The following is a 57,671-nucleotide window of genomic DNA, read 5'->3' as shown; positions in this document are numbered from 1 at the left end:
TTTGCTCGATCCAGGTCTTTCCGCCGTCATCGGTTGTCAGCACCAGCGACCACAGCCCTACCGCGACACCTTGGGTCGGGTTGAAAAAGTGCACCGCAAACAATGGCCGATCTTCTGCACTGGACAAGCGTTGAACTTGCCAATTCTCACCTCCGTCCCTGGTGGCGAGAATTGCACCCCAGTGACCGACAGCCCAGCCCTGTCTGGCATCGACGAAGGACACACCGGTCAAAGGCGTGGACACCGGTACGGATGTCGCTTGACGGAAATGCTGGCCTCGGTCGTCCGACAGCAACACCACCCCGTGATCGCCGACGGCAACGGTCCGCTCCCCAGCCCAGGCAACACTCAACAGCGTGGCGGCACTGGCGTTGGCAGTTTTTGCTGCAGGTACGGTCGGCAAGGGCGAAGCCTGCGATAACGCCGATAACATTAGAACGAGTAAAGCAATCAGATTTCGCATCGGGATCTCCTCAATGCACCAGAGAGCCAATCAAGCGCACTGGACGACGCCGTGGGAACATTCGTTCAAGCCAGACGGCGAATGCAGGCAGAACTGTCATGGCCATGATCATGTTGACCAGGAACATGAAGGCCAGCAGCTTGCCCATGTCGGCCTGGAACTTAAGATCGGAAAACGCCCAGGTGGCGACGCCCACCGCCAAGGTGATGGCGGTAAAGATCGTAGCGACGCCTACCTCCAGCAACGCGTGCTCGACCGCTTTGGTAATTGGCTGCCCGAGAGCCTGGTGCAGTTGCAGACGGTTGTAGATATAAAAGGCGTAATCCACGCCGATGCCGACGGCCAGCACCATGACTGGCAAGGTGGCGATGGTCAGACCGATTTGCAGCTCTTTCATGAACCAGTAGCCGATGAAGGTGCCCAGTGTCAGCGGTAGGCAACAGACCAACACCGCGCGCCAGTCTCGATAGACGACAAACACCAACAGAGCGATCGCTGCATAGACATAAAGCATCATGGGCAGCTCGCTGCGTTCCACCTCTTCGTTGATCGCCGCAATCACGCCAGCGTTACCGGAAGCCAGGCGTATGCTCACGCCCGGCTGAATGAACTGAGAACGGAATGCCTTGGCGGCGGCAATCACGCGGTGAGTGGTCGTCGCTTTATGATCGGCTAGGAACAGATGCACCGCCGTCATGCTGCAATCGGGACGCATCATCCCTGGCACTCGAGCTACTTCGGCGGCCATCGACGAGTAGTTGGTCGGGTCGATGGGCACTGCGTTCATTTTCGGGTTGCCCTCGTTATAGCCCTCGTTAAACTGCCGCAGGCTGTTAGAGAACGAGGTGACCGACACCACACCTGGTACACCTTGCATAGCCCATACAAATCGATCCTGATACTGACCAAGGGCAACGTCTTCACAAGCGTTTGCGCCGGCGTCAGTTTGGGCTTCGAAGACCACACTGAGCCAATCCAGCCCGATGTCGTAATTGCCGGCAATGGATACCGCATCACGATTGAAGCGCGCATCCTCGCGCAGTTCAGGCGCCCCGGCCTGCAGGGAGCCAACCACCCGATCGTGGCTTTGCCAGGCCGCGGTGACAAATATCAGCACGGCCATACCCAGCACCCACCGGACGTTGTGCCATTCGGTCAATCGGGCAAAACCGCGTAACCAACGAGCCCGGCGCTGGCGAGAAATTTCCTCGGCAGCGGCGTAACCGGCATCTACCCGTAGCATTGATGCCACGATCGGCAGCATCACCAGGTTGGTGACGATCTTGAACGCCACCCCGAGCGAGGCAGTGATTGCCAGCTCCCGAACCATTGGAATCGGGATCAACAATAGCGTTACGAACGAAACAAATGCAGTGACTAACGCCAGCGTGCCGGGAATCAGCAAGCCGCTGAAACTGGCGCGTGCCGCTCCTTCCACCGACTTGCCGCAGGCGATCTCGCGAATGATGAAGTTGATTTGCTGTACGCCATGGGAGACCCCGATGGCAAACACCAGAAAGGGCACCAGCACTGCCAGCGGATCCAGTCCATAGCCGAGCAAACGCAAGGCGCCGAACTGCCAGATCAGTGACACCAGCGAGCAACCCACCGCCAGCAAGGTGAAACGAAGCGAATGGCAATACCAGTACACCGCAGCGGCCGTCAGCAGCAATGCCAATAGGCAGAACTCCAGCACCGCCGAGGCACCTACTGCAATGTCACCGATCTGCTTGGCGAAACCGATGATTTGGATCTCGAAGTCCTTATCCTCGAACTGATTGCGAATTTTCTCCTCAAGCACATGGTTGTAGGCCACATAGTCGAGGCGCTGGCCGTCAGCATCGAATTCGTTGAGATCGACAGTGATCATTGCGCTGCTTTGGTCGCGAGCGACCAGCGTTCCGATAAAGCCACCCTGCGCCGTCGAGTTGGCGATCATCGCCATGCTCGTTTCATCGAGACTTTCGGGCGTCACCGTACCCGGCACCAGCGGATCGGCACGAAAACCTTCTTCGGTGATTTCGTTGACGAACGCGTTAGGCGTCCACAACGAACGCACACTGCTGCGCGATACGTTCGGCAGGAAAATCAGCGCCTGAGTGACGTCATAAAGGCGCTTGAGCCCTGCCTGGCTCCAGATCGTCCCCTGACGAGCCTTTACCACCACGGTCAGCCGGTTCGCACCGAGCAAGTCGTTGCGATACGTCTCAAAGGTTGAGATGTACTCGTGGCCAATGGGTAGCTGCTTTTCGAATCCTGCTTCCATGCGTAACTGGACGGCAAACCAGGCCATGCCCGCTGTGAACACCGCCAAACTCAACAACGTCAGCAGGCGATGAGTGAACAACCACTGTTCGATGCGCGGCAATACACCGCGCACTTTGGTTTCCTTCATTTTCAGAGAACTATTCACGGCGTGCCTCATAGGGTTCGGGAGACCACAAGGCCGACGTAATCGCGATCACGCAGCAGTTGATCGTAAGGGGTCTTGCCGCCCATGAACTTGGCGTAGTTGGCCGAGATCTGCCAGCTCGCAGGATTGCGCACGAAGTTGAGGTACAGGTTCATACTGCTGGCATCCTCGGTGAACGTCGCCGACAGGTTGGGTGTGCGTCCCTTGATGGATTGCGAATAGAACACTCCCGGCGTCACCTGCCAGCCAGGGATCAGCGTGTTGTCATACGTCAGGCTGAAATCGAGGCTGATTCCGGAAGAGGTTTTGTTGCCCTTGGCGCTCGGCGGGATGGACGGATCCAGTTGCCAGGTATTGAGACCGGCGGCAATCGGTTCACCGGCGTACTCGTTATGCAGCCCCGGGTATTTCACGACCACGAGTTCGCTCAGCAGCGTACCGGTGCTGGCACCGGTGAGGTCGAGCAACGTCGGCGAGTTGGACGGGGTCATGCTGTAAATGCCGGTCAGGTGCCATTGCAGTTTCTTTTCATCCGTCCAGCACTTGCCACCGTTGCTGGCACAGGCGTCGATGACTGGATTAAGCGGCACCGCATCCTTTGGGCGATATGAAAGCTCCGTACCCAATGCCCAGTCGCCGACCGGCATGTTGGCACTGATGCCGTACATCATGCGGTCCTCCGGATACTTCCAGGTTTGCGCCAAAGCGAAGGTTTCCGGATCCAGTACCTGCATGCTCAACGACGGCAGTTTGTCGTGATAACGCATCACGTACAGGCCGAGGTTGAGATCGGTGTTGTCAGGCTGCCAGCGCAGCGACACCCCCCATTGGCCTCCATTGCGTGCGTCCTTTTCGTCGTAACCGTAAGCTCCCCTGCCCTCGCCCAGTGCATGGGTCGTGGACCAATAACTGCCCACGGGAGGCAGCTCGCTTTTGTTCCAGTTGAACTGCCAGTACGCCTCGATGTTGACGCCGGCACCAAGCCCTGACGCGAGGCTCAACATCGGCGCTGGCAACAGGGCTTCCTTGAGCTGGGTGCCGGGACGCGACAACGCCATGACATCGTAGGCGTTGGTATTGTTGATGCCGCCGGCAGCGAACAGGCTCTCGCCCCAGTTGATGACCTGATTACCCAGACGAGCACGAACACGCTGTTCACCGACATCGAAACTCTTGCTCACCCACAGGTCCAGCAGGCGCGCTTTGAACTCCAGATCGTCCCGGGCGCTGCTGGTGAGGCCGTCGCTCCCGACACCTTCAGGCCGGTTGGCCGATAGCGCACCGCTGGTGTCGGTCGCGGCAAAGTCGCGTATCCAACTCCCGCGTGCCATGAACGTGTAGTCCTCGGGAAATTTAAGCACCAGTTCATGGGTGCCTTTTATGTAGTTGGTGAACAGATCCCCCCGGTCGTAGTCCAAGTCGCCCTGGTCACCAATATTGGCGCTGGGAGCCAGACAACCGCTGGGAGGATTGTGACCGCCTGGACTGCTGGTGATGAGATTGCATCCGCGAGATTCGGTCCGTAACCCCATGCCCACAGCGAGAGTGGAATCGAATGAGCCTCGGATGTTTTCGGTTTCAAAAGTGAACGCCATGGCAAATGGGGTTGCACACGCGATGACAAGACCTGAGGTTTTACTGATTATTTTTTTCATGTCTGTTCCCGAAAGCCGCTGTTAGCGTTCGCTGGTGGCGCGCAGATTGTCTGAGGTGTAGAAGTCGCGTTTCAAACGAGGGTTGTTGGCGCTATCGGTGAGCCAGCGATGGTCGTTCTTGCCGGTACCAATGGAGGTCATGTCGTAGAGGTAGCGACCATCAACGAGGTTGTATTGCGCCTGGGCTTCCATATCGCAGGTGCCAGTCTCGTAGACCGGGATTGTGTAGCCTTCGCGGACTTTCCAGATTTGCCCTTGTTTGTCGTAGTCCACCGCCATCAGCGCGTTCCAGCTGTCCTCATCGATGTAAAACAGACGTTTCGGAGCCTGATGACGCATGCCCTGGCGAACGGTTGCTTCAACCACCCAGACGCGGTGCAACTCATAGCGACGCGATTCGGGGGCGATGAAGTCGCGCTTGGCCACATCCTCAATCTTCGCCGAGTTGTCGTAGGCGCCGAACGAGTTGTAGGGCACAAGCATTTCCTGCTTGCCGACCAACTTCCAGTCGAAGCGATCCATCGGACCAAAGAACACGTTGGACTCATCAATGGTGTACTGATTGTCCAGACCGATTTGCGGTGCGTCGTAGGAGTACGCCGGCATGCGACGTACCCGGCGCTGGCCCGGGAAGTAATAGAACGTAGTGGCTTGCTCGCCAGCTTTGGTCGTCACCACGCCGGCCTGCCCGGCAAGGGCTGCGGGGTCGGAGTAGCTGAAGTAGGTCGCAACTTCGAGTCGATCGAATGAAGAAAACAACGCACTGCCCTTCACGCCCCATGGTGTGTACATGAACCAGTCCGTGGAGGTTCGCAGCCAGTCTTCACTCCCTTTTCGCGGCGAAATTCCGGAAACGGTTTTCGACATATCGAAGCCGACGCCGCGATAACGCATTTTCATGTTCCACATAACCTCGGCACCCGAGGTTGGAAACGGAAATGGGATACCGGGGACGTAAGCCTCCTGCAGTGCCAGACCGTCGCCGTCGAGTTTCGCGAAACCGACATTCTTCTTCGTGTTTTCCGCGACGAAATCCGGTACGCCACAGCTGCGCCGTGTCGGATACACATCCATCCGGTACCCCGGAATCTTCTTGAACATTTCCACTTGGCCAGGGGAAAGCTTGCCGGTGTACTTCGCGACGTTGCCTGAGTCGATACTGAACAGCGGTTTATCATCCTTGAACTTCCACTGCTGACCTCGCACCTGGCCGTGGCTCCAACCGCCGCCTTGTGGTCCGGGTGGTGTCCAGGCAGGAATGACACCATCGGCGCTGGCCGCCGCCTCACCTCCCAGCGGGGTCAGTTTTGTGCCGAGCAATGCAGGATCCTTATCTGCCGCCTGCGCCGTGCAGATGAAGGTTGATGCGACGAAGGCCGCGATCAAACATCTGCGTACGACGCCTTTAGAAAGATTGTTATTGGGGCGTTCAATCACTGTGTTCATTGGAGGATCCTCGTGGGTCTTGATCGGCACCGTGGCCACTTTGACGGCAGTAACACGTTGCCTGCGCTAACCTAATCAACTGACTTGATCAATTGACCAAGTCGCTTGATCAAAGCAAGGCTGGTGCCAATGTCTGAAGCGCGGGAAATAGTCACGTTTAATCAATCGATTACAGAGACGCGGGATATATTCGAGCCACGAGAGTTTCGTTAAACATTTCCGAGTGTTTCTTCGGTTCGCACCAAATCGGGAATTTGCGAAACAGTCGTTACCAATAATGGTGCGACAGTTTCAGACCACCGTTTCTTCCCTGACGCAAGGCGATTCGTTGCTGTAGCATCCGCAAGCGTCGACAGCGCCCTTACCGATAAAGGGCGCCAGGAATATTGGAGATTGCTGACCTATGGCCAGAATGGGCGCTGAATTACGCCGGCAGGATTTCGTCGAGGCAACGATCAAAGTGATTGCCGAGCACGGTGTCGCCAATTCAACGACCCGACGGATTGCGGCGGCGGCCGGTTGTCCGTTGGCATCGTTGCATTACGTGTTCCATACCAAGAACGACCTCTTCTATGCCGTCTATGAGTCACTGTTTAACCTGCCTCATCAAGCGTTGGAACACGTCCCTGCCGGGACAACTGCCGCTGATACGACTGCCGAAGTCCTGCGACAGTTGATCACTTGGTTCATCGATCATCCGGACGCGGCCAAGGCGCAGAGTGAGTTGTTTTTTTGGGCACTGCGCAATGACCCCGAAATGGCAAGCAAGATTTACTCAGTAGCCATTGAAGCGACTGAGCAGGCACTGGAGCGAGCTGTAGGCGCAGAGCTGGGGGAAAAGTTTTTAAAGGCCGCAAGTCGGCTTCTGGTCCAACTGGTTGACGGGTTGACTATCGCGTGGTCCGCCCATGGAGACCTGCATAGATTGAGAGCCGAAACCGAGACGGCTTGCGCCGCACTGGCCCTGCTGGTGGCCAGTCACTGAGCCGATCACATGCTGCTGACCAGATGGCCTCCATCCACGGTCAGTACGCTGCCAGTCATGAATGCACCGGCGTCACTCGCTAACAGCAAAAAGGGACCGGCCAGTTCGTGTAACTGACCCAGTCGACGCATGGGCACCCTATCGCGGATGTAGCTGTTGCCCTTGTCACCCTCAAAAAAAGCTTCGTTCATTTCAGTCTTGAAATAACCTGGCGCGATGGCGTTGACCCTGATGTTGTACCGCGCCAGCTCCAGCGCCAGTGACTTGGTCAGCTGAACCACCCCGGCTTTTGCAGCGCAGTAATGGCTGTAACCGGTGCTAACGCGCAGTCCGAGTATCGAGGCCACGTTGACGATGCTGCCCTTACGTCCGGCCTTTGCCAGCCTTTGTGCAGCAACCTGGGCGACACGCCAGACGCCATCCAGATTGGTTGAAAGCATCTCACGCCACTGCTCTTCACTGATTTCGAGTGGACGCTGGCCGTTACCGATACCTGCGTTGTTGAGTACCACGTCAACCACGCCAAAATGTGCTTCGGCCGCATCGAACGCCGCTTCGACACTGTTCCGGTCAGTCACATCGAGTTCGACGGACAGCGCTTGCCCGCAATCCCATTCAATGTCCTTTGCCACCTGTGCGAGTCTTTCGACGCGTCGTGCAGTCAGCACAACCCGGGCGCCGGCATGCCCAGCGACCCTTGCCAGGTGAGCTCCAATGCCGCTGGAGGCGCCGGTGATCAATACAGTTCGGCCGGCAAGCGAAAAATTCTGAATGAAATCTTGAGTCATCAACACACCTCGAAATGAATCGCGCTGGCGCGCTCTACGGGTAACAGGTCCCTTTCTCCGAAATCGGGCGAGCATGAGGCAGATGCGTGGTCGTCCTCATGACTCGCTCTCGTCCGGAGAAAGGGAATTTTCAGAATATTTCGATGCGAGATCTGCCGGCGGCTACCAGACGTTCCAGAAGCGCCGCTGGGCGAAACCACATCTCACCGTATTCGCCAAGCGCGCTGCGATAGTGATGGATGCGGCTGAGCACCGTTTCCAGGCCCAACTGCTCGGCGTAATGCATGGGGCCTCCGAGATGCGCGGGAAAGCCATAGCCGTTGATCCACACCAGATCGATGTCGCTGGCACGCAGCGCAATACCTTCGTCCAGCAAGCGAATGCCTTCGTTGATCATTACAAACAGGCAGCGATCGTGAATTTCCAGATCTTCGATGTTGCGACGCGTAACGTTGTGTTCACGGGCAAGCTGCTCTGCCAGCATGATGACTTCCCGGTCTTCCCTTGGACTACGTCCCTCGTAGAGGTAAAAGCCACGTCCGGTCTTTTGCCCGTACCGTCCCAAGGCATACAGTTCCTCGGCAAGGCAGCAGTAGCTCTGGTCATGGGCGATGGCTTCACGATTGGCGTCGCGCATTAGAAAGCTCACATCGATACCTGCCAGATCCAGCATGCTGAATACGCCCATATTCAAATCCAGACTGGTCAGCACTGCATCAACCTGGACCGGCGTCGCCCCCTCCAGTACCAGACGGTGAGCTTCGCGGGCATAGGGTTCGAGCATGCGATTACCGATGGAGCCGGCGCTGTTACCGGAGATGACCGGAAGTTTGCCGATACGTCTGGCGATGTCCATGACAGCGGTTACGACGTCCGGCGCTGTCGTCTGACAAAGCACAATTTCCACCAATCGCATGACGTTGGCCGGACTAAAGAAATGCATGCCAATGACATCCTGCGGACGAGAGACCATCTTCGCGAGCGCATCGATATCCAGCGACGACGTATTGGTCGCAAGAATGGCACCTGGCTTACACACGCTCTCCAGAGCGAGGAACACCTGATGCTTGCTCTCCATCTTTTCGCATACCGCCTCAATGATCAGGTCGGCATCTGAAAGGTCTGCGTAGTCGAGCGTGCCAAACAGCAGTTCCATCCGCTGCTGCATTTGCACGGCACTGAGTTTTCCGCGCTTGACGCTGAGTTGATAGTTTTCACGAACACGTTTGAGACCGCGATCCAGCGTGCGCCCATCAAGATCCATCAGCGCAACGGGAATCCCTACATCGGCAAAGCTCATCGCGATGCCTCCACCCAAGGTGCCTGCACCGATCACGGCAACCTTGTTGATCTTGCGCGACGGATCAGCCGTATCGATCCGGGGCGTTCGCCGCGCGTCTTGTTCTGCGAAGAAAACATGCCGCAATGCTTTCGACTGACGTGATGCTTCAGCCTGCTTGAACAGCGTCAATTCCCGCACCAGTCCCTCTTCCAACGGCAACAGGCAGGCGGCCTCCAGCGCAGAAAGCACCAACCTGGGCGCCAGTCGACTTTTCCAGCGCGGCTCATGCTCCACGCGATAACGCGCCAGGAAATCATCGGGCAAGTCCTCGGCGGGGTTTGGCCATGCTTCGGCTGGCCGCGCAGGAGCACAACATTCGATCAACTCATTGGCATAAGCGCGCGCCTCTTCCAGCAACTGTTCGGTGCTGGAGGAGATACGGTCAAGAATGCCGAGCATTCGAGCACGCTCGGCATCGATCTGCTCACCTGAAAGAATGAGGTTCAAAGCCGATTCGGCGCCTATCAGCCTGGGCAAGCGTTGCGTACCGCCGGCGCCAGGCATCAGACCAAGATTGATTTCCGACAACCCTAGCCGTGCATCTGGCGCACCAATCCGGTATCCGCAGGCCAGGGCCAGCTCTAGCCCTCCTCCTAACGCAAACGTACCGATCGCCGCAATCAGTGGTTTATGAAGCGCGCTCAAGCGAGTCAGGATGCCAGGCAAGTCAGGTTCAGCGAAGCACGCTTCGGTCCCGAATTCTTTGATGTCGGTACCAGCACTGAACAGTCCCTGCACCCCATAGAGAATGACCGCACCCACCGCTATGTCCGTAGCGGCACGCTCACAGGCATCAATGAGGGCTGCACGTAGGGTCTGGTCGAGTGCGTTGACCGGCGCACGGTCAAGACCGATCAGCGCCAGGCCATCTACGACGCGGTAATGGATCAGGTCACACATGGAGTGTCCCTTACTGACGTATTCAGGGTGTTGAGAGGGCGTGATTGAAGATCGAATATCCGCGGCGTTTTAAAATTTCCGGAAAACATCACCGATGCTGGCAACGGGATAGGCTGGCTGCGACTGTGCTGTCGGGTTCCAGCTGACCGGGCTGAACACACCGTATGAGCCCACTGAGTAGAAGCTATGAATCGAGTAGATGGCGAGGGAGACGAGAGTCAGGGCCAGGCAGGAAAATAGAATCGGGCGCATCGCAAACCTCCGTCATCTGGCGGGAGCCAAATGCAGTGTCTTTTGTTATTGAGGGTTTCGATTCTGGATAACGACCGATGCAAAAGCTTGGCAGATCACGCCAGGTATTTTGCAGTTCATGACATGCAAATACCCCGAAATCCGTTCAGCTTTGTGAGCCGGGCGTTGAGCTTATTTCGTCTCAGATGAAGTAAGTTGCTCAAGTTCTGTGGTTTTCATTGCAGTAATGAGCTTTTCCTGCACAATTCCGAGGACTGAAATACGATTCGAGACCGACTGATGTCCCTGACTCCTCAAGACGAACGACTCATCAAGGCGCTTGCCCTGGCCATCGTTGATCGCCCCCGTGCGACGCTCAAGGAACTGGCTGAAGCGGCAGGCGTGAGCAAGGCTACGCTGCATCGCTTTTGCGGCACCCGCGACAACTTGGTGCAGATAATGGAAAGCCACGGTGAGACGGTGCTGAACCAGATCACCACCACAACCGACCTGCTGCACGGAGAGCCGGTGCAGGCGTTGCGCAGTTTGATCAATGAGCATTTGGCGCATCGTGAAATGCTGGTTTTCCTGCTCTTTCAGTACCGACCCGACACTTTTCCAGTCAACGGTGAGGGCGACCGTTGGCAATCTTATGCCGATGCCCTGGATGCTTTTTTTCTGCGCGGCCAGCAATTGGGCGCATTTCGCATCGATATCACGGCAGCCGTTTTCACAGAGCTGTTCCTGACCATGATCTTCGGAATGGTCGATGCCGAGCGCCGTGGGCGCGCGGCCAGCGCCAACTCGGCCAATGTGCTGGAACAGATGTTCCTGCACGGTGCCGCTAACGTAAAACCCCAATAATCCACACTCTATCCTCCTGCAAAAAAGCCCCGTGACCTCTCGGTCTACGGGGCAAAAGGTTGGATGCGCCAACCCAAAGGAGCTCTTGCCAGGATTTATCTGACGTTTGTTTGTGATGACCATCCTCCACCCAGCGAACGGAACAGATCGACCAGGGCAATCTGGCGCTGAGTGCTGACTTCGATAAACGCCGTTTCGTTGACGAAACTGGTGCGCTGGGCATCGAGATAACGCAGGTGGCTGTCGATACCGCCTTCATAACGGGCCTTGGCCAGACTCAGGGTTTCAGTGCTGGTGTTGGCCAGTGCGCGGCGCGCGGCTTCCTCCCGGCGCAAGGTGTCGGTGGCGGCCAATGCATCGGCGACCTCGCGGAACGCCGTCTGAATCGTGCCTTCATAGGCCGCCACGGCTGAATCCTTGCGGGCTTCGGCCAGACTCAGCCCGGCACTGTTGCGACCGGCATCGAACAACGGCAGCGAAAGGTTCGGCACGAAACTCCAGGAGCGCGAGCCACCGTCGAACAGACCGGACATCTGCGCGCTGGAAGTACCAAAGCTGCCGGTCAGGCTGATACGCGGAAAGAACGCCGCCCGTGCCGCGCCGATGTCGGCATTGCGCGCTTGCAGTCGATGCTCGGCCGCAAGAATGTCCGGCCGGCGCTCGATCAGCGTCGAGGTGGTATCCGGGGCGATGTCCTGCACCAGCATCGGCTGCGTCGTCAGCCGCTCGGGAATCACTTTCCCTGCATCCTTTGTCCCCAGCAGCAAAACCAGCGCGTTGAACGCCTGCTGCTTCTCGCGCAGATTGCGTTCCTGCTCGGCCCGCGCCTGCTCCACCAGCCCCAGTGCTTCCTGATAATCCAGCGCAGTCGCCGTGCCGCTGGAGCGGCGCTGGCTGATCAGCGCGAACGAGTATTCGCGGCTGCTCAGGGTTTGTTGAGTCAAATCCAGACGACGCTGGGCGCCGTCATGAACCAGATAGGCCTGACTGACTTCGGCGATCAGCGCGATCTGCGCGGCGCGGGCGGCTTCTTCGGTAGCCAGATATTCCTGCAGCGCAGAGTCGCTGAGGCTTTTGACCCGGCCAAACAGATCCAGCTCGTATTCGGGCAGCGACAGGCCGACTTGATACTGGCTGGCCACCCCTGCCCGGCCGTCGCTGGCCAAGTCCGACGGCAAGCGCTGGCGATTGCCGGACGCGCTTGCATTCAGCCCGGGAACCCGATCAGCCCGCTGAATTCGGTACTGCGCCCGAGCCTGCTCGATGTCCAGAAGGGTCTGGCGCAATGAGCGATTGTTATCCAGCGCAACCTCCACCAGACGGCGCAGATCGGGATCGACGATGAACGCCTGCCACGCCAATTGGTTGATCGGAGCGCCTTGTTTCAGCGACTCGCCCGCCCAGTTGTCCGCGACCGGTGCAACGGGCCGCTCATAGGTCGGCGCCAACGAGCAACCGGCCAGCAGCATGGCGATCACCAGCGTAGAAAATCCTGAAATACGCATGTGTCACTCCTGAGTCAAAGCGGGTTGTTCAATGGGCGCAGGTTTACTGCGCAGCATCGACAGCACCCAGACAAAACAGATCGGTACAAACAACACCCCCAGCAGCGTCGCGCTGAGCATGCCGCCGATCACCCCGGTACCGATCGCCCGCTGACTTGCGGCACCTGCCCCGGTCGCCAGTGCCAGCGGCACTACGCCGAGAATGAACGCCATAGACGTCATCACGATTGGCCGGAAGCGCAGCCGTGCGGCCTCGATCGCGGCGTCGCGCAGGCTGTAACCTTTCTCCCAAAGCTCCTTGGCGAACTCGACGATCAGAATCGCGTTTTTCGCCGCCAGACCGATGATGGTGATCAAACCGACCTTGAAGTACACGTCGTTGGGCATGCCGGCGACCATCACCGCGAGCACCGCACCGATGGCGCCGATCGGCACGATCAGCATTACGGTCAGCGGAATCGCCCAGCTCTCGTACAGCGCCACCAGCAGCAGGAACACCACCAGAATGGCCAGCGCGAACAGCTGCGTGGCCTGACCGCTGGAGACCTTCTCCTGATAGGACAGACCGGTCCACTCGTAGCTGAAGCCGGCCGGCAATTGCGCAGCGATACGCTCCATTTCCGCCATGGCTTCACCGGTGCTGTAGCCCGGCCCCGCATCACCGACGATGCGCACCGACGGATAACCGTTGTAGCGCACCACCTGCACCGGACCTTCCTCCCAATGCGTGGTGACGAAAGCACTGAGCGGCACCAGATCACCCGCGGTGTTGTGTACATAAAGCTTGAGCACGCTTTCCGGAGTCATCCGGTCGCCCTGCTCGGCCTGCACCACCACGCGCTGCTGGCGGCCGGCGTTGGTGAAGTCGTTGATCACCTCCGAACCAAACGCGGCAGACAACGCACTGCTGATTGATTCAAAACTCACCCCCAGGGTGCGTGCCTTGTCACGGTCGATCACCACGCGCAATTGCGGCGACTCGGCCAGGCCTTCCATCATGGCGTAGAGGATTTTCGGGTTGCCGTTGGCCTGACCGAGCACCTGGTCACGGGCAGCGAGCAATGCTTCGCGGCCCAGACCGGCACGATCCTGCAGGCGCAAGGCGAAACCACCGGAGTTGCCCAGCCCGTCAATCGGCGGCGGTGGCACGGCCATCACCGCACCGTCGTTGGTCACGGCAAATTGCTCGTTCAGCGCATTGACTTCCGCCATGGCCGATTGATCTTCGCCACGCTCCGACCAGTCCTTGAACACCGGGAATGCCAGCGCTGCGTTATCGCCCATCCCGGAAAAGCTGAAGCCGGACACCAGGAACGTCGACTGAACCCCGTCGCGGGTAGCCAGGTAGCGCTCCAGTTGTTCGCCGGTCGCTTCGGTACGGGTGCGAGTCGCGCCCGGTGGCAACTGGACGTCGACGATCATGTAGCCCTGATCCTCCACCGGCACGAAGGATTCCGGCAGGCGCAGGTAGAAGAAGCCGAGCATGGCGATAATGCCCAAATACACCAACATCATCCGGCCGGCGCGCGCCACCAGCCCGTTGTTCAGCACCGAATAGCGATCGGTGAGCTTGGCGAAGCCACGGTTGAAGGCGCCGAAGAAGCCGCGCTTTTCATGGTGCCCTTGTGGAATCGGCTTGAGCAGCGTGGCGCATAGCGCCGGGGTGAACGTCAGGGCAAGGAAACCGGAGAACAGAATCGACACCGCCAGCGATACCGAGAACTGCTGGTAGATCACACCGACCGAGCCGGACATGAACGCCAGCGGCATGAACACCGCCGATAACACCAGGGTGATACCGATGATCGCGCCCGATACCTGCCCCATGGCTTTCACCGTGGCATCGACCGGCGACAAGCCCTCCTCGGCCATGATCCGCTCGACGTTCTCCACCACAACAATTGCGTCGTCCACCAGAATGCCGATGGCGAGCACCATGCCGAACATGGTCATCATGTTCACCGAGAAGCCCATCAGGTACATCATCATCAGCGTGCCCAACAGACACACTGGAACCACGATCGACGGAATCAGGGTGTAGCGGATGTTCTGCAGGAACAGGAACATCACCAGAAATACCAGGACCATCGCTTCGATCAGGGTATGAATCACCTTCTCGATCGCGACATCAACGAAACGCGAGGTGTCGTAAGGAACGGAATATTCCACGTCATCCGGGAAGTACGCCGACAGTTCGGCCAGGCGCTGCTTGACTGCGGTTGCGGTCTGGATTGCGTTGGCGCCTGGCGACAACTGGATCGCCGCTGCCACGGCAGGTCTGCCATTGAGACGCGAGTTGAAGTTGTAACTTTCCTGACCGATTTCCACGCGGGCGACGTCGCCCAGTTTGACCGTGGAACCGTCCTCGTTGGCACGCAGGACAATGCGTGAGAATTCTTCCGGATTGTCCAGCGTACCTTTCACCGCCAGGGTGGCGGTCAGTTCCTGCTGGCTGCTGGTCGGCGTACTGCCGAAGCTGCCGGCCGGCACTTGTACGTTCTGGCCGCGGATGGCCGCGCTGACGTCGTCGATGGACAGCCCGTAGCCCACCAGTTTCTGTGGGTCGAGCCAGACGCGCATCGCCGCTTCGGAGGAGAAGAACTGCAGCTTGCCGACACCCGGAACCCGGCGCAGCTCGTTGTTGATATTGCGCGCGGCGTAGTCGCCCAGTGCGGTGGTGTCGCTGTGCTGGGTGCCCTCCTTATAGTTCAGCGCATAGATCAGCAAGAACCCGGCACTGGTCTGCTCCACTTCCAGACCTTGGGTGAGCACGGCTTGCGGCATCCGCGCTTCAGCTTTTTTCAGACGGTTTTGCACGTCAACCTGAGCGAGCTGCGGGTCGGTGCCCGGCTGGAACGTCACTGCGATCTCGGCGATACCGTTGGAGTTGTTGGTCGACTCGAAATACAGCAGGTTCTTGGCACCGTTGAGCGACTCTTCGATCACGCTGGTGACCGAGTCCACCAGCACCTTCGCGGAGGCGCCGGGATAGGTTGCCGTCACCTTGATCTGCGGCGGCGCGACGTTGGGGTACTGCGCCACCGGCAGCATCGGAATGACCAGCAGACCGGCCAGAGAGATGAACAACGCCACCACCCAGGCGAAGTTCGGGCGTTTGATGAAAAACTGAGACATCGGAATATCCTCGCGGCGACGGCGCCCTTACTGTTTCGACTCAGGCGTCAGCGCCTGGGCTTGAGGCTGAGCAGGCGCGACCTTGGCGCCTGCCTGCAGGCCACTCAGGCCGTTGACAATCACCTGATCGCCAGCCTTCAGGCCTTCACTGATCTGCCAGCGCGAACCCTGCATGGAACCGGTCACCACAGTGCGCGCTTCGGCGCGGCCGTCGGCGCCGACCACCATGACTTGCGCCCCGCCATCGCTGCCGCGCTGCACCGAGCGCTGTGGCACGAGAATGGCCTGATTGTCGGTGCCTTGAGGTGTGCGCACGCGCACGAACATGCCCGGCAGCAACACGCCGTCACTGTTGGCGAACTTGCCACGCAACGACACCTGGCCGGTGCCACGGTCAACGGCGACATCGGTAAACATCAGGGCGCCCTGACGCTCGTAAGCAGTGCCGTCGACACGAATCGACAACGCCTTGTTGTCGTCGGCGGAGAGTTTGCCGCCCTTGAGTGATTCGCGCAGACGCAGCGCGTCAGCGGCCGATTGGGTGAAGTCGACATACACCGGATCCAGCTGCTGAATCCGCGCCATCAACGTTGCGTCACCCTGACCGACCAAGGCGCCTTCTGTGACCAGTGCGCGGCCGACACGCCCGGAAATCGGCGCGGTCACCGAGGCATAACCCAGGTTCAACCGGGCGCTTTGCAGATCAGCCTGGGCTGAACGCGTGGCCGCCTGAGCACTGCGCAAATCGGCCATGGCGCTGTCGTAGTCCTGCTGGCTGACCGCTTCGATCTTCACCAACGGTTCATAACGCTTGACCCGCGCCTGAGCCTCAAGGGCAACGGATTGCGCACGGGCCAGTTCACCCTCGGCGCGAGACAAGGCTGCTTTCAGCGGTGCCGGGTCGATCTGGAACAGCAGGTCGCCGGCTTTGACATCAGCGCCCTCTTCAAAACGCTTCTGCATCACGATGCCCGGCACCCGCGCACGCACTTCCGCAACGCGCATCGGTTCCACCCGCCCCGGCAGCTCTGACGTCAGTGCCAGTGGCTCAGTCTTCACTGCAAGCACCTCTACCGGACGCGCCACTTCAGCCATATCCGCCTGTTCATTCGCTGGTCCACACCCGGCCAGCGCAATGGCAACTGCCAACGACCCCGCCATCCCTACTGCACGCAAATTGCCCATAACTCACCCAAGGCTTGATTGAATTTGGTGCGAATGCTACTTTTCAAATCCTAATGAGTCAATAATGTCTCATGTGAGAAATATATGAATCTTACATTACGATCGCTTGAGGCTTGGTGATGAACCTGATTTTCCATGAAGAACACCTGCTCAAATCGTTGACCGTGGCTGTCGTCAACCGGCCGAGGGCAACCATGAAAGAGCTGGCGCAATTGGCAGGCGTGAGCAAGGCCACCCTGCACCGCTATTGCGGAACACGGGAAAACCTGGTGCAAAGACTGGAAGAACACGCCGAAGCAACGCTCAATCTGATTATTCGCCGTGCCGGTTTGCAGCATTTGCAGGCGCTGGACGCGTTACGTCGATTGATCCGCGAACACCTCGCCCATCGCGAGTTGTTGGCGTTTCTGATGGCACATTACCGCCCCGACTTTCTCGATTTCGAACGGGGCGACACACGCTGGCAGTTTTACCTGGAGGCGCTGGACGGATTTTTTCTGAGAGGCCAGCAACAAGGGTTGTTTCGCATCGACATCACCGCCGCGATTTTCACCGAGCTGTTCATCACTCTGGTGTATGGCCTGGTGGATGCCGAACAGCGCGGGCGAGCCGCCAACGCCGATTCGGCACGCACCCTTGAGCAAATGTTCCTGCATGGCGCGCTGGCTGGTAGTCAATTGCGCGAGGACGCCTGCTTGCCGGAAAAAATGCTCTAACGCTCAAAAATGGGTGAAGGCATCGCTGATGCTGGCGACCGGAGGGTGACTGGAATGATGGACAACGGTGTGGCCAGCTGGCCGGTGCTGCGAATACAGCGCACCCGAAACCAATGCGACCGCGAGCAAAGCAAACAGGAACCGACGCATCGAACACCTCCATCGTCCGGCCGCGGGCCGAACGCAGTTTTATTGTTATGGGTGCTTCGAGTCTGGCCCTCCGAGCGAGGTGAAAGCTTTGCAGATCGCGCCAGCGATTTTGCAAATCGTGCCAGTTCTTTCCGGCCAGCGGCGGCCGGTCATTCTGAGGGTTGAGCGGATGTCCACGGTTCGAGGTACTGCGCTGTTGGGGTTCAAGGCGTTTTGTGCCAGTCAGGGCATCGACCCGGCTTCGGCGCTGGCCGCGGTTGAGCTGCCTGAAGACCCTCTGGATGCTCGACTGTCCGGCGCGCAGTTCAATGCCTTGATTGACTTGTGCGCCCAGCGCTCGCACAACCCGCTATTCGGCGTGCAGTTCGGCTTGCGCCAGGGCACGCAAAGTCTCGGCACCCTGCTTTACGCCATGCGCAGTTCAGGCACGGTCGGCGAGGCGCTGAACCTGCTGACACGTTATTTCCATATCCATAGCGACGGCGCGCTCGTGCAGCTTGAGCGTCAGGCCGGTAACGCCCTGCTGCTATACGACGTCACGGATGGCACCTTTATTTCGGTCCGCCAGACCGTGGAACTGGCGATGGGTATCGCCAGTTGCCTGCTGCGCGAACTGCTCGGGCACGCCTGGCAACCAAAATCGCTGCTGTTGCGCCACAGTGCTCCGGCCAACCGCCTGGCCTATCGCGCCTTGCTCGGGGTAGCGCCGCGTTTCGACAGCCCGGTCAATGCCTGGGTGTTTGATGAGTCATTACTGACGACACCGCTGAGCACGACAGACGCCAGATACCAACAATTGGCCCGGCAACATATCGACGAACTGGCCCGCGTGACGCTGGAGGAATTGCCGTCTTACCTACAAAAAAGGCTGCGCAATGAACTGGCCCACGGCCCGGTCACGCTGCGCGACATGGCCGAATACATGATGATCAGTCCACGCACCTTGCAGCGCTATCTTCGAGCGCAGGGCTCTGGATTTCAGGCGCTGCTGGACCAGACACGCCGGTCGATGGCCGCGCGCTACCTCTGCGATTCTTCGCTCAGCCTGACGCAAGTGGCGGGTCTGTTGGGTTACGCCGACCTGAGCGCGTTTTCCCGGGCATTCACGCGCTGGAACGGGGTCAGCCCGCAGCAGTGGAAACAACGCATGCAACACTTACCTCGGTAAATCGACATGGCTTGCAACCCGTTCATTCGCGCCATCAGCCTGACAGGTTTCGATCCATTTGCCCGGCGTCAGGGACTGGAGCCGAACCGGATGCTGCGCCAAGCGTGTCTGTCCGTAGCGTCACTGCAGCGCCCGGAAGACATCCTGTCCTTTCGCAATTACTGCCGCTTGTTGACGCTGTGCCGGCAGCGCTCGAACAACGCATTGTTCGGTTTGGAGTTCGGCCTCCATCAAGGAGTCGACGTCTTCGGTGACATGTTTTTCCTGATTCACAACACCCGTACCGTCGGCGACGCGTTGCGCGAACTGCGCGCCAATTTCGCCCTCTACAACGGCGCTGCGCATCTCTATCTGGAGGTGGCCGATGGCATCGCGTTACTGGGTTATCGAGCCGATGAGCAGGAGATCGACGGCCTCGCTCAGGCCGAAGAGCTGGCGTGCGGGGTCGGTCTGCGCCTGATGCAAACCCTGGCCAGTGCACCATGGCAACCCGAGGCAATCATGCTCCGCCATGCGCCTTTGGCGGATGAAGGCCTCTATCGGCAGGCGCTAAACATCACGCCGACGTTTTCAGCCGCCCACACGGGATTGCTCTTCAATGCCAGTGTGCTCACGCAGCCGCTGGATTGCGCCAGTGAAGCCTTGCATCAGCTCATCGCTGAACATTTGGCAGGTATTGAACGTCTGTCCACCGATGCCATGCCGGGATACGTCAGGCAATTGCTGCGCAATCTGTTGCCCAGCGGACGCGCGACGATCGACAGAGTGGCCGATTGCATGGCCGTCACCCCGAGATCCTTGCAGCGCCACCTGGCTGAGGAAAACACCTCTTTTCAGCAGTTGCTGGACGAGACGCGCCAGCAATTGGTGCGCAAATACCTGCAGGTCCCGACGATCAGTCTGCCGCAGGTAGCGCACCTGCTGGGCTACGCCGATGTCAGTACATTCTCGCGGGCTTTTCATCGATGGTTTGGGGTGTCGGTGCTGGAGTGGTGCAGGCAATTCGGTGTGAACAGACAGCCCTTGCTGCTTCGAAATCGAGTGAAAGAGCGACCTTGAGCGTATTGAAACTGGAACTGTTTCGTATTGGAAGTCAGCACTTGTAGCAAGTTGATTGCAGTTAGGAGGAGTTATCGGCAAAAAATGGACGCTTGTGACAGGAAGCAATTGGACACGAGCCACCGTTGAGAATGTACCGCATCCGACCAACAGTCGCCCTTTCTCCTGGGAGAAGCTATCGGCCAATAGCGGCCTCCGGCAGCAACCGACCAAAAGCTGCCACGGTAACGGGTAGAAAGCGGGTAGAAAGCGGCAAAAAATAGTCGTTGGAGGAATGTCAACACGAAGTCGATGTCCATTTCATCGACCGCCGGAGGCGGCCGTTATGACACTCGCTGGTTTTGGCCCTAGTGACGTGAAGCTTGATGAAATAGCTTATTGGAAACGTTAGATAATTAGGAATATTCTCTGAACGCACTCATTTGAACCGCAGATCTATGACCAGCCAAGAGTTCTCTCAAGACATTAATGCTATCCACCGCATCAAAGCTGTGCCGGTGATATTGAGCATGGTCAAGCACGTCACTGGAATGCGGTTCGCCGCTGTCGCCAGGGTCACTGAAAAAAACTGGGTGGCGTGCGCAGTAGATGACTCCATTGAGTTCGGCTTGAAACCTGGCGACGAGCTGGTGCTTGAGTCAACGATCTGCCATGAAATTCGGCAGCACAGAAAACCGGTCATTTTTGGCCACGCCAGTGAACATCCCGTTTTTTCCCTGCATCACACGCCCAGTACCTATGGATTGGAAAGCTATATTTCTATTCCGATCATAAAGGCAAACGGCGAGTTTTTTGGGACACTGTGTGCCATCGACTCTGTGCCTGCTCATCTCGATGACCCGGCCATTGCCAACACACTTACGCTTTTCGCCCAATTGATAGCGTTGAGCCTCGATGCCCAGAATAATCTCGAGATTGCCCAAGCGGAGTTAGTTAATGCCCAGGAGCACGGAAGGTTGCGCGAGCAATTCGTCGCCGTACTCGGGCATGATCTGCGCACGCCATTGAGCGCCATTCGTATGAGCGCCGATCTGCTGGAAACCAAAACAACGGACAAAAGATCGCTTAGCTTAATTTCAGCCATTCGTACTAGCTCCACACGCATGGGAAACCTGATCGAAAACGTGCTGGATTTTGCACGGGGTCGAATGGGGAGCGGAATTCCAATCAAACGCCAACTTGTCGATGATCTGGGCAACACACTACGTTTGACTCTGAATGAGGTTCAAATCTCGCACCCTCGAGCTACATTTATTGAGTTGGTAGACATACCGGCCGGTGTCTATTGTGACCCTCTGCGTATCAGCCAGTTGCTTTCCAACTTGTTGGGAAACGCAGTCACCCACGGCTCATTAGCGTCGCCTATCACTGTTAAGGCCGACACTGAAGTGGACGAAATTGTTATATCTGTGACCAACCAAGGCCCCCCGATACCGCCGCACTTGTCGCCCTTGCTGTTTGAACCTTTCACCCGATCGGAGGCTGGACAACGTGGTGAAGGCTTGGGCTTGGGACTCTATATCGCCTCCCAAATTACCACTGCGCACGGAGGCAACCTGAGCGTGGTGTCCACACTCGAATCGGGAACTTGTTTCGTAGCAAGATTTCCCGCTCGTCTTAAATGTGCCTAAACAACGATCTTCATCCTTCAGATCATTGTTGAAGACGGTTAGGTCTTGATTCGGTTTCTCGCTCAGGTTCGATGGTGCTCACGAAAGCAAGATTTTATTCTGTTGGATTTAATTATAGATGAAATTATATTTCATAATGTAGCTACCTATTTTATTCGTGCGGGCACTCACCCACACGAACTGCATTCCCTGTTGTATATTTTTATCCAAATCCATTTTGTTCGTGCAAAGCTCAATCCAGCGATTTGTACTTTGATCCTCGATCCATAGACCTGCCTCGCAACGACCAAACTTACCCCTGGGAGGTCCGGGGTATCTCAGCTCATATGAAGATTTATAACTAACAATCTCGCCGGGCAAAAGATAGGCCGCGGTGGCATAACCATTCAGAGATAGAATAAATCCTAAACAGAACCATCCAGTGAAAGAGTTTAGAGCCTGTACTGCTGTCTTGCGCCCAGGCCGCTGGTAGAATGTTCGAATTGCAGCGGTAAGCCCAGTAATGGAGCTGATCAACAGGTATGTACTCCATTCGGGGATCTCGGGCATCAAAACTGTTCTTGCTGAAATTTTAGAAGCCCAACCTACATAATAAAGCCATGCGCCAAAAAGCAAAAATACTACCACTGTTAGAACTATTCTTTTTGATTTGCTTTCGGGTGAACTAGGTTCCATAAGCAGCTCTTGGGGGGGCATTAATTGTCGGAGGCAAAAATTTAAGTGGTGACGTCAGCGCGGGAAGGAAGAAGCTCATAAGTCAAGCCTGCCTCATAAAACACCGTTCGCCACTCTAGAAAACCCGGACGGTATTCGCACAGAAGACGAACGATCTGCCCATCCTCTCCGACATAGACTTCTTCCACCAAAGCGATATCTCCTGGCGCTGCCTCGCGGGAGTTAATCCAATCAGTTAAAACTATTTTCGCTTGGTCAGCGCTGATTAGTTTTATGAAATCGCCTTTAGACAGTGCCATGTACCTTCGCCTGGATTTTTACTGATAACAAGTACATGAGCCTATCGGCTTTTTAAGACAAAGTCCTTCTTTTAGTCCAAAGGCTTCCTTTAGACGATGTCCGCTTCTGGCTGTGGATTCAACCGGTCGACGCAACAGATTGGCTAAATCGTTCTGCCGGTGTTTCGTAGTCTAGCGTTTTCCGAGGGCGGCTATTTAGCTGCCTTGCCACTTCATTGAGCGTGGCTTGCGAGTGCTCCGCAAGGTCGGTTCCTTTCAGGAAGTACTGCCTTAACAACCCGTTGGTGTTCTCATTTGATCCTCGTTGCCAAGGACGATGAGGATCGCAGAAGTAGACCTTGATGTCGGTAGCCACCGTAAAGCGTTTATGGTCAGCCATCTCTTTGCCGCGATCCCAGGTCAGCGATTTGTAGAGTTCTTGGGGCAAGTTACGGGCGTTTTCAATTAGGGCGCTGATGACCGTCTCGCTATCCTTTCCGTCCAATTTCACCAGCATTACGTAGCGGGTATGTCGCTCAACAAGAGTGGCAATTTGGCTGTTCCTGCTACCGCACAGCAGGTCGCCTTCCCAGTGACCCGGAACCGCCCGATCCTTAGCCGCGGCTGGGCGTTCGCGGATCGATACCGCGTCAGTAATTCGACCGTGATTTTCTTTCTTCTGCGTGTGATGGCGCGAGCGACGCATGGCCCGCGTGCGCCGTAAATGCTCAAGCAACTCCTTCTTCAGAGCCCCGCGAGCCTGTATGAAGAGCGTGCGATAGATCGTTTCGTGTGACACCTGATAGCTCGCATCGTCCGGGTAGGTACGCTTCAACCAACCGGCAATTTGTTCCGGAGACCACTGTAATTGAAGCTTGTCTGCAACAATTTGCGCCACTGTTCGGTTCTCAACAAGCTTGCAAACCTTAGGTCGATGCGCGCGATCCCAGGCAGCCTGATCAGCTTGATTAGCCCGGTAGCATCCTTGGCCACCGTTGCGTCTGATCTCCCGACTGATCGTAGAGGCTGCTCGCCCTAGCAGCGCGGCCATGGAGCGGATCGAGTTTCCTGCCACCACTGCACGCGAAATCTCTTCGCGCTCAGCCAACGTCAGCGCCAATCTGGATCTGCGGCGTACAGAGGGTCTGATACCGCCTGTTTCCGCCAAAATGCGCTGTATCGATGAATGGTTTCGATCAAATAGTTGGGCTATGTGCTGGAGAGAGTCGCCTTTCTGCCAGTGATCCCACATCAGTTTTTTCTGGATTTCGGTGTAATAGATTCGAGGTCTCTGCTTCATCTGCAACACTCCTTCTGCTTACACAGAATTTAGTTGTGTTGCGTCGACCGGTTGAATCCACAGCCAGAAGCGGACGTTCAATTTATTCCGCTCCCGACCAACATTCGTTCAGACTAGGCGGTAGTAAACAACAGTTCAACCTATCCGTCTGAAGTGCCAAATAGCCTAAGCATTAGTGCAGCATAGAGAATTGGCGTACGGGGCATGGCATTGGAAGAAACCCGCTCAGGCTGTCATGGCACGATTGGTGGCAACTATTTGCTCGTGCGTAAACTGACTCCCGGGAGCCATAAACCTGGCGATCAGTGCGTCGCGGTTTTGAGGCGCCCGTACCTTGTCTGCCGCGTTCAGCGCCAATTTCAATTCCGGCAATGTCAATTCGGTACAGTACGCTGGTGTACCTGGTTGCTGGCGCCACGATTCTTCAAGGCTGCCAGCGGCAAGCGCGATAAAGCCAGTATCCTCAACAAGATCCTGCGCGATGGTTTCCGCGTATGTGCTTCCTCCAGCCACAGGTAGCGCGAGGCGCGTTGGGGAGCCGACCGGCTGACCTTTGCCTGCGAGGGTCGCGGCGAGGACGGCGTTCCACGCCTTAACAACCGGGTGGCCAATCTGCTCACTTACCCAGACGCTTTCTGGCATGCCATCTTCGACCTCCTTGATTACCCCGTCACGCCCCGGATAATAATTAGATGTATCAATGACAACTGTCTTCTCCGGCACCTTGCTCATGATCGGTTCGAGATCAGGATAATTTGCAAAGGGAATCGAGAGGATAATCACCTCTACCCCGGAAACCGCTTCCTCCCTGGTCACCGCATTCACGCCGATTTCATTGGCAAGGCTTTGAATGCTCTGAGGGCCTTTCGAATTCGCTAGTTTAACTTCGTGTCCACACGCAGCGAGCTTTCGGGCCAAAGTAGAGCCAATGTTACCTGCGCCAATAATTCCGATTTTCATTTAAATAACTCCTCGCACTCATGTGAAATTGAAAAAGTTTTAGCTGAGTACTGCTTGATTTGTTTGTATTCGCCTATCAAGCACCATCAGAAAAAAAACACGGCGCGCTTATTTTATTAAAAAGCATATGCGGCCTGAGACATTGTTAGTCTGCATAATGGTTTAGAAACTTGATATGTATGGCGACCTTGCAGATCGTCTTCCATGTTTCGTCATAACGAGCTCACGCATAAATTAGCTTGGAAAGCTGAACAATGTAGTTGCGGCTTGGGTTTGTTCCAATATTGCCGAATCTCTCGTTATATACCGAAAAGAAGAGATCTTGGCGCTTTCGCGAGCGCGCCAGATCCGCGTCAGCAAGTGCCTGGGGCAGGGACTCAAGCGTCACCTCAGTGCAATAGCAGGGCGTGCCGCACTGTTGCTTCCAGGATTCGGCCAACGAACCAGCATAGTAGGCGTCGAATCCGGAATCCTCGACGAGTGCCATTGTCACAACGCGGTCATGATCACGATCAGCCGCGACAGGGACGGCAATGCGCTCCGGATCGCCAACTGGCCTGCCAGCTTCATTTAGCGAGGCGGAGTAAATTGTATTCCAGGCTTTTGCGAGGGGACGGCCAACTTGTTCGGATGCCCATACACTGTCGGGCTGACCATTCTCGATTGCATCCAATCGATCGTCCCGCGCAGGTATATAGTTGGATGTGTCGATGATCACGCTGTCTTCAGGAAGGCCTTCGAGAAGCGCTTTAAGATCTGGAATTCGTACAAAAGGTATCGAGAGAATTACGACGTCAGCACCCACCAAAGCCTCTTCTTTCGTGACTGCAATTGCACCCGTGGAGAGCACATCAGGATCAATTGAATGCGGCCCGCGTGAATTTGAAACTCTTACTGTATGGCCAGCAGTGCTTAGCAGTCTTGCAAGCGTTCCCCCGATAAATCCGCTACCGATAATTCCGACGTTCATAGAGATTCCTCATCTTTGGAGCTGGATGTTCACAACATAAGCCTCAGCGAGTGCTAACAAACAGAGCCTCTCCCTACACGATCTGTTCTACAAATACATCGCGGCTCTGAGAGCCGGTGTTTCATTTGTTTGTGGCATCACCTTAAAAGCTATGCCTTTGTCAGCTGCTTCTGAGGCAGGTATTAACTGATAGCCGGTCGCGCTAAACCCTCAAGCGTGCGATGAAGCTCCTGAAGGTCTTCGGGCGTGAGCTGGCACGCCGTTCTGATCTTGTCAGTGATGCTACGAAGTTCAGCCTCCATGCCGCGGGCAGACGCCGTGAGGTCTATAAGCACTCGGCGTTCGTCGACGGCATCACGTGTGCGTGTAATCACCCCGGCAGCTTCCAGCCTTTTGAGTAACGGTGTAAGCGTGCCGGTCTCCATGTCGAGACGTTCACACAAGTCGCTCACAGATCGAGGCGACCCGTTCAAGAGCTCAAGCGTGACCAGATACTGCGAAAAAGTTAGGCCCAGTGGTTCGAGGAACGGCTTGTGCAATCGAACCATCCGGTTCGCGGCAGCGTTAAGCGCGAAGGAAAGTTCTGTGGCCACGCTTCGTTGCGTCGAACTCATATATATCGCCTGCTATTATGTTGTGTGCTACATAAATTATGCTCGACTCCTACAGGTGTCAACAGCTTCTGAAGCTTCCAATCTTTTTTCAGATGAAATGCCCTGGATCAGGCAGCGAAATTGTGAACACACCGATTGAGCGATTCGGCCTGCAGGTAAGCAGATGCAATCTGCTCACCTGGACACAGGGCGCGCTTCAGAGCAATGACTCATTCTGCCGGTGGTTTGTATCCCGCAAGCATTTTCAGCACGTCATCATGTGACCCGCTTGCCTCAGCAAACCGCAGGGGCTTAGCCCGCTCAACGACGAGTTCAGGTGGAGTGGGAGAAATCTTTAGCAGTTCGAAGACTTCATCCAAAAACTCCTCCAACGGCATCGCATGCTCGTCGTTTTCCTGGCCGAGCAATGTGGTACGCACACCCGGTGGCGCAAGTTCGATAACCTCAACTGGCGAGGCTTCCAGCTGCACTCGAAGACTTTGAGTGAACGAGTGAACTGCCGCTTTGGTTGCGCTGTAGGTGGGCGTGGCTGGCAGCGGGACAAATGCCAAAGATGAACTGACATTGATCACTGTCGCGCCAGGCTGCTTGATTAGTTGGGGAGTAAACGCATACACCATACGAATCGTGCCTAGCAGGTTCGTTGTCACGATATCTTCCGCTGTACTCAAGTATCCCGGATCAGTCAGATCCTCCCAATGCATGATCCCTGCGTTGTTGATGAGAACGTTAAGATTTGGATGGCTGATCGCAAGCGCTTCGCTGGTGCGCTGGATGGAATGAGCATCAGAAACGTCCAGCAATACTGATTCAATGCCAGGATTTTCCGACACGATTTTGTCGAGCAGAGCCTTGCGACGTCCCGCGATGATGACGTTGTTGCCCGCTTTATGAAGCCGTAGCGCCAGCCCGAGGCCTATGCCTGAGGTGCCGCCTGTAACCAGAATCGTGTTGCCAGTGCTGTTCATAGTAAACTCCAGAAACGATACTTAAGCGGACAAGTGTCCACTTGCAAACCGTACCGGACAGTTGTCCGCTTAGCAATGCAATGAGGGAAAATTATTCATGCCTGACGAGTTGGTGATGCGTTCTGACGCCAAGAAAAATCGGGAGCGGATTCTGGAGGTCGCAGTGGTTGAACTGACCAGCGATCCTGCAGTTCCGCTGAGTACGATTGCGAAAAAGGCTGGAGTAGGACAGGGAACTTTTTATCGCCATTTCCCTACCAGAGAGAAGCTGGTATTCGAGGTCTATCAGTTCGAAATGCAGCAGATCGCCTTGTTGGCACAAGAGCTGCTCGCAACAAGACCCCCGAAGGAAGCCCTCCGAGAGTGGATGGATAGCCTTGCCGAATATGCAATGACAAAGGCAGGACTCGCTACAGCAATCCAACAAGCGGCCTCCGTTTACGACTTCCCTGGCAAGTCGGGTTACGCTCCAGTTCAAGATGCAGCCGAGTTGCTTTTAAGAGCGAACGAAAACGCGGGGACGATTCGTACCGGGATCACTAACGATGACTTTTTTCTAGCCATCGCCGGCATCTGGCAAATGGATACTCAGAGCGAATGGCGATCTCGCTTGTCCAGATTGATGAACCTGGTGATGGATGGCCTATGTTTTGGGAGCCCTGAAAGCCTGAAAAACAAGGTCTAATACCCAACTGGAAAAGAGGGTCAGAGTTAATTGGGGACAGATCGCGTTCACCAGAAGCAGATGTTGCGCAAAGCTGGCTTGCCTCAGAAAACTCTCGCCGCCCCCTTACCATGTACGTCACCCGGAGAGCAGCCATATTGCCGGCAATTTTGAGCTCAATCCGCCCTACTTCTTCTTACTTCTTGAAGCGCACAAGATCCCTCGGCTGGCGACCTTCCAGACCCGCAAGCAAATTTTCCAGGGCTCGCTTGGCCATTGCGTTGCGGGTGTCAGTCGTCGCAGAGCCAATGTGAGGTACGGTGACGACGTTTCTCAGGTTAAAAAGCTCGGAGTTCGTCAGGGGCTCCTTCACATAAACGTCCAAACCAGCCGCCCGGATTGTCTTTTCTTGCAGAGCCTCGATGAGTGCGTCCTGATCCACGACAGGCCCACGCGAGATATTGATCAAAATACTTTCCGGGCCCATCAAAGCGAGTTCTTTGCGTCCGATTAGATTCCTCGTGGCGTCCGTCAATGGCACGACCGGACAAACAAAATCAGACGCGCTTAAAAGCTCTTCCTGCGGTACAAACCTCGCACCAAGTCCCTGTTCAAGCTTTGGTTTACGACTGTTGCCGCTATACAAAATGGTCATGCCAAAACCAAAGCGGCCTCTGCGTGCGATGGCTTCTCCGATTTTTCCCAGACCGATAATGCCCAACGTCTTTCCATGAACGTCGCACCCAAATTGGGATGCATCGATGGTTTGTGTCCAGTTTCCCTCTTTAGTCCAGGAATCAAGCTCAGGAATGCGCCTTGCTGTGGCGAGGATCAGGGCCAAAGCCAGATCAGCAGTGGTTTCGTTCAGCACATCTGGTGTATTGGTCAACATGATCCCTCGGCGGTTGAAGTAGTCGAGGTCATAGTTGTCGTAGCCAACCGATATGCTTGAGACGATCTCAAGATTTACAGCCACAGCCAGCTCAGCTTCACCCAGACGACGACTTCCACCAATCAGCCCGTGAGCGTTCGAAATAGCGGCCTCGAACTGGGCGTCCATATCACCAAGCTCAGGGCTAATGATGATGACGTCGTAGTCGTCTTTGTAAGGTTCAAGCAGGCTGGGGGAGACCCGGCTGAAGGCCAGGATTGTCTTTTTCATGACGGCGTATTCCACCTGTTCCAATATCAATTTGAATCGTGCTCTGACTTCAAAAAGGTTTTTGCCCACTCACGATAACTGTCCGAGAGTGTGTATTTAGAAAGCAGCTCAGGAAGGGATAGCTCGCTCCCCTCCGTGCCGCTTTGTTCGCGTAGCGCCTCGTAGGTTGCTTTGATTGCGGACAAATAGGGGGCATGCCCATTGACCACGATCCGCACATTGGCAGCACTCAATTTTTCAACATTGCTCAGAGCAGGATTTCCATAGTTGATCAGCATGATCGGCACTCTGAGATGTGCCGTAAGTGCTTCTAGGTGCTGGAAGTCCTTAACACCGACCAGGCAAATAGCATCTGCTCCAGCCTTCTGATAAGCCGCAGTGCGAGCGATGGAGTCGTCCAAAGTGGTCACAGCCACATTCGTACGGGCGATGATGCTGAGTGCATCATCCGACCGGGCAAATCGCGCGGCATAGATTTTGGCTGCGGCTTCTTCCCTTTCAATAAGCACATGCGACTGCTCGTCGTACTTGGCCGGTAGATGGGTGTCTTCCAGTGTCAGGGCTGCAACGCCGGCCTTCTGTAACTCTGTGACTGTTCGCATCACATTCAGCGCGTTACCAAAGCCATGGTCAGCATCCCCAATGATCGGAATCTGGCTTGCCCGTCCGACCCTGGAAACCTGCTCGACATATTCATCCAGCGTGAGTAATGCAATGTCAGGTGCGCCGAGCACCTGAAGCGACGCAACGGAGCCGCCTTGAATGGCAACGTCAAAGCCAAGGTCGTATGCCATCCGAACTGAGATCGGATCGAATACGGAAGCTGCAAATTTGCAGGTGTCTCCCTGGAGTAACTCACCAAACACCTTGCGTAAATCATGATGTGATCGCTCTATCATGTTGGCTCCATCAATCTTTCCAATCAGGTCTCTCCACGCGGAAGAAGGCATGGAAAACACTACCGGTCATAACCGTTTAGATGGGAATGACCGGATCGCTTTGTAGTTTATTTATGCGCCAGCGATGCCTTGCTTGCCGCCTTTTCTTGCTTCATTGCGGCGATCTCACGTTCGCAAGCCTCGACATCGAACGAGTTGTCCCACTTGGCAATGGCGATGGTGCCGATGCCATTGCCGATCAGATTGGTCACGGCCCGCGCTTCGTTCAAGAAACGATCAATGCCCAAAAGCAAAACGAGTCCGACCAGAGGAATGGAGTGGATGGTCGTGAGTGTTGCAGCCAGCGTGACAAACCCCGCACCCGCGACACCAGCTGACCCTTTGGATGTCAGCAGGAATACGCCTAGCAGGATCATCTGATCAACGAAGGTCAGTGGCGTGTTGGTCGCCTGGGCGATGAAGATCGCGGCCATGGTGAGGTAGATGCAGGTGCCGTCTGCGTTGAAGGTGTATCCCGTTGGCAGCACCATGCCCACTACAGATTTCTTGCAGCCAAGTTTTTCAAGTTTCACCATCATGCGTGGCAGCACTGCTTCGGTTGAGCAGGTGCCAAGAGTGATGAGAATTTCGTCCTTGAAATAACGGAGAAACTGCATGAGTGGCATGCCTGACCATCTGGCCACCGTGCCTAGCACCACCACAATGAAAATCAAGGTTGTAATGTAGAGCGCGATCAGCAACTGACCGAGTGACAGCAAGGTGCCAATCCCGTACTTGCCGATAGTGAACGCCATACCTGCACCCGCACCAATCGGCGCCAAGCGCATGACCATTGCAACGATCTTGAACAGGCCTTGCAGGAACAAATCAATAGTGTTGATCAGCGGCTTGCTGGTTTCGCCCATCTGAACCAGGGCAACTCCCATCAAGACCGAAAGCAGAATGACCTGCAGCATGACGCCGTTGGAGAATGCGCCGAGGAACGTGTGGGGAATGATATTAAGGAAGAAATCAATTGTACCGCCTTGTTCACTCGCGGCCTGGCTGTACTTGCTGATAGCATTTCCATCGAGCGCGTTGACGTTAATGTTCATCCCGACGCCAGGCTTGACGATGTTCACCACGATAAGGCCTACGACCAAGGCGATAGTCGATAGAATTTCAAAGTAGATCAGCGCTTTTACGCCAATCCGTCCGACCTCCTTGATACTGCCCATTTTCGCGATACCGACGACGACCGTACCGAAGATAATGGGGGCCAGCAGCATTTTTATCAGCTTGATGAAACCATCGGCGAAGGGTTGGAGCTTGGCTCCAATATCAGGCACGAAGTAACCGATTGCTGCACCGATCACGATACCGATCAGCACCTGCACATACAGCTGGCTATACCAGCGGGACTTGGAAGTTTCCACGGAAGCACCTCATTTTATTTTTGTGATGGGCATGTGGCTTGGCATCAGTGGGTGACGCCTGACTCTGCGGCCTCCCTGAAGGAGGCCACAGATAGAGGAAAATCAGCCTTCGCCTAGCTCACGCATGACTGCGTACAAAGCGGATTTGGCTTCGAAGCCAACACCTGGAATATCAGGCAGACCGACATAACCATTTTCCACCTTGATTCCGTCAGCGAAGCCGCCGAAAGGCTGGAACACATCGGGGTAAGACTCGTTGCCACCCAAGTGCAGGCCTGCTGCGATATTGAGGGACATCTGGTGGCCGCCGTGCGGAACCACGCGACGGGAAGACCATCCCATTTCGTCCATCACTTTCAGGGTGCGCATGTACTCAACGAGTCCGTAAGACAGCGCGCAGTCGAACTGCAGAAAGTCGCGATCAGGGCGCATGCCACCGTGGCGCAGAAGGTTACGAGCGTCCTGATGGGAGAACAGGTTTTCCCCGGTAGCCATCGGCAGCTCGTAGTGATTGGCAAGCTCAGCCTGGAGTGCATAGTCCAGCGGGTCGCCGATTTCTTCGTACCAGAAGAGGTTGTACTTCTTGAAGGCTTCCGCATAAGCAATACCGGTCTGAAGATCGAAGCGACCGTTGGCATCGACCGCCAGTCGACGACCGTCCCCAACCACTTCGAGTACCGCTTCGATGCGACGAATATCTTCGTCCAGTGGCACTGCACCGATCTTCATTTTGACAACGTCGTAGCCACGATCCAGGTAGCTCTGCATTTCTGCTTTGAGTTTGGTCTGGTCTTTGCCTGGGTAGTAGTAGCCACCTGCTGCGTAGACCCAGACTTTTTCATCGGCCACGCCGTTACGGTACCGATCAGCCAGCAGACGATAGAGAGGCTTGCCTTCGATCTTGGCAACGGCATCCCACACGGCCATATCAATGGTGCCGACTGCAACTGAACGTTCGCCGTGACCACCTGGCTTTTCGTTGGTCATCAGGGTCTTCCAGATGGCGAACGGATCCAGGTTGTTGTTCTCATGGTCGATAAGAGTATCCGGATCAGCTTCCATGATTCGCGCCAGGAAGCGATCACGCATCAACGCGCCTTGACCATAGCGACCGTTGGAGTTGAAGCCGTAGCCAATGACAGGTTTACCATCGCGAATCACATCCGTGACAACAGCAACGACCGAGCAGGTCATTTTCGAAAAATCAATGTAGGCATTGGCAATGGGAGAAGCGATAGAAACAGTTTTTTCGCGGATGTCTACGATACGCATGACGGGTTCCTCTTGTTGTTGGTGGCCCCACGTTATGCTTTGCGATGACACCCGCCCAATGCTATTAATGCCGCGCCCTATGCACAGGAGGCATTGCCCTTGGAACTCGTTTGGCTTGAGGATTTTTCAGCGCTTGCGGAGTACGGCAGCTTTGTTCGGGCGGCTGAAGCGCGCCACGTTACTCAACCTGCCTTCAGTCGCAGAGTCCGCGCTCTGGAGAATTGGATGGGTGTCGAATTGTTCATACGCACCCCCCAGGGGGCGACGTTGACCGAGGCTGGAAGACAGATTTTGCCTAGCGCCCAAGAGGCTGCCAGACGCTTGTACCGGATGCGCTCCGAGGCACAGGAAGTGGCTGGGATGGCCGCCAAAACACTGCAGTTTGCAGCCACTCATTCGTTGTCATTTACCTTCTTCCCAAGGTGGTTGAGAAGTGCAGAAAATGGCGCGCCGATAGATGCCGTACGTCTGCATTCAGACAGCATGGCTGTTTGCGAGCAGATGCTGATACACGGCCAGGTTCAATTTCTGCTTTGCCATCGCCACCCCGACGTTCCACCCCTGCTGGCCCCTGATCAGTTCACCGGGAAAAAGGTCGGAGAGGATGTGCTCATACCCTTGGCGAGTGCCTCTGCCACGTTGGGTACGTCCCCGGAAACACTGCCTTATTTGGCATATACCCAGGAATCCGGTCTAGGCCGTATCGTCGCTCACCGACTCCACGGCAAGGAAGACTACCTTCACCTCAAGCCGCTTTTTAGCAGCCATCTTGCGGCGGTTCTGATGTCCATGGCACTGGAAAGCAAGGGCGTAGCGTGGTTACCAAAAAGCCTGACCGAGCAGGAAATGGCTGATGGGCGGCTGGTCAGAGCTCTCGACGAAAGCTGGGATATACCGTTAGAGATTCACCTCACTCGACCTAAAGCCCCCATTAGCTTATCTGCAGAAGAATTCTGGGCCAGGCTGGCTTAATAGATCCATCTTACTGACCTCCATTTTTCACTTTCTAACGGCGTTCTGGCGAGCCAGAAAACTTGGCTGTTAGTGACTGAGTGTCTCCTATTGGCCGATAGCAGTCGCTTCCGAGCGTCCGCTTATGGCCGATAGCGGTCGCTTTTGAGGGTTCTCTAATGGCCGCTAGCTGACACCTGCGGTTAGTCTTTAGGGTTGCTTGATGTCGGTTTTTTCTGACTCGCGGCTTGCGCTTGATCTCTGACAGCTGGCGTATCTGAATCAACTGTTGTTCTAAAGTTTCTGCGCGGGCCAACTGCGCCGCAGTACGTTGCTCCGCTTGGCTGAGCTCGCTCTGGGCCGACTCCAACCTACGTCGCAAGTCGTCGCACCTGCGGCTGGCTACTTTTGATTGGCTTACTGCGGCTGTCCCCTCCTCCCGGGCCCGATCAACCTCGCGGTGAGCCCGATCCTCAACGCCACGCAAATAGTTCTCCTGTGTGATTCGCTCCTGCTCGGCCTTGAGTCGTAGCAAGTGGAGTTCCTGTTGGAGAATTTGATTTTGCCCCTGGGCATCGTGCCGTTCACGCTTAAAGAAATCACGCTGTTGCTGGAGCTCCTCAATCTGGGCCTGCCGCTGCACCAACAGAAGGTCCAGGTCAGCCAAGCGAGATTCGGCCGCCTCAGGCACCCTGCGTACAACATGGCTGTGGCGCACCTGCGAGCGATCCAGGCTTTCTATTGCGAGGCGATTCTGGCTTTCTCGACGGTTACGCCATCTGGCTCCAAAGCGGCCGTCAAGCCGACAACCTGGTCGCCAGAATCGGCAATGCTGAAACGGCACCTTTTCCGCAGATCGATCCGCGTCCCAGTGACCTGTACCTCGCCGAGCAATTGCAACGCCCCGGCCCAGACGGCAAAAGCGTTGCCTATGCATCAAATGGTACAGGCGCTGCCACCATGCTTTTCAAGGTAGCGCTGATGTTCTTCATCTGCCTTTTGAAACTCACCCAGTGGCAGGATCACCGTAGCCACTGGCTTGCCCAACTGGCCACTGGCATCCAGCTGCTGCCTGGCGACAAGCGCCAGTCGGGACTGCTCGGCACTGTTGAAAAACAGCGCGGAACGGTATTTCGCCCCGACGTCCGCACCCTGCCGGTCGACTGACGTGGGATCGTGCAGTGTCCAGAAGTGCTCGACGAGACGGCTGTAGGAAATGAGTCGGGGGTCGAAGTCGACTTGCACGACTTCGATCAGGGTGGCGTCGCCCAAGTCTGACCGTGCGAACCCGACGCGGGTGTCGAGCACACCCGGCAATGCCCGGAATGAGGCTTCCGCCCCCCAGAAGCAGCCGGCACCGAATGTCGCCTGCTCTGACAGAATCTCGCCTGAAAAATCACTCATGCGCGGCCTCCTCACCCTTTAGATACTGCAGGTGCAAATGCAACTGGGCGATATGCTCCGGGCCGATTCCACAGCATCCGCCGACAATGCTGGCCCCTGCGGCAACCCATGATTTCGACCAGTCCAGGTAAGACTCGGGGCCCAGATCGCGCCGAATTTCCAACAAATCGCTATTGGCCTCGGCTTTGGCACTGACAGGGGGGAAAGCATTGGCATAAACCCCCAGTTCGACAGGATGATCCAGGTTTTCAATCACAGCGCGTGCCTCAATCAAGGCCGCGGCCATCACTTCCGGCTGGCTGCAATTGAAGAGCACCGCCTTGGCCCCCAGCTCAGCCGCCACCTGAACCGCATCGGCAACGGCCTCGTTTGAGCGTAATCGCGGCTCCCGCCCCTCTTCGTCCAACAGCGTGAATGACACCCAAAGTGGCGCGGGATCCGTTCCGAGGGCTTCGACCACCGCCCGCACTTCAGCAATAGAGCTTTGCGTTTCGGCCAGCCAAACATCGACGTGCGTTCGCAATCCGGCAATCAGTTCGCGGTGGATCGCTACTGAACGCTGATGATCGAACAGATCCGGCCGGTACGACCCTAACGCCGGCGGCAACGACCCGGCCACGGTGACCTCATCGGTACTTTCGCCGGCGGCCTGCCGCGCCAGCCGTCCGGCGCGCTCAGCCAGCGCTCTTCCCTGCTCGGCAAATCGCTCATCGCCAATATGAAAAGGCACCACCGCATAGCTGTTGGTGGTGATGATCCGGGCGCCCGCTGTCACGAACGCTTGATGCGCCTGCAGCACATACTCTGGCGCTTCGATCAGTGCGAGGGCCGACCACTCCGGTTGACGGAACGGTGCGCCGATTCGCTTCAACTCGCGCCCCATGCCGCCATCGAGCACACGTACGTTCGCTCTGGTCATTGGGCTGAACTCACTTGCTGCGCCTTCCCTGCAACCCACTGGTCAACAGTAGAAGGGTTGGCTTGAACCCAGGCCTTGGCGGCGACGTCTGCTGGCTGTTTCTCCTTTTCGATCTTCTGGATCAGTCCGTTCAACTGTGCCGGGTCGATGGAGAAGTTGTGCAGGAACTCGGCAATTTTCGGCGCGCGCTTTTGCAGTGCGGTGGAAGCCAGGACGTACACCTTGGCATCCGGGAAGGCGCAGGTGATGTGGCTCTTGTTCAGCCAGTCGGGATCGACGGTCGGGCTGACGAATTTCCAGCAGCCATCCGCCTTGTAAAGAGGATCTTCTTTTTTGTTGTCCTGGGCGTAGCCATCGAACGCGGGCTCTTCCAGGCGACGCAGATCATAGGCCGAGAAAATCCAGTCAGGGGTGTAGGCGTAGAACACCACGCCGCGTTGCGCTTTGTAAGCCGAGGCCAGTTTGGCGTAAGTCACCGAGGCTTCCGTCGACACGGACTCGAATTTATCGGCGAAGCCGTAGTCCTTGGCCTTGATCTGGCCGATATACGTCGACTCCCAGCCCGCCGGCCCCACCAGCAGTTCGGCCTTGCCGCCGCCCACTGGCTCGAAGAGCTTGGCCACTTCCGGTTTTTTCAGGTCGTAGATCGATTTGACGCCGTATTTGTCCTGCAGATAACCGGGAATGTAGAAGCCTTGTTCGCCGGTATAAGGATGAGCATTGGGTACCAGTGAGCGTGTGCCGCCGGTGACGTACTTGGCCCAAGCCGCGGACTGATTGGGCAGCCAGATGTCCGTCAGCACATCCACAGAACCGTCGCCCTTGGCCGCCGCACTGAACAGCACCGGCACGTCCCCGGCCAGATACGACACATCACCGTCCAGACGGGTTTTGATCACCTCACCCAGAATGTGTTGAATGGCGATGGCCCCTGTCCAGTTCTGCTCGCCAATGACAATTTTGTCCTTGGCCATCACGCTGGCCGGCACGATCAGGGAGGTCAAAACTGCAGCCGCACTCAAGTTACGCAATAGATGTTTTGCCACGATAAGTCTCACTGTTCAGTTATGCAGATGGTCTTGCTTGCGCAAGCTCGATTGAATGATTCGATCGGGGATCAATGCACACAGCACGATCGCCACGCCGGCCAACACGCCCTCGCCGCCCTTGATATTGCGCAACGCCGTCATGACGTCGTAACCCAACCCTCCAGCGCCGATCAGGGCAGCAACCACCACCATCGACAGGCTCATGACGATGGTCTGATTGATCCCCAGCAACAGGGATCTTCGCGCCAGCGGCAGTTGCACCTTCACCAGGGTTTGCCAAGGGGTTGCTCCATGGGCGATTGCCGCTTCCACGGCATCCTTCGGGACTTCCTGAATGCCCAGGGACGTCAGACGAATCATCGGTGCCAGGGCAAAAATCACCGTCGCAATGACCGCCGGGGTCTTGCCCACCGAAAAGAACGCCACAGCGGGAATCAGATAGACAAAGGTCGGCAGGGTCTGCATGACATCCAGCAAAGGCGTGAGCAGCCTGCGGGCAAATGGCCGCTTCGCCAGCAGAATGCCGGTGGGTACGCCGATCACCAGTGCGATCAGCACCGACGAACCAACCAGCGCCAGCGTGGCAATTGTCCGCTCCCAAAACCCGAACAGGCCGATATACAACAACGCTGCGCTGCTGGTGAGCGCCAGGGCCAGGCCCGCCGAGCGCCATGCCAGCAATACCAGCGCCAGCGCGCAAACCGGCCAGGGCAGCCAACCGAGCAGGGATTCGATTCCTTCAATGACCGTGCGAACCGCAACGATCACGCCGACAAAAGCGCTCTCGAACGTCACCTGTGACCAACCGATAAAGTCATCCACGCTCTGTGCAGTCAGTAATAGCGCCTGGCGACTGGCTGGGAACTGCAAAAGCGCCTGGGTGGTATCGGGCGTCAACACCCGCCAGATCACCAATGCCTGACTGACCAGCAGCACCGCCAGCGGCAACGCCCAACTCGAAACGGCGCGCCGCACCGGTTGACGGCCCAGCGAATACGCGGTGAAACGGCTGGCCGCCAGCACGGCCAATCCCGCCACGACCGATATCCAGGATGCGCTCGCAATGCCTTGCACCGCAGTGGCCAGGGCCGCGAGTTCTGCGGCGAACCCGAGCCAGAACAACCCGCCTCGGCCCCGCGCCGCCAGCGCTGCCGGCCCGAGCAACAGGGCTTGCCAGCCGCGCAAGCCCGGCTGAACCGGTTGCTCCTTCGGTGCCGTTTCGGGAGCCTGACGTACCGCGCCACCGGCATCGTGCAATACCGGTGCGGCAGGAAGGCAATCGCGGAAAAAATCCGCGACCTCGGCATCGGCCGGCGTCTCGAGCAGCTGTTTCGGGGTGCCCGACTGCACCAGACGTCCCTGGCGCAATACCGCTATCCGGTCAGCGAGACGGACCGCTTCGGCAGGATCGTGCGTGACCAGCAACGTGGTGATCCCGCGCTCGCGTACCAAAGCCAGAAAGTGGCTTTGCAGGTCGCGCCGGATGGTCGGATCCAGTGCGCTGAAAGGCTCGTCCATCAGGAGAATATCCGGATCAGTCACCAATGCCCGCGCAAGACCGACCCGTTGCTGCATACCGCCGGACAACTCGTGGGGATAATGCTCGCCCCATCCCTCCAGGCCCATCGCCTGCAACTGTCGGGTGGCCGCTGCGTGCCGGACGGCCTCGGATTCGCCGCGCAACTCCAGAGGCAGCGCAACGTTGTCCAGCACCGTGCGATGGGGCAAAAGACCAAAATGCTGGAACACCATGCCGATTCGCCGCGAGCGCAAATCCCGCAACGCTTTGTGGCTCAGGCCGCTGATAGCCTGACCTTCAATCAAGACCTCACCGCTGGTGGGTTCGATCAAACGATTGATATGGCGAAGCAAGGTCGATTTGCCGCTGCCGGAGGTGCCCATCAGGCACAGCACTTCGCCGCGCCGGACCTTCAAGCTGACATGGTTGACAGCCGGCAAAGGCGATCCGCCTTTGCGCAGATAAGCTTTAGTGACGCCTCGCAGTTCGAGGACAACATCGCCCTCCTCGGCGCTATCGTCGATGGGTGGGGCCAATCGTTCAGGCAAGTCGATCTGTACCGTTGCCAAAGAGGTTTGAATAAGTGTCACGAGGGCTCCGGGCAACGAACCGCTGACGGCCTTATGGGTGGCCGATCAAGGGTAGAAAAAATGGACTGGGAGCTTTAGGCAATGACCTCGAAGAGGGTTGACCTGAAGCGAAAAAACGCAGCAAGCGAGGCGCCGCACGTTTCTTTTGTTAAAAGCTAAACGATCTTAAAAAGATTAAATAAATATCTTTTTGGAATGAGCTTAGGCCTTCCCGCCCGGTTTTCCGGAGGTGCTTTTCAAAGCGATCTGGTTTGTTGCGTGCCGACCGCCGGACGTGCTGCACAGCGACAACGATCCTGTATCGCAGGCCCAAAGCCGTGCCGGTCAACGCTTGATCGACTCATCGACGGGCTGACGTCCAGCAGCAGACTCAGCCCGGTTTTGATGGAGTGTTCCGCGCCCGTGGCACGCGGCGCTCGCGGCGAATCTTCCCGTCCCCGTCAAACAGCGTTGCCGAAACGGAACGAGGCGCCATGGCGCCGACGCCGGCATCAGCTTGCCGCGTGGTTCATCTGCGGCCCAATCGGAATACGAGGATTTTTCTCGCAAGCATTGGCCATTCAGATGGCCGGGCTTCGCAGATTGACTGACGGTTGGCTGCTTCACCAGGGAACTGCCGATGCCAGGCGTCGTCCCAGCTTAAGCGTTTAAGCAAACTGATCGCCACGAGGTTTCCGTTTGAAAGCTGCCATCGTCAAAAAATACCGCCTGATCATCAAAACCCTGGGCTACGTGGGCTGGTCTCTGTTCTGGTTGCTGCTATGGGACATCGCCGTCACCGTCGACTTCATGCTGTTTCTCAACGCCAAGCTGAACCTGCCGCTGATGCCACTGACCTTGCTGGGTTCGGCGTTGATCGTATTGATCAGTTTTCGCAACAGCAGCGCCTACAACCGCTGGTGGGAAGCGCGGACGTTGTGGGGGGCGATGATCAACAACTCCCGCAGCTTCGCCCGGCAGGTGCTGACGCTGCTGGACGACACCGGCGACGAGGTGAATCCGGTCAAATCCACCCTGCTGCGCCGCCACGTCGCGTATGTGAACTGCCTCGCCGCGCATCTGCAAGGCCAGCCTTGTCCCGACGAGGTGCGGGCGTTCATTCCCGCCGAAGAGTTCGCCCGCAGTGGCACGACCAATAACTTTGCCAACGACATCCTCACCGGCTCCGCGACTTTGCTCGCCAAGGAATACAAGGCCGGGCATCTGGACAGTATTCGCCTGGCGCGGCTTGAGTCGACGCTGGTCGACCTTTCCAACAGTCAGGGCGGCATGGAGCGGATCGCCAATACTCCGCTGCCCTACCCTTACGTCTATTTTCCGCGGCTGTTTATTTCGCTGTTCTGCCTGATCGTGCCGGTGGGATTGGTCGAGTCCCTGGGCTGGTTCACGCCGCTGGCGTCGACCGTGGTGGGATTCATGCTGCTGGCCATCGAACGCATCGGCACCGATCTGCAAAGCCCGTTTCGCCACAGCGAACACCAGATTCAAATGGAGGCTCTGTGCGAAACCATTGAAAAGAACTTGCAGTCGATGCAACGTGATTCGTTGGGTGATGTGCGCAGGCTTGAAGAGCACGCGTGAGGCGCTGCTTTAGCAGCAATGTGATAGCGGGTCTCATCGTATGTAGGCCATAACGAAAAATGCTCCGTATCTTTCGATACGGAGCATTCTCTTAAAGGGCCGGACAGATTACTAGGTTTTCACACAGTCTGTTTAAGGGCCCTTCCGTACTCAAATTGAAATCACCTGGTCAGCAAAGATTCGAACCTTGCATTTAGGTCACCTCAGATAAAGAGACTCACTTCATCGTCGGCATAGAGAACTCAACGCCCTCCCGAATTCCCGAAGACGGCCAGCGCTGGGTGACCGTTTTACGCTTGCTATAGAAGCGAACCGCATCCGGGCCGTAGGCATGCAAATCGCCGAACAACGAGCGTTTCCAGCCGCCAAAGCTATGATAGGCCACAGGTACTGGGAGCGGTACGTTGACGCCGACCATGCCGACCTTGATGTTGTCAGTGAAGTATCGGGCTGCTTCACCATCGCGAGTGAAGATACAGGTGCCATTACCGTATTCATGAGCATCGATCAGTTGCATCGCCTCTTGCATGCTCTGCGCACGCACGATCAACAGTACCGGCCCGAAGATCTCTTCCTCGTAGCAGCGCATGCCGGGTTTGACTTGATCGATCAATGTCCCACCAACAAAAAAACCGTTCTCGCAAGCTGGTACCTGAATATTTCGACCATCCACCACGACCTCTGCGCCCTCCTCTTCTGCGCTGTCGATGTATCCGATCACTTTTTGCTGATGTTGGCGAGTGATCAGAGGGCCGAAGTCGTTGCTCTTGTCTTGATAGGCGCCGACCTTTAGACGGGTCATCGCTTCGCGCATTTTGCTGATCAAGGCATCGGCTGTTGCATCACCTACTGTGACCGCTACAGACAGAGCCATGCATCGTTCCCCTGATGATCCAAATGCAGCCCCCACCAACTGGTTGACCGCATTATCGATGTCCGCATCTGGCATGACGATGGCGTGGTTTTTTGCTCCACCCAATGCCTGGCAACGTTTGCCATTTGCCGCAGCCGTCCGGTAGATGTACTCAGCGATTGGTGTCGAGCCTACAAAACTTACCGCCTGAACACGATGGTCGTGGAGCAAGGTATCAACGGCCTCCTTGTCACCATTAACCACGCGAAGCTTTGCGGTATTGGTGCTTTTGTTTCTGATCCTGCCAATATTGGTAGTGGTGCCATTGTCATTTAACGTCGAGCCCTACTTCAGCTTTACCAGCGGCATGCTCAGCCTTGATCCAGCGGCCTTTTCAATGCGTTGGTACCACATGCTTCTCGAGGATCCATTGTGGGTGCTGTCGTTCAAGAACAGTCTGCTGATCGCCTTCTGCGCAACGGTGATTTCAACGGCACTCGGGACGTTGGCAGCACTCGGCTTGTGTCGCGCTAATCTGCCTTGCAAGGGGCTGCTGATGGGCACCCTGATTTCGCCGATCGTACCGGTGATCATCTCTTCTGCCGGCATGTATTTTTTCTACAGCGCACTGGGTATCGGGCAAAACCACCTTGGCATCATTCTGGGCCATGCAGTACTCGGCACGCCATTCGTCATCATCACAGTGACGGCGACATTGGTTGGTTTCGACCACTCGTTGACCAGAGCAGCGACAAGCCTTGGAGCTTCTTCCACCTATACATTTTTCCGCGTGACCTTCCCAATTATTCGTCCGGGGATCATGTCCGGCGCGCTCTTTGCGATGGTGACCTCATTCGATGAGGCGGTGCTGGTGCAATTTCTTGGCGGGGTTGAGCAACGCACCATACCGCGCCAGATGTGGTCAGGCATGCGCGAACAGATCAGCCCAACCATCTTGGCGGCGGCCACGTTACTGATTCTCGGCTCGGTGGCATTGCTGGTCGCTGTTGAACTGATGCGTCGACGCTCGTTGCGCTTGCGAGGCATAAAAGAATGAATGCCCCTAAGTCCTGAGGCACGGGACACTCCGATAGAGCTACACAAATACGTGAAGCTTTTGCGCGAGGCTGCGTGATACTGCAAATTATCCGCAGCTGTCCTTACCCAGGGCGAATCAAGCAGCATCTGGTGACTGACGAGAATTCGTTCAGTATGACCGTTCTGAAGGAACTCTTCGGCTTGACGACCGCCCTGAGTCAAGCTCACCACGCTAGTAGCAATACTCAAATGCAGGAGTGTTGCCGCTCTCGGCGCAGTAAGTGCTGCGCACGAGTAGCGGACGCTCCCCCCACACCAGCTTCACCTTGTTGATGATTTCGCTAACGGCTACGGACCCAAACCTGAAGATTGAGTAGGCAAGTATCCGGCTCGCATAGCCTGTAAAGATGCCGGCGCAAGTGCCGATAACTCGAAAGAATACTGAATGACCGTGCGTCGATTTTGGCGATGCGCAAGGAACAGGAAATGATGTTTTCTCGTCAGAACGCATTCAAAGCAACAGATGTGAGCCTTTGCGCTCTGGTGTTCCTGGCGGGTGTCGCCGTCACGGTCTTGGTACTGATTCTTTTCGTTGGGGCGGAGCAGCGCACCGTCAACGTTGCGTTCCAACTGGAGGTCGACGAACGATTCAGTCGCCTGCAACGACGCTTCAATACGCAGGTCTTGAAGCTGGACGTTGTGAAGCATTTCTTTATCAATGCCGACGATGTCACTGAAAAGGAGTTTCTGGGATTCGTCACGCCTCTAGTTGGAGAGGACGAAGCCTATAGCTGGGTACCGAGGATTCTCGAGAAGGATCTACAGTCGTTTCGCGCCAAGGCGCTCCTCAACGGTACAAGTGATTTTTCATATCATGAAATTGATCCAGTCACCGGCGAAAAAATTCCCCTCTCCAGCAGGCCGGAACACTGGATATTGCTCTACCTGTTGAAGCGCGATGACGTGAAGATCGTTCCTGGCATGGATGTCATGGCTCGTCCGGGTCGCCAGGTCTTGATGAGCAAGGCGCGAGAAACAAATCAAATAGTCGTGTCGGAACCATTGAAAATGACTAATGGGCAGTCCGGGATTTTCTTCGTCGCCCCCGTATTCCAGAACTACCTTGAGGTTCCAGCCAAGGATGATGGTTTGCAGGGTTTCGTTGTCTCCACCGTACGCCTGGCGTCTTTGATGGAACAGGGCATTCCATTACCCAGTCTGCAACGGCTGAACGTGAGACTTTCACTGATCGACACGCAGCATCAAGGGGAAACCATTTATCAGAGCCAGGCCCCTGCTGCCCCTTCAGAGCTGTACACACAACGGCTGTTGAAAGTGGCTGATCAGAATTACCTGATCCAGTTTCGACCCAGTTCGACTTTTCTGGTCGCCAACAGCAACGCCCTGTCCGTCAGTTTGATTGCATTATTCGGAGTAGGACTGACGCTGCTGCTGACCTTGATGGTGTACTTGCTGATCACACAGCGCGCCCGCGCCCTCTCGCTGGTTGATGAGCGCACGCAAGACTTGCGCTTATTGAACATTACCGATCACCTGACCGGTGTCTATAACCGCCGGCATTTCGAAGATTTGATGGAGCGTCTGCTCATCGAGGCTGACAAGCACGACAAGCAACTATCGCTGATCCTGTTCGACGTCGATCACTTCAAATGCATCAATGACCACTGGGGGCATCAGTGTGGGGATAACGTTCTCAAGTCGTTGTGCGCACGAATACGTTCGGCAACACGCAAAACCGATTTGCTGTGCAGAACGGGCGGAGAAGAGTTCGCATTGATCTGCCCGGACAGCGAATCGAACGATACGAGCCTGCTGGCAGAAAAGCTAAGAGTGCTGATAAGCACCCTCCCATTTGAAGAGGCAGGAAAGGTCACTTGTAGCTTCGGCGTTGCAACGTGGGCGCCATCGGAATCGTTTGACGACTTCATTCGGCGTGCCGATAGCGCCATGTACAAAGCTAAATCAAGTGGTCGTGATCAGGTCCAACTGGCGAATCCGTAGCAAACTGGCTATTGAGTTGTCAGGACAAAAGGTTGTCATTCCCCGCCACAAAAAGACATTGACTGAGCGGCTCCAGGCGTTAGCTATCGGCTCTGAAAGTATCTGGCCAAGTCATCTACCCAGCTGCACAAAAAACCAAGACAGGGTGCGCACTTAAATCAAGTGCGCACCAGTTGTAGCCTTTTACCCGACCCAACTGACGGCGGTTTTGGGAATCACTTCTGACTTGTCGAGTTTGGAGGCGAACATGCTCACCGCCTCGACGGCGTCGCTGGTGCCGCTACGAATCTGCAGGATCACCGAGCCAGCCTGATCGGCCGCTCGGGCCGCTTCAATGGCGGCGTTTTCACGCACCCGCTGCGTCGGCAGGCGCGTGAGGACATCCTTTTTTACCTTGGTTCAAACGACGTGCCGCAGGCAGACGCCAATCCCATCGTGCACCAGCACTTTGACTCGGGTCGCACGGCGATTGGCAAACAGATAGACGCAGTGCGGCTTCGCCGCACCGAACACGCTGCATGGAAATACCCGTTTAAAAGGCTGGAACGGGTGCCCACTTAAATTGAAGTGCACACCATGTCCTGGCTTTGCGGGGTCGGGTAGATGACTTGGCCGGACGCATGCCTCTGAAAAGCCCGATCGCACAGAGACAACGTCAGCCCCTGAGATACAGCAGATTATCCCTTGCCGACTTCAAGAACGGCATATTTCGACTGAGCCCTTTTGCTAGCTTATTCAAACCACAAGGCACCCGATATACAGGTGCCCCGGCGTTGCTCTGACCTCCCTCCGTCCCTGCGGTTAACAGCCCCCATCAGTCCTCTAAGGAGCTAGTTGGATGACAACACAATCTTCGAATATCCACGCCGTGGATTCGCAAACGGCTCAACAGTTTTATATCAATGGTGGCTGGTGTTCGCCGGCAACGCTTGCCAGTTCGCCCGTGGTCAATCCGGCGACTGAACGCGTAGTTGCAGAGGTTGCCAGCGGGTCGGCCGCAGACGTTGATCGGGCCGTCGCTGCAGCGCGTGCGGCGTTTCCTCACTGGTCTGCGACCTCCGCCGAAGTGCGCGCGGATTTTCTTGGCAAAATTTACGACCTGATCCTTGAGCGAAAAGAGTCGCTTGCGCAGGTCCTTTCTCTGGAAATGGGCGCTGCCATCGGTTTCGCCCGAGCGATGCAAGTGCCCTTGGCGGCCGAACACGTTCGGATTGCCCGTGATCTGCTGTCCACCTATCGCTTCCAGACGGTTGAAGGCGGCACCGCGATTGAACGCGAACCCATCGGTGTCTGTGGGCTCATCACCCCCTGGAACTGGCCGCTTTATCAAATCACCGCCAAGGTGGCTCCGGCAATTGCGGCCGGATGCACAGTGGTGCTGAAACCCAGCGAACTGTCACCGCTGAGCGCCCTTCTTTTCGCCCAACTGGTGCATGACGCCGGCCTGCCACCGGGTGTCTTCAATCTGGTCAATGGCACGGGCCCCGAGGTCGGCAGCGCCATGGCTGCGCACCCGGATATCGATATGATTTCGATCACCGGTTCAAACCGTGCAGGTGCGCTGGTCGCACAGGCGGCCGCCCCTACAGTGAAACGCGTCACCCAGGAACTGGGCGGCAAGTCACCCAACGTGCTGCTGCCCGATGCCGACTTCGCCAACGTCGTGCCACTGGGCGTGATGACGGCGTTTCGCAACGTCGGGCAATCCTGCAGCGCCCCGACCAGAATGATCGTACCCAGGGACCGGCTCGCGGAAGTCGAGGCGCTGGCCGCTGCAACCGCCAACGCGATCATTGTGGGGGATCCGCAATCGGAAGAGACGGTACTCGGTCCGATAGCCAATGAGGCTCAGTTCAAGCGCGTGCAAGCCATGATCGAATCGGGCCTGAATGAAGGGGCCAAACTCGTCTGCGGCGGACCAGGCCGCGTGCCTGGTCATGAAACAGGCTTCTATGCCCGACCCACTGTCTTTTCCGAGGTTGATTCGAGCATGCGCATTGCCCAGGAGGAAATCTTCGGGCCGGTGCTGTGCATCATTGCCTATGAAACGCTCGATGAGGCTGTCGCGATCGCCAACGACACGGTGTACGGACTGAGTGCCCACGTTCAATCCCGCGACCTTGATCAGGCACGCGCCGTTGCCTCACGCATCCGCGCAGGACAAGTACTGCTCAACCACCCGGCCTGGAATCCCATGGCCCCGTTCGGTGGCTACAAACGATCCGGCAATGGTCGTGAATTTGGTGTCTACGGCTTTGAGGAATATCTTGAAACCAAAGCCATCGTCGGCTTTGGTGGCTAGCACACAATGGGGGGACAGTCAGCTGTCCCCCTATTGGTTCGCGCCTGATCGATGTAGGGAGCTTCAGTGCCGCAACAACTTGCGCAACGGCACACCGTCCTTGAGCACCGGGGACTTGATAACGATGTAGCTGAAGTACTTGGAAATGCCGATGTTTTTATCCAGCAGGCTTTCAATCACTTCCTGATAGTGCTGAATACTGCGCGTCATGAAACGCACCAGATAATCGTAGCCACCACTGATCAAATGGCACTCGAGCACCTCATCCACCAACCGAATGTTCGACTCGAACTTGGCGAAGTCTTCGCGCTTGTGGTCACTCAGGGTGATTTCGGTGAAGACCGTTACCGATTCGGTGATCTTCGCCAGGTTCAGGTGGGCCTTGTAGCTGGAAATGTACCCGGCCGATTCCAGCCGCTTGACCCGTTGCAGACAGGGGCTGGCCGACAATCCCACGGCGTCGGCCAGGCTGACATTGGTCATGCGCCCGTCCTTCTGCAACTCAACCAGGATACTGATGTCGATGCGGTCCAGTTTGACTAAACCTTCCATTGCGAACCTCTTGACTGCCATTTGTAGGACAATCTACTAGCAAAATCAGCGCCGTAAACACTGCTGATGCTGTGCGACCAGATCAGCCATGCTGTTGATGCAATAATCCGCAGCACATGGGGTCGGCTGTTTGCCCCGTTCGCGACCGATCAGACACACATCGGTCAGCGCCCCGCCGCGCGCGGCCGGGCGGGTCACCCGCAGTATGTGCTCCGGCTTCAGCTCGTTGGCATTCAACCAGTCGTCGTCCCGCAGCGGATCGCTGGCCAGCGAAATAAAGTCATCAGCCACAATCCCCAGATGCTCGCACAACACCGTGCGATCCTCGGCATCCCGGTCGCCCACCACCAACAGGCGATAAAACTTGCGCAAGTACAGCATCGCTCCGGGCGCGTCTTCGAACAATGACCAGTTGGCAGCAGAACGCGCGAAACTCATGCCCTCCTCCCAACTGGCTTTCAAGCTCCAGCGCTCGGCCAGTTGGCGATGGGCAAAACACAGCAATCCACTGAAGCCCAGTTCGGCAAAGCGCGGATAGAGCCCCTGCACCACCTCGCGAAATTCGCCCAGCACCTGTTCCTTGTCCGGGCGCCCGCCCCGGCTGTCGAGCAACGGCTGCAGCGCTGTCCAGACACCCGAATCACGGTCAACCAGGACTTCGTCGCAATCGATGAGCAGTGCTCGATAATCAGTCAGCCCCATGGTGTACACAGCCTCCGATGATGCGTTTCATCAATCCGTGCGCCAAAAAGGTTCAGCGACGCTGGCCAGCGACCGCGCCGCTGAACCCGGCGGACATCAGTTCAATACCCGTGCCAATGCAGCCTGCAGAATCTGCAACGCTTCATCGATCTGCGCTTCGGTCGTCACCAGTGGCGCGAGGAAGCGCAAGACGTTGCGATAGACGCCGCACTTGATCACCAGCAAGCCACCTTTGCGCGCTTCATCGATCACACGCTGGTTCAGATCAGCGTCCGGGGAGCGCGCTTCATCGTCTTTGATCAGCTCGATGGCCAACATGAAACCGGTGCCGCGTACGTCACCGATTTGCGGGTGACGACGCTGCAACTGCAGCAAACCTTCACGCAGGCGCTTGCCCAATGCATCGCCGCGTTCGAGCAGTTTCTCTTCTTCATAAGCCTCGATCACCGCCAGGGCCGCGGCGCAGGACAGTGCGTTGCCGCCATAGGTGCCGCCGAGCCCCCCGGGCAACGGCGAATCCATGATTTCAGCTCTGCCGACCACGCCCGATAACGGCAGCCCCCCGGCCAGACTCTTGGCGACGGTGACCAGGTCAGGCTGGATGCCGGCGTGCTGGAAACCGAACCACTTGCCGGTGCGGCCGAATCCGGTCTGGATTTCATCGAGGATCAGCACGATGCCGTGCTTGTGGGTCAACTCGCGCAATGCCTGGAGGAATGGTGCCGGCGCCGCAAGGAAACCACCGTCGCCCTGCACCGGTTCAATGATGATCGCCGCAACCCGCTCCGGCGCAACCTGAGTGGCGAGCAACTCGTCCAGCGCCTTGAGCGCCATTTCGCTGGTAACGCCGCGATAGGCATTGGGATATGGGGTGTGAAACACCTCCGGCGCGAATGGCCCGAAGTTCTGTTTGTAGGGCTGGCTCATGCCGGTCAGCGTGGTGCCGAGCAAGGTGCGTCCATGAAAACCGCCGCGGAAGGAGATCACCGCAGAGCGGTTGGTGTGAGCGCGAGCGATTTTCACCGCGTTCTCCACGGCCTCGGCACCGGAGGTGAAGAACGCTGCTTTGTAGTGTTCCTCGCCGCCTATCATCTCGCACAAACGCTGGGCCAGATCCAGATACGGCTTGTAGGCCACCACCTGAAAACAGGCGTGCGAGACTTTTTGCAATTGGGCCTGCACCGCTGCAACCACTTTGGGATGGTTATGGCCAATGTTCAGCACCCCGATGCCGCCGACGAAGTCCAGATAACGCTGGCCGTCCACGTCCCACAATTCAGCCCCTTGGGCGCGATCAATCACCAGTGGATGAGCGGTGACCAGTCCGCGTGGCACGAACTGATCACGCTGACGGAGTAAATGAGGCGTTTGGTCGACTTGGCTGTTCATGGCATTTCCCTTCGTGAGTCCGGCAGCCCGGAGTGAATGCAGGAGGTGGTTACACAGGGTCTTAAGATTAAGACTTGTGCGGAACGAACTACGCCGAACTTGGCCCCTGAGAAATCCGGATCGACTGTTTTCACCCTGCCAAACGGCAGATTCCTTCAGGCCGCCGAATCTGCCGGGCGCGTGCGTATATGAAGTGACGCGCAGTGTTCGCAGCGCTGCTTTCGACAGATCCTGCTCTGGGGTTGGACGATGATGGGAGCACCTTCAACCTCCTCAGGAATTGACCATGGCCCTGCTCTACAAAGCTGACCCCGTGCGCGGCGAACGGTGGAAAGCACTGTTCGCCGAACATGCCCCGGACATCGAATGGCGCGCCTGGCCGGACATCGGCGATCCCGCAGACATCAAATACCTGGCGGCGTGGCAGGCGCCGGAGGATCTGCAGACGGTGCTGCCGAATCTGCAGGTGTTGTTTGCGTTGTCGGCCGGCGTCGATCAACTGGACCTGAGCCGTATCCCGCCAAGTCTTCCGGTGGTGCGCCTGCTCGATCCCGGGATCACCCAAGGCATGTGCGAATACGCCAGTTTTGCCGTGCTCGCTTTGCACCGGGACATGTTGCGCTATCGCCAGCAGCAGATGGCGCGGTGTTGGCAGGCGCACCTGCTGCAGCCGGCGCATCAGCGTCGGGTGGGGGTGATGGGCCTCGGTACTCAGGCGCAGCAGATTCTCGCCACCTTGCAGCCCCTGGGCTTTGCCCTCAAGGGCTGGGCGCGCAGTGCGCATCGGATTGCCGGCGTCGAGTGTTTTGCCGGTCACGAGCAACTGCCGGCGTTTCTGAGCCAGTGCGACATTGTGATGTGCGTATTGCCGCTGACCGAGCAGACCCGTGGCATTCTCAATCGTGAGTTGTTTCGCCAATTGCCGCGTGGCGCGGCACTGATCAACATGGGGCGCGGTGGGCATCTGGTGGAAGACGACTTGCTCGAAGCGCTGGACAGCGGGCAACTCAGCGGCGCGGTGCTGGATGTGGTGCAGAACGAACCGGCGCCGGCGGATCATCCTTTCTGGAGCCACCCGCAGATTCTGCTGACGCCGCATATCGCGGCGATGACCCAGCCGGATAGTGCATTTGCTGTCCTGCTGGAAAACATCCGCCGCTTCGAACGCGGCGAGCCCATGAACGGTCAGATCGATCGCAACAAGGGCTACTGACTCAGACCCTCTGCATGAGCGAGCAGGCTCACTCATGCAGAGGATGACGATGTTTCAGAGGAATTCGGCGATGGCCCTGCCGACATCCTGAGTCGAGCCCTTCCCGCCCAGGTCCGGGGTGATCGGGCCCTCGGCGATCACCCGCTCGATCGCCTGCAGGATCCCGTCATGTGCTGCGCGATAACGCTCGTCACCGTTGCCCAGGAAATCGAGCATCAGCGCCCCGGACCAGATCATCGCAATCGGGTTGGCGATGTTCTGCCCATAGATGTCCGGTGCCGAACCATGCACCGGCTCGAACAGCGACGGAAAACGTCGCTGTGGATCAAGGTTGGCCGACGGCGCAATGCCGATGGTTCCGGCACACGCCGGCCCCAGGTCGGAGAGGATGTCGCCGAACAGGTTCGACGCCACCACCACATCGAACCGATCCGGTTGCAGAACGAAGCGAGCGCACAAGATATCGATGTGCTGCTTGTCCCACGTCACTTCCGGGTACTGCGCGGCCATCAGCGCGGTGCGCTCGTCCCAGTACGGCATGCTGATCGAAATGCCGTTGGACTTGGTCGCTGCGGTCAGGCGCTTGCGTGGCCGGGTCTGGGCCAGGTCGAAGGCAAACTTGAGAATCCGGTCGACACCCCGGCGGGTGAAGACCGATTCCTGCAGCACAAACTCATGCTCGGTGCCTTCGAACATCTTGCCGCCGACCGATGAGTACTCGCCTTCGGTGTTCTCGCGAATCACCACGAAATCGATATCCCCCGGTTCGCGTCCGGCCAACGGGCATGGCACCCCGGGGAACAAGCGCACCGGGCGGATATTCACGTACTGGTCGAAGTCGCGACGGAATTTCAGCAGCGACCCCCACAGGGAAATATGGTCCGGCACTTTCTCCGGCCAGCCCACGGCGCCGAAGTAAATCGCGTCGAAGCCCTTGAGCTGTTCAAACCAGTCCTCGGGCATCATCTGCCCGTGTTCCAGGTAATAATCGCAATGCGCCCAGTCGAGCACTTCAATGCTCAAGTCCAGCTGCCATTTCTTCGCGGCCTGCTCGAGAACCCGCAGCCCCTCGGGCAGCACTTCCTTGCCAATCCCGTCGCCGGCAATCGCGGCGATCTTGAAGACCTTGCTCATCAGTTGTGGCTCCCCGTTGTTGTGAAGTTACAAGCCGCCGATGTGGAAGGCTTTGACTTCAAGGTATTCATCAAGACCGTATTTGCTGCCTTCACGGCCCAGCCCCGATTGCTTGATGCCGCCGAACGGCGCGACTTCCATGGAGATGATTCCGGTGTTGAGGCCAACCATGCCGAATTCCAGCGCTTCGCCGAAACGCCATGAGCGACGCAAGTCTTGAGTGAAGTAATACGCGCCGAGGCCAAACGGCGTGGCGTTGGCCAGGGCCAAGGCTTCGGCTTCGTCGGTGAACCGCATCAGCGGCGCGACCGGGCCGAAGGTTTCTTCGTTGGCCAGGAGCATTCCGGCGTGGGCATCGCCAAGCACCGTCGGTTGGACAAATTGACTGTCGCCCTCGGGAACGCCGCCGCAGAGCAACTGCGCGCCCTGGCTCAAGGCATCATCGATGTGGCGGGCCACCTTGCTCACGGCCGCCTTGTTGATCAGCGGGCCAATGGTCACGTTGTCTTGCAGGCCATTGCCGACCTTGAGTTTGCCGACCTCCTCGACCAGACGCTGGGCAAACCGCGGGTAAATGCCGTCCTGCACCAGAATCCGGTTGGCGCAGACGCAGGTCTGCCCGGCGTTGCGAAACTTGCTCAGCATGATCCCGGTAATCGCCTGCTCAAGATCAGCGTCGTCAAACACAATGAACGGTGCGTTGCCGCCCAGTTCCAGGCTCAATCGCTTGATGTGTTCGGCACTCTGGCGCATCAGCAAACGGCCCACCTCCGTGGAGCCGGTGAAGGAAATCTTGCGCACCGTCGGGTTGCCGGTCAGCTCTTCGCCAATTCCGGCGGGCATGCCGGTCAAGACATTGAACACCCCGGCCGGAATGCCGACGCGCTCAGCCAACACCGCCAACGCCAGCGCCGACAGCGGCGTCAGATCCGACGGCTTGACGATGATCGGGCACCCCGCCGCCAGAGCTGGTGCACACTTGCGGGTAATCATCGCGTTGGGAAAGTTCCACGGTGTGATCGCCGCGCAGACACCCACCGGTTGCTTGAGGGTCAACAGTCGGCGGTCGCCGCTGGGGGCCGGCATGGTTTCGCCGTAAATCCGCCGCGCCTCTTCGGCAAACCATTTGACGAAACCCGCGCCGTAGCGGATTTCACCTTTGGCTTCATTCAGCGGCTTGCCTTGTTCGCAAGTCATGATCAGCGCCAGATCGTCGAGATTGTCGATCATCGCCTGATACCAACGCTCCAGCAGCGCCGCACGTTCGGCGGCCGGTCGCGCCCGCCAGGCGGGCCAGGCCTGTTCGGCGGCGGCGATGGCGCGCCGGGTTTCCACGCCTTGCATGGCGGGCACGCGGCCGATCAATTCGCCGCTGGCCGGGTCGACGACATCCAGGGTCGCGCGGTCATCGGCGCCGATCCACTGGCCGTTCACATAAGCGAGTTCTGCGAGAAGACCGGGGTCTTTCAAACGATTCTTGAGCATGGTCGAGTCCTGATCCGAGACAGATTCCAGTCTAGGGAGACTCGACGGATAAGGATGCTGAAAGCGCGTAGCGGACAGTGTCGGCTGCTGAAATTGGCGGTGGAACAGCAGAATTGCTGTTTCCTATCGTTTCAGCGAACCGAGCAAACCTTCCAGAAAGCGCTCCCCCGCCTCCATCTGGCTGATCTCGATAAACTCGTCGGGCTTGTGCGCCTGCTCGATCGATCCTGGCCCACAGACAACCACCGGCACATTCAGACGCTGCTTGAACAACCCGCCTTCCGTACCGAACGAAACCTTGGACGTTGCGGTATCCGGCGCCGCGAATTTTTTCAGGAACCGTACCGCTTCGACGCTCGGGTGGGTGTCCAGTCCGGGGTAGACATTGACCGTTTCAATCTCGATGGCCGCCACGCTCGAGAGCTTCTGCGCCTCGCGCACGATCACCTCGGCACGCTCCTGCATCTGCGCGAGGATCTGTTCCAGATCATCGGCCGGCAAATTGCGCACTTCAAAATCCACCGTGCACAGATTCGGTACGATATTCAGCGCCCGGCCACCGCCGATCTGGCCGACGTGCACGGTGGTGTAAGGCACATCGTAATCGGCATCCCGGGCGCCCTGCTCCTGCAGTTGGCGCTGGGATTCACGCAACGCAGCAATGAAATCGCAGGCCACGTGGATCGCGTTGACCGAGCGCGGCGCCAGCGAAGAATGCGCCTCCAGCCCCCGACAATAGGTGCGGTACGAGCCCTTGCCCTTGTGCCCCAGCACAAACTGCATGTTGGTCGGTTCGCCGATCAGGCACAGAAACGGCCGCACCGGCGCCAGATGCAGCACATCAAGCAAGCGCCGCACGCCAACGCAGCCGATTTCCTCATCGTGTGACAGCGCCAGCTGCAGCGGACGGCTGAGGGAATGTTCAGCAGCGTCAAGCATCGCGTCGATGGCCAGCGCGATAAAGCCTTTCATGTCGCAACTGCCGCGCCCGTAAACCCGCCCGTTCTGCTGCGTCAGCTGGAACGGTGGAACCGTCCACGCCTGCCCCGCTGCTGGCACCACGTCGGTGTGTCCGGACAGCAGAATGCCCGGTTGGTCTTTCGGACCGGTACTGGCAAACAGATTGGCCTTCTTGCCGCTTTCGTCCTTGACGATCAGCGACTCGATGCCCTTGCTCAGCAGCAACTCGCGAACGTACTCGATCAACGCCATGTTCGATTCCGACGATACGGTATCGAACGCAATCAATCGTTTGAGAATCTCCAGTACACGGGGTTTCATGAGGCTTTGCTCCGTTGTTCGGCCAAGGGGGCGAACCGGCGTATGGAAAAGGGTTCAATCAACGTGGAGGTACTGCCGGTACTGATCAATTCAGCCATGACGTCACCGACGCCCGGCCCCAACTGGAAACCATGACCGCAGAAGCCGAATGCGTAATACAGGCCATCGACCGTACCGCTTGGCCCCATGATCGGCAGCGAGTCCGGCAGATAGCTTTCGATGCCGCTCCAGACCCGGATGATGTTCAGATTGCCGACGCCCGGCAGCAGTCGGCGCATTTGCCGGATCTGGTTGAGGATGCTGCGTGGCTCAACATAGGCACGGCGATTGACCATGTCCGGTTTGCTGCGATAGCCGCCGCCAATGATGATGTTGCCGCGCGGAATCTGCCGGAAATAAATGACTTCCTCAGGGATCTTGGTGAACACGCCGATCACCGTCGGCAAGGCGTACGGCACCGGTTCCGTCACCGCCATCTGCGGGCCATGGGTGTCCAGCGGTACCGGTTCGCCGAACTGCGCGGACAGTTTCTCGCCCCAGGCCCCGGCGGTGATCAGCAGTTGTGCGGCGCGATATTGTCGGCCATCGGTGGTGGTGACGCTGAACTCGCCTGCGGTTTTCTGTACTTGGGCCACTTCGGTCTGTTCTTCGATACGCGCACCGATCCGCCGCGCCGCCCGGGCGAATGCCGGCGCTGCCAGACGCGGGTTGGCGTGACCGTCATGCGGTGCGTAGGAGCCCCCCTTCACGTCCGGTCCCAGAAACGGAAAGCGCCGATGCAGTTCAGCGCCGTGATAGATCTGCAAATCCAGTTGCGCCGCCTCCGGTGCAGCGGCATACGCCTCGAGCTCGGCAATTTCGTCTTCGCGGTAACACACGCGCATGTGGCCGCTGGCGATGAACTCCAGATCGTCGTCAATCAGCTCCGGCAAGCGCTTCCACAGCGCAAACGAACGGTTGGCCAATTCCAGTTGCCCCAGATAACGGCCCTGACGCCGTACGTTGCCGAAGTTGACACCGCTGGCGTATTGGCCAATCAGGTCGCGCTCGAGCAGGGTCACGGAGTGCCCGCGCTGACGCAGGAAAAACGCTGACGCCGCACCCATGATGCCGCCGCCGATAATCAATACATCACTTTTCTGCGGGTTCATGTCGGTTCCTCGATGATCACCATCGGCAACGGTTTGACGGGGGCCTGACCGCGCTGGCGGCCGACCTGTTGCACACTGACGCCGGCCGCGGCGGCAATCACTTCGGCGCCGGCCTGCGAGCAGTAGCGGCCTTGGCAACGGCCCATGCCGACCCGACTGAAGGCCTTGGCCCGATTGACTTCACACGCGCCCTTTTCACTGACCGTACGGCGCAGTTCGCCCGCGCTGATCATCTCGCAGCGACAGACGATCGCCGAATCCGGCAAGGCCCCGGCCTGTTCGGCGGGCCAGGGAAATGCCTGCGCCAGACCGAGGCGGAACTGATCCATCACCGCCAGTGCACGCCGTTGCTCTGCGCGCCAACCGGCATCCACCGGTTGTTGCTGATCCTCCAGCAGCGCCATCGCCACCAGACGTCCGGCATGTTCAGCTGCATCGGCACCGCGGATCTTTGCCCCGTCGCCGGCGGCATACACACCGCTGACCGAAGTGCGGCCCTCTTCATCAAGCGCCAGCCACCATTGGCCGGACGCTTCATCAAAACGCATGCGACACCCGGCCAGATCGGCCAGCTGGGTTTCCGGACGCAAGTGATACCCCAGGGCCACGGCATCGCAATCGATGTCCAGGGTTTCGCCCTTGGCTGAGCGCACGCGAACACCACTGACGCCGCGGGTGGCATCTCCCGATATCAGCTCCGGCTTGATCCCCAGATGCACCGGTATTTTCGCCTGGTACAACTGCGCCAACAGTTTCATCCCGGTGAGCAACACCGCGGGCCGCGCGAGCATCTTCGGCAGCGCGACGATGCGTTTGCTCATCGGCGATGTATCAAGCACCGCAGCGACGTTGGCGCCGGCCTTCACGTACTGGCTGGCCACCAGATACAGCAGTGGACCACTGCCCATGAACACCACGCGATGGCCGATGGATACCGCCTGCGACTTGAGCGCGATTTGCGCCCCGCCGAGGCTGTAGGTGCCCGCCAGTTGCCAGCCTTCAATGGGCATCAAACGGTCCGTGGCGCCGGTGCACAGGATCAACGCGTCGAAGTCCACCGTCGTATGGTGACCCTGACTGACGCAGCTCAATTGCCTAGGCACCAGATTCCACACCAGCGTGTCAGGACGGTAATCGATGTGTGAGCGCAAGCGCTCGAAACTCTCGTGCAGGTCGCGCGCCTTGGCCGCTTCAGTGCCGTACAGCGCGCGGTAGTCGCGGGTAAAACCTTCGGGTTGGCGCCGATAGATCTGGCCGCCGCCGCGGCGATTTTCATCGATCAGGACCGGTTTGATGCCGGCCTTCACCAACGTCTCGGCGCAGCGAATCCCCGCAGGACCGGCGCCGACGATAACTACCCGTGCAGTGGCCATGTCGCCTCCGGTTGTGTGGTGAGGAGATCCAGCCCTTCACGGACTTCACTGGAGCACGCACGCAGGCGTTCGCCGCTGCGCGTCCACACCCAGCAATCCTGGCAGGCGCCCATCAGGCAGAACCCGGCACGTCGACCGCTATCGAATTCCGATTGGCGCAGCGCATTGCCCTGAGTGAGCAATGCGACCATCAGTGTGTCGCCCTGCAAGGCCTTGATGGGCACGCCATCCACGGTCAACCCGACGGTCACCCGGCCCTGCTCGGCCAGTCTCACAAAACGAGCACTCATGCATAGGCTCCCTGATTCAAGATGGTCACGTCCCGCTGGGTTTTCAGCAGTTCGACGCTG

The 57,671-nt window shown here is 57.4% G+C and carries 49 protein-coding genes and 3 pseudogenes (2 of these 52 running past the window's edge); 13 read left to right on the top strand and 39 right to left on the bottom strand.

Going from position 1 to position 57,671, the window contains the following annotated elements; genetic code table 11:
- The 4 genes in view from JKA62_RS16035 to JKA62_RS16020 are tightly spaced (at most 21 nt apart) and all read right to left on the bottom strand, a layout consistent with a single transcriptional unit that may run on beyond the window.
- Positions 1-463, bottom strand: partial view of a WD40/YVTN/BNR-like repeat-containing protein gene (locus tag JKA62_RS16035; RefSeq protein WP_201818591.1) — the 5' portion only. Its footprint begins 482 nt before the window's first position; the window shows 463 of its 945 coding nt (coding positions 1-463); its start codon is at positions 461-463; its stop codon lies beyond the left edge, outside the window.
- Positions 464-473: 10 nt separating this feature from the next.
- Positions 474-2,876 carry an efflux RND transporter permease subunit gene (locus tag JKA62_RS16030; RefSeq protein ID WP_085667028.1) on the bottom strand — a complete coding sequence of 801 codons (2,403 nt, stop codon included), beginning with the start codon at positions 2,874-2,876 and terminating at the stop codon, positions 474-476.
- 8 nt (positions 2,877-2,884) lie between these two features.
- Positions 2,885-4,531, bottom strand: coding sequence for a DUF1302 domain-containing protein (locus JKA62_RS16025; protein WP_330932832.1), 1,647 nt, complete (start codon positions 4,529-4,531; stop codon positions 2,885-2,887).
- 21 nt (positions 4,532-4,552) lie between these two features.
- Positions 4,553-5,977, bottom strand: a complete 1,425-nt coding sequence (locus JKA62_RS16020; protein ID WP_201818587.1) for a DUF1329 domain-containing protein — start codon at positions 5,975-5,977, stop codon at positions 4,553-4,555.
- Between the two features lie 403 nt (positions 5,978-6,380).
- Here JKA62_RS16020 and JKA62_RS16015 point away from each other — a divergent pair, with 403 nt between their 5' ends.
- Positions 6,381-6,962, top strand: a complete 582-nt coding sequence (locus tag JKA62_RS16015) for a TetR/AcrR family transcriptional regulator (protein ID WP_201818584.1) — start codon at positions 6,381-6,383, stop codon at positions 6,960-6,962.
- A gap of 5 nt (positions 6,963-6,967) precedes the next feature.
- Here the strand turns inward: JKA62_RS16015 and JKA62_RS16010 are convergent, their stop codons facing one another.
- A complete protein-coding gene (locus JKA62_RS16010; protein WP_011334166.1) occupies positions 6,968-7,750 on the bottom strand; it encodes an SDR family NAD(P)-dependent oxidoreductase in 783 nt (260 codons plus the stop codon).
- A gap of 130 nt (positions 7,751-7,880) precedes the next feature.
- Positions 7,881-9,992, bottom strand: coding sequence for a 3-hydroxyacyl-CoA dehydrogenase NAD-binding domain-containing protein (locus tag JKA62_RS16005; RefSeq protein WP_011334167.1), 2,112 nt, complete (start codon positions 9,990-9,992; stop codon positions 7,881-7,883).
- A 531-nt stretch (positions 9,993-10,523) separates the two neighbouring features.
- Here JKA62_RS16005 and JKA62_RS16000 point away from each other — a divergent pair.
- On the top strand, positions 10,524-11,087 hold the full coding sequence (locus JKA62_RS16000) for a TetR/AcrR family transcriptional regulator (RefSeq protein WP_011334168.1): 564 nt from the start codon (positions 10,524-10,526) through the stop codon (positions 11,085-11,087).
- A 95-nt stretch (positions 11,088-11,182) separates the two neighbouring features.
- On the opposite strand, the gene JKA62_RS15995 is transcribed toward JKA62_RS16000, so the two are convergent.
- The 3 genes from JKA62_RS15995 to JKA62_RS15985 are packed head-to-tail and all read right to left on the bottom strand — an operon-like array spanning position 11,183 to position 16,912.
- Positions 11,183-12,592, bottom strand: coding sequence for an efflux transporter outer membrane subunit (locus JKA62_RS15995; protein ID WP_011334169.1), 1,410 nt, complete (start codon positions 12,590-12,592; stop codon positions 11,183-11,185).
- A 3-nt stretch (positions 12,593-12,595) separates the two neighbouring features.
- On the bottom strand, positions 12,596-15,727 hold the full coding sequence (locus tag JKA62_RS15990; protein WP_011334170.1) for an efflux RND transporter permease subunit: 3,132 nt from the start codon (positions 15,725-15,727) through the stop codon (positions 12,596-12,598).
- A 27-nt stretch (positions 15,728-15,754) separates the two neighbouring features.
- Entirely contained in the window at positions 15,755-16,912 is a 1,158-nt protein-coding gene (locus JKA62_RS15985) for a MexC family multidrug efflux RND transporter periplasmic adaptor subunit (RefSeq protein ID WP_011334171.1), read from the bottom strand.
- Positions 16,913-17,031: 119 nt separating this feature from the next.
- Here JKA62_RS15985 and JKA62_RS15980 point away from each other — a divergent pair, with 119 nt between their 5' ends.
- The gene (locus tag JKA62_RS15980) at positions 17,032-17,628 is read left to right on the top strand and encodes a TetR/AcrR family transcriptional regulator (RefSeq protein ID WP_011334172.1); all 597 of its coding nucleotides are present in this window, start codon (positions 17,032-17,034) and stop codon (positions 17,626-17,628) included.
- 3 nt (positions 17,629-17,631) lie between these two features.
- Here JKA62_RS15980 and JKA62_RS15975 read toward each other — a convergent pair whose 3' ends face one another.
- Positions 17,632-17,778 (bottom strand): hypothetical protein, encoded by a 147-nt coding sequence (locus JKA62_RS15975; RefSeq protein WP_164872147.1) that lies wholly within the window; start codon positions 17,776-17,778, stop codon positions 17,632-17,634.
- A 169-nt stretch (positions 17,779-17,947) separates the two neighbouring features.
- Between JKA62_RS15975 and JKA62_RS15970 the strand changes: the two genes are divergently transcribed.
- From JKA62_RS15970 to JKA62_RS15960, 3 genes are all read left to right on the top strand, one after another.
- Positions 17,948-18,946 (top strand): AraC family transcriptional regulator, encoded by a 999-nt coding sequence (locus JKA62_RS15970; RefSeq protein ID WP_074690576.1) that lies wholly within the window; start codon positions 17,948-17,950, stop codon positions 18,944-18,946.
- 6 nt (positions 18,947-18,952) lie between these two features.
- A complete protein-coding gene (locus JKA62_RS15965; protein WP_201818582.1) occupies positions 18,953-20,005 on the top strand; it encodes an AraC family transcriptional regulator in 1,053 nt (350 codons plus the stop codon).
- Between the two features lie 437 nt (positions 20,006-20,442).
- Entirely contained in the window at positions 20,443-21,636 is a 1,194-nt protein-coding gene (locus tag JKA62_RS15960; RefSeq protein ID WP_041475277.1) for a GAF domain-containing sensor histidine kinase, read from the top strand.
- 108 nt (positions 21,637-21,744) lie between these two features.
- On the opposite strand, the gene JKA62_RS15955 is transcribed toward JKA62_RS15960, so the two are convergent.
- The 7 genes from JKA62_RS15955 to JKA62_RS15925 all read right to left on the bottom strand — a co-directional run bounded on the left by JKA62_RS15955 (position 21,745) and on the right by JKA62_RS15925 (position 27,401).
- Positions 21,745-22,311, bottom strand: a complete 567-nt coding sequence (locus JKA62_RS15955) for a hypothetical protein (protein ID WP_111539342.1) — start codon at positions 22,309-22,311, stop codon at positions 21,745-21,747.
- A 41-nt stretch (positions 22,312-22,352) separates the two neighbouring features.
- The gene (locus JKA62_RS15950) at positions 22,353-22,610 is read right to left on the bottom strand and encodes a hypothetical protein (RefSeq protein WP_011334177.1); all 258 of its coding nucleotides are present in this window, start codon (positions 22,608-22,610) and stop codon (positions 22,353-22,355) included.
- A 118-nt stretch (positions 22,611-22,728) separates the two neighbouring features.
- On the bottom strand, positions 22,729-23,889 hold the full coding sequence (locus JKA62_RS15945) for an IS30 family transposase (protein ID WP_011334178.1): 1,161 nt from the start codon (positions 23,887-23,889) through the stop codon (positions 22,729-22,731).
- Between the two features lie 225 nt (positions 23,890-24,114).
- Positions 24,115-24,849 (bottom strand): NADPH-dependent F420 reductase, encoded by a 735-nt coding sequence (locus JKA62_RS15940; protein WP_201818580.1) that lies wholly within the window; start codon positions 24,847-24,849, stop codon positions 24,115-24,117.
- 223 nt (positions 24,850-25,072) lie between these two features.
- Positions 25,073-25,819 (bottom strand): NADPH-dependent F420 reductase, encoded by a 747-nt coding sequence (locus JKA62_RS15935; RefSeq protein WP_201818578.1) that lies wholly within the window; start codon positions 25,817-25,819, stop codon positions 25,073-25,075.
- Positions 25,820-26,001: 182 nt separating this feature from the next.
- Positions 26,002-26,433 (bottom strand): MarR family winged helix-turn-helix transcriptional regulator, encoded by a 432-nt coding sequence (locus tag JKA62_RS15930; RefSeq protein WP_201818576.1) that lies wholly within the window; start codon positions 26,431-26,433, stop codon positions 26,002-26,004.
- A 209-nt stretch (positions 26,434-26,642) separates the two neighbouring features.
- Positions 26,643-27,401, bottom strand: coding sequence for an SDR family oxidoreductase (locus JKA62_RS15925; RefSeq protein WP_011334182.1), 759 nt, complete (start codon positions 27,399-27,401; stop codon positions 26,643-26,645).
- A 97-nt stretch (positions 27,402-27,498) separates the two neighbouring features.
- Between JKA62_RS15925 and JKA62_RS15920 the strand changes: the two genes are divergently transcribed.
- Entirely contained in the window at positions 27,499-28,086 is a 588-nt protein-coding gene (locus JKA62_RS15920) for a TetR/AcrR family transcriptional regulator (protein ID WP_011334183.1), read from the top strand.
- Between the two features lie 175 nt (positions 28,087-28,261).
- On the opposite strand, the gene JKA62_RS15915 is transcribed toward JKA62_RS15920, so the two are convergent.
- The 4 genes from JKA62_RS15915 to JKA62_RS15900 form a co-directional block, all read right to left on the bottom strand.
- Complete coding sequence (locus JKA62_RS15915) at positions 28,262-29,227, bottom strand: 2-hydroxyacid dehydrogenase (RefSeq protein ID WP_201818573.1); 966 nt, start codon at positions 29,225-29,227, stop codon at positions 28,262-28,264.
- Positions 29,228-29,253: 26 nt separating this feature from the next.
- Positions 29,254-30,126 (bottom strand): isocitrate lyase/PEP mutase family protein, encoded by an 873-nt coding sequence (locus JKA62_RS15910; protein WP_011334185.1) that lies wholly within the window; start codon positions 30,124-30,126, stop codon positions 29,254-29,256.
- Positions 30,127-30,233: 107 nt separating this feature from the next.
- Entirely contained in the window at positions 30,234-31,541 is a 1,308-nt protein-coding gene (dctA, locus tag JKA62_RS15905; RefSeq protein WP_011334186.1) for a C4-dicarboxylate transporter DctA, read from the bottom strand.
- A 102-nt stretch (positions 31,542-31,643) separates the two neighbouring features.
- Positions 31,644-32,813, bottom strand: a complete 1,170-nt coding sequence (locus JKA62_RS15900; RefSeq protein ID WP_011334187.1) for a mandelate racemase/muconate lactonizing enzyme family protein — start codon at positions 32,811-32,813, stop codon at positions 31,644-31,646.
- Positions 32,814-32,912: 99 nt separating this feature from the next.
- Here JKA62_RS15900 and JKA62_RS15895 point away from each other — a divergent pair, with 99 nt between their 5' ends.
- The gene (locus tag JKA62_RS15895) at positions 32,913-33,785 is read left to right on the top strand and encodes a LysR family transcriptional regulator (protein ID WP_064598756.1); all 873 of its coding nucleotides are present in this window, start codon (positions 32,913-32,915) and stop codon (positions 33,783-33,785) included.
- A 208-nt stretch (positions 33,786-33,993) separates the two neighbouring features.
- Here JKA62_RS15895 and JKA62_RS28940 read toward each other — a convergent pair.
- The 5 genes and pseudogenes from JKA62_RS28940 to JKA62_RS15870 form a co-directional block, all read right to left on the bottom strand.
- Positions 33,994-34,449: pseudogene (locus JKA62_RS28940) on the bottom strand (DNA-binding protein); the annotation flags it as partial.
- Positions 34,450-34,700: 251 nt separating this feature from the next.
- Entirely contained in the window at positions 34,701-35,168 is a 468-nt protein-coding gene (gene msrA / locus JKA62_RS15885; protein WP_201818571.1) for a peptide-methionine (S)-S-oxide reductase MsrA, read from the bottom strand.
- The gene (locus tag JKA62_RS15880) at positions 35,161-36,087 is read right to left on the bottom strand and encodes a homocysteine S-methyltransferase family protein (protein ID WP_201818568.1); all 927 of its coding nucleotides are present in this window, start codon (positions 36,085-36,087) and stop codon (positions 35,161-35,163) included. The genes msrA and JKA62_RS15880 overlap by 8 nt, the downstream gene beginning before the upstream one ends.
- The gene (locus JKA62_RS15875) at positions 36,084-37,061 is read right to left on the bottom strand and encodes an ABC transporter substrate-binding protein (RefSeq protein ID WP_236676563.1); all 978 of its coding nucleotides are present in this window, start codon (positions 37,059-37,061) and stop codon (positions 36,084-36,086) included. Before JKA62_RS15875 ends, JKA62_RS15880 begins: the two co-directional genes overlap by 4 nt.
- 87 nt (positions 37,062-37,148) lie before the next feature.
- A complete protein-coding gene (locus tag JKA62_RS15870) occupies positions 37,149-39,209 on the bottom strand; it encodes an ATP-binding cassette domain-containing protein (RefSeq protein ID WP_201818667.1) in 2,061 nt (686 codons plus the stop codon).
- A gap of 714 nt (positions 39,210-39,923) precedes the next feature.
- On the opposite strand from JKA62_RS15870, the gene JKA62_RS15865 reads away from it, so the two are divergent.
- A complete protein-coding gene (locus JKA62_RS15865) occupies positions 39,924-40,826 on the top strand; it encodes a bestrophin family protein (protein ID WP_201818566.1) in 903 nt (300 codons plus the stop codon).
- A gap of 217 nt (positions 40,827-41,043) precedes the next feature.
- On the opposite strand, the pseudogene JKA62_RS15860 reads toward JKA62_RS15865, so the two are convergent.
- Positions 41,044-41,949 (bottom strand): annotated as a pseudogene (locus JKA62_RS15860) (aldehyde dehydrogenase family protein); the annotation flags it as partial.
- On the opposite strand from JKA62_RS15860, the gene JKA62_RS15855 reads away from it, so the two are divergent.
- Positions 41,927-42,736 (top strand): ABC transporter permease, encoded by an 810-nt coding sequence (locus JKA62_RS15855; protein ID WP_201818563.1) that lies wholly within the window; start codon positions 41,927-41,929, stop codon positions 42,734-42,736. The pseudogene JKA62_RS15860 and the gene JKA62_RS15855 overlap by 23 nt on opposite strands.
- Positions 42,737-43,185: 449 nt before the next feature.
- Complete coding sequence (locus JKA62_RS15850; protein WP_236676557.1) at positions 43,186-44,739, top strand: sensor domain-containing diguanylate cyclase; 1,554 nt, start codon at positions 43,186-43,188, stop codon at positions 44,737-44,739.
- A gap of 183 nt (positions 44,740-44,922) precedes the next feature.
- Here the strand turns inward: JKA62_RS15850 and JKA62_RS15845 are convergent.
- A pseudogene (locus JKA62_RS15845) lies at positions 44,923-45,060 on the bottom strand (chemotaxis protein); the annotation flags it as partial.
- 78 nt (positions 45,061-45,138) lie between these two features.
- Positions 45,139-45,252: an IS66 family insertion sequence element accessory protein TnpB gene (tnpB, locus tag JKA62_RS29035; RefSeq protein WP_330932838.1), complete on the bottom strand. Its 114-nt coding sequence runs from the start codon at positions 45,250-45,252 to the stop codon at positions 45,139-45,141.
- Positions 45,253-45,577: 325 nt separating this feature from the next.
- Between tnpB and JKA62_RS15835 the strand changes: the two genes are divergently transcribed.
- Positions 45,578-47,041: an aldehyde dehydrogenase family protein gene (locus tag JKA62_RS15835; RefSeq protein ID WP_201818561.1), complete on the top strand. Its 1,464-nt coding sequence runs from the start codon at positions 45,578-45,580 to the stop codon at positions 47,039-47,041.
- Positions 47,042-47,104: 63 nt separating this feature from the next.
- Here JKA62_RS15835 and JKA62_RS15830 read toward each other — a convergent pair whose 3' ends face one another.
- From JKA62_RS15830 to gabT, 3 genes are all read right to left on the bottom strand, one after another.
- Entirely contained in the window at positions 47,105-47,593 is a 489-nt protein-coding gene (locus JKA62_RS15830) for an Lrp/AsnC family transcriptional regulator (RefSeq protein ID WP_027616181.1), read from the bottom strand.
- A 45-nt stretch (positions 47,594-47,638) separates the two neighbouring features.
- On the bottom strand, positions 47,639-48,295 hold the full coding sequence (locus JKA62_RS15825; protein ID WP_201818560.1) for a 2-haloalkanoic acid dehalogenase: 657 nt from the start codon (positions 48,293-48,295) through the stop codon (positions 47,639-47,641).
- Between the two features lie 96 nt (positions 48,296-48,391).
- On the bottom strand, positions 48,392-49,684 hold the full coding sequence (gabT, locus tag JKA62_RS15820; RefSeq protein WP_201818559.1) for a 4-aminobutyrate--2-oxoglutarate transaminase: 1,293 nt from the start codon (positions 49,682-49,684) through the stop codon (positions 48,392-48,394).
- 286 nt (positions 49,685-49,970) lie between these two features.
- Here gabT and JKA62_RS15815 point away from each other — a divergent pair, with 286 nt between their 5' ends.
- The gene (locus tag JKA62_RS15815; RefSeq protein ID WP_201818558.1) at positions 49,971-50,897 is read left to right on the top strand and encodes a 2-hydroxyacid dehydrogenase; all 927 of its coding nucleotides are present in this window, start codon (positions 49,971-49,973) and stop codon (positions 50,895-50,897) included.
- Between the two features lie 54 nt (positions 50,898-50,951).
- Here the strand turns inward: JKA62_RS15815 and JKA62_RS15810 are convergent, their stop codons facing one another.
- The 7 genes from JKA62_RS15810 to JKA62_RS15780 form a co-directional block, all read right to left on the bottom strand.
- Complete coding sequence (locus JKA62_RS15810) at positions 50,952-52,031, bottom strand: tartrate dehydrogenase (protein WP_074690552.1); 1,080 nt, start codon at positions 52,029-52,031, stop codon at positions 50,952-50,954.
- 27 nt (positions 52,032-52,058) lie between these two features.
- Complete coding sequence (locus tag JKA62_RS15805) at positions 52,059-53,516, bottom strand: NAD-dependent succinate-semialdehyde dehydrogenase (protein ID WP_201818557.1); 1,458 nt, start codon at positions 53,514-53,516, stop codon at positions 52,059-52,061.
- A gap of 123 nt (positions 53,517-53,639) precedes the next feature.
- A complete protein-coding gene (argE, locus tag JKA62_RS15800) occupies positions 53,640-54,797 on the bottom strand; it encodes an acetylornithine deacetylase (RefSeq protein WP_201818556.1) in 1,158 nt (385 codons plus the stop codon).
- Positions 54,794-55,948, bottom strand: a complete 1,155-nt coding sequence (locus JKA62_RS15795) for an NAD(P)/FAD-dependent oxidoreductase (protein WP_201818555.1) — start codon at positions 55,946-55,948, stop codon at positions 54,794-54,796. Before JKA62_RS15795 ends, argE begins: the two co-directional genes overlap by 4 nt.
- Positions 55,945-57,321 (bottom strand): FAD/NAD(P)-dependent oxidoreductase, encoded by a 1,377-nt coding sequence (locus tag JKA62_RS15790; RefSeq protein WP_201818554.1) that lies wholly within the window; start codon positions 57,319-57,321, stop codon positions 55,945-55,947. The genes JKA62_RS15795 and JKA62_RS15790 overlap by 4 nt, the downstream gene beginning before the upstream one ends.
- Complete coding sequence (locus JKA62_RS15785; RefSeq protein WP_201818552.1) at positions 57,303-57,611, bottom strand: (2Fe-2S)-binding protein; 309 nt, start codon at positions 57,609-57,611, stop codon at positions 57,303-57,305. Before JKA62_RS15785 ends, JKA62_RS15790 begins: the two co-directional genes overlap by 19 nt.
- On the bottom strand, positions 57,608-57,671 hold the 3' end of the coding sequence (locus JKA62_RS15780; protein WP_201818551.1) for an ABC transporter ATP-binding protein. Its footprint extends 1,778 nt past the window's final position; the window shows 64 of its 1,842 coding nt (coding positions 1,779-1,842); its start codon lies off the right edge, out of view — the gene reads right to left on this strand; its stop codon occupies positions 57,608-57,610. The genes JKA62_RS15785 and JKA62_RS15780 overlap by 4 nt, the downstream gene beginning before the upstream one ends.

Origin of the sequence: Pseudomonas sp. B7, assembly GCF_016735645.1 — a bacterium.
GTDB classification, from domain to species: Bacteria; Pseudomonadota; Gammaproteobacteria; order Pseudomonadales; family Pseudomonadaceae; genus Aquipseudomonas; species Aquipseudomonas glycinae.
Note: the sequence above shows the minus strand (reverse complement) of the source record. Positions and strands in the feature narration are given on the sequence as shown.

Bases quoted from the DNA above. Each gene is read 5' to 3' on its own strand.
- JKA62_RS15995 (WP_011334169.1), bottom strand. From the start codon at position 12,592: ATGCGTATTTCAGGATTTTCTACGCTGGTGATCGCCATGCTGCTGGCC.
- JKA62_RS15830 (WP_027616181.1), bottom strand. From the start codon at position 47,593: ATGGAAGGTTTAGTCAAACTGGACCGCATCGACATCAGTATCCTGGTT.
- JKA62_RS15785 (WP_201818552.1), bottom strand. From the start codon at position 57,611: ATGAGTGCTCGTTTTGTGAGACTGGCCGAGCAGGGCCGGGTGACCGTC.
- JKA62_RS15980 (WP_011334172.1), top strand. From the start codon at position 17,032: ATGAACCTGATTTTCCATGAAGAACACCTGCTCAAATCGTTGACCGTG.
- JKA62_RS15900 (WP_011334187.1), bottom strand. From the start codon at position 32,813: ATGCGTATCGTAGACATCCGCGAAAAAACTGTTTCTATCGCTTCTCCC.
- JKA62_RS15810 (WP_074690552.1), bottom strand. From the start codon at position 52,031: ATGAGCAAGGTCTTCAAGATCGCCGCGATTGCCGGCGACGGGATTGGC.
- JKA62_RS15960 (WP_041475277.1), top strand. From the start codon at position 20,443: ATGACCAGCCAAGAGTTCTCTCAAGACATTAATGCTATCCACCGCATC.
- JKA62_RS16005 (WP_011334167.1), bottom strand. From the start codon at position 9,992: ATGTGTGACCTGATCCATTACCGCGTCGTAGATGGCCTGGCGCTGATC.
- JKA62_RS15945 (WP_011334178.1), bottom strand. From the start codon at position 23,889: ATGAAGCAGAGACCTCGAATCTATTACACCGAAATCCAGAAAAAACTG.
- JKA62_RS15950 (WP_011334177.1), bottom strand. From the start codon at position 22,610: ATGGCACTGTCTAAAGGCGATTTCATAAAACTAATCAGCGCTGACCAA.
- JKA62_RS15935 (WP_201818578.1), bottom strand. From the start codon at position 25,819: ATGAACGTCGGAATTATCGGTAGCGGATTTATCGGGGGAACGCTTGCA.
- JKA62_RS15985 (WP_011334171.1), bottom strand. From the start codon at position 16,912: ATGGGCAATTTGCGTGCAGTAGGGATGGCGGGGTCGTTGGCAGTTGCC.
- JKA62_RS15825 (WP_201818560.1), bottom strand. From the start codon at position 48,295: ATGGGGCTGACTGATTATCGAGCACTGCTCATCGATTGCGACGAAGTC.
- JKA62_RS15915 (WP_201818573.1), bottom strand. From the start codon at position 29,227: ATGAAAAAGACAATCCTGGCCTTCAGCCGGGTCTCCCCCAGCCTGCTT.
- JKA62_RS15910 (WP_011334185.1), bottom strand. From the start codon at position 30,126: ATGATAGAGCGATCACATCATGATTTACGCAAGGTGTTTGGTGAGTTA.
- JKA62_RS15940 (WP_201818580.1), bottom strand. From the start codon at position 24,849: ATGAAAATCGGAATTATTGGCGCAGGTAACATTGGCTCTACTTTGGCC.
- JKA62_RS15965 (WP_201818582.1), top strand. From the start codon at position 18,953: ATGGCTTGCAACCCGTTCATTCGCGCCATCAGCCTGACAGGTTTCGAT.
- gabT (WP_201818559.1), bottom strand. From the start codon at position 49,684: ATGAACAGCCAAGTCGACCAAACGCCTCATTTACTCCGTCAGCGTGAT.
- JKA62_RS15805 (WP_201818557.1), bottom strand. From the start codon at position 53,516: ATGCTCAAGAATCGTTTGAAAGACCCCGGTCTTCTCGCAGAACTCGCT.
- JKA62_RS15850 (WP_236676557.1), top strand. From the start codon at position 43,186: ATGCGCAAGGAACAGGAAATGATGTTTTCTCGTCAGAACGCATTCAAA.
- msrA (WP_201818571.1), bottom strand. From the start codon at position 35,168: ATGAGTGATTTTTCAGGCGAGATTCTGTCAGAGCAGGCGACATTCGGT.
- JKA62_RS16010 (WP_011334166.1), bottom strand. From the start codon at position 7,750: ATGACTCAAGATTTCATTCAGAATTTTTCGCTTGCCGGCCGAACTGTA.
- JKA62_RS15975 (WP_164872147.1), bottom strand. From the start codon at position 17,778: ATGCGTCGGTTCCTGTTTGCTTTGCTCGCGGTCGCATTGGTTTCGGGT.
- JKA62_RS15955 (WP_111539342.1), bottom strand. From the start codon at position 22,311: ATGGAACCTAGTTCACCCGAAAGCAAATCAAAAAGAATAGTTCTAACA.
- JKA62_RS16025 (WP_330932832.1), bottom strand. From the start codon at position 4,531: ATGAAAAAAATAATCAGTAAAACCTCAGGTCTTGTCATCGCGTGTGCA.
- JKA62_RS15925 (WP_011334182.1), bottom strand. From the start codon at position 27,401: ATGAACAGCACTGGCAACACGATTCTGGTTACAGGCGGCACCTCAGGC.
- JKA62_RS15930 (WP_201818576.1), bottom strand. From the start codon at position 26,433: ATGAGTTCGACGCAACGAAGCGTGGCCACAGAACTTTCCTTCGCGCTT.
- JKA62_RS16015 (WP_201818584.1), top strand. From the start codon at position 6,381: ATGGCCAGAATGGGCGCTGAATTACGCCGGCAGGATTTCGTCGAGGCA.
- JKA62_RS16020 (WP_201818587.1), bottom strand. From the start codon at position 5,977: ATGAACACAGTGATTGAACGCCCCAATAACAATCTTTCTAAAGGCGTC.
- argE (WP_201818556.1), bottom strand. From the start codon at position 54,797: ATGAAACCCCGTGTACTGGAGATTCTCAAACGATTGATTGCGTTCGAT.
- JKA62_RS15970 (WP_074690576.1), top strand. From the start codon at position 17,948: ATGTCCACGGTTCGAGGTACTGCGCTGTTGGGGTTCAAGGCGTTTTGT.
- JKA62_RS15990 (WP_011334170.1), bottom strand. From the start codon at position 15,727: ATGTCTCAGTTTTTCATCAAACGCCCGAACTTCGCCTGGGTGGTGGCG.
- JKA62_RS15835 (WP_201818561.1), top strand. From the start codon at position 45,578: ATGACAACACAATCTTCGAATATCCACGCCGTGGATTCGCAAACGGCT.
- JKA62_RS15795 (WP_201818555.1), bottom strand. From the start codon at position 55,948: ATGAACCCGCAGAAAAGTGATGTATTGATTATCGGCGGCGGCATCATG.
- JKA62_RS15880 (WP_201818568.1), bottom strand. From the start codon at position 36,087: ATGACCAGAGCGAACGTACGTGTGCTCGATGGCGGCATGGGGCGCGAG.
- JKA62_RS15920 (WP_011334183.1), top strand. From the start codon at position 27,499: ATGCCTGACGAGTTGGTGATGCGTTCTGACGCCAAGAAAAATCGGGAG.
- JKA62_RS15790 (WP_201818554.1), bottom strand. From the start codon at position 57,321: ATGGCCACTGCACGGGTAGTTATCGTCGGCGCCGGTCCTGCGGGGATT.
- JKA62_RS15875 (WP_236676563.1), bottom strand. From the start codon at position 37,061: ATGGCCAAGGACAAAATTGTCATTGGCGAGCAGAACTGGACAGGGGCC.
- JKA62_RS15815 (WP_201818558.1), top strand. From the start codon at position 49,971: ATGGCCCTGCTCTACAAAGCTGACCCCGTGCGCGGCGAACGGTGGAAA.
- JKA62_RS16000 (WP_011334168.1), top strand. From the start codon at position 10,524: ATGTCCCTGACTCCTCAAGACGAACGACTCATCAAGGCGCTTGCCCTG.